The 56,599-nt window shown below is 72.8% G+C and carries 55 protein-coding genes and 3 pseudogenes (1 of these 58 cut by a window edge); 38 read left to right on the top strand and 20 right to left on the bottom strand.

Annotated features, from left to right (window positions below; genetic code table 11):
- The 7 genes and pseudogenes from T328_RS33435 to T328_RS33405 form a co-directional block, all read left to right on the top strand.
- A protein-coding gene (locus T328_RS33435; protein WP_496500003.1) for a site-specific integrase crosses the window boundary here: on the top strand, positions 1-59 show its 3' end. It extends 892 nt beyond the left edge of the window; 59 of the gene's 951 nt are visible here — the last part of the coding sequence; its start codon lies beyond the left edge, outside the window; it ends in the stop codon at positions 57-59.
- Positions 60-136: 77 nt separating this feature from the next.
- Positions 137-292: pseudogene (locus T328_RS33430) on the top strand (RHS repeat-associated core domain-containing protein); the annotation flags it as partial.
- A 126-nt stretch (positions 293-418) separates the two neighbouring features.
- A complete protein-coding gene (locus tag T328_RS33425; RefSeq protein ID WP_496500002.1) occupies positions 419-886 on the top strand; it encodes a hypothetical protein in 468 nt (155 codons plus the stop codon).
- A gap of 446 nt (positions 887-1,332) precedes the next feature.
- Complete coding sequence (locus T328_RS33420; RefSeq protein ID WP_496500001.1) at positions 1,333-2,148, top strand: endonuclease I family protein; 816 nt, start codon at positions 1,333-1,335, stop codon at positions 2,146-2,148.
- Between the two features lie 509 nt (positions 2,149-2,657).
- On the top strand, positions 2,658-3,152 hold the full coding sequence (locus T328_RS33415; protein ID WP_496500000.1) for a hypothetical protein: 495 nt from the start codon (positions 2,658-2,660) through the stop codon (positions 3,150-3,152).
- Between the two features lie 267 nt (positions 3,153-3,419).
- Positions 3,420-4,517 carry a serine hydrolase domain-containing protein gene (locus tag T328_RS33410; protein ID WP_496499999.1) on the top strand — a complete coding sequence of 366 codons (1,098 nt, stop codon included), beginning with the start codon at positions 3,420-3,422 and terminating at the stop codon, positions 4,515-4,517.
- A 383-nt stretch (positions 4,518-4,900) separates the two neighbouring features.
- A pseudogene (locus T328_RS33405) lies at positions 4,901-5,542 on the top strand (HAD family hydrolase).
- Positions 5,543-5,553: 11 nt separating this feature from the next.
- Here the strand turns inward: T328_RS33405 and T328_RS33400 are convergent.
- Positions 5,554-6,239, bottom strand: a pseudogene (locus T328_RS33400) (HAD family hydrolase).
- A 130-nt stretch (positions 6,240-6,369) separates the two neighbouring features.
- Between T328_RS33400 and T328_RS33395 the strand changes: the two are divergent.
- The 3 genes from T328_RS33395 to T328_RS33385 all read left to right on the top strand — a co-directional run bounded on the left by T328_RS33395 (position 6,370) and on the right by T328_RS33385 (position 9,849).
- Positions 6,370-6,564 carry a helix-turn-helix domain-containing protein gene (locus T328_RS33395; protein ID WP_496499998.1) on the top strand — a complete coding sequence of 65 codons (195 nt, stop codon included), beginning with the start codon at positions 6,370-6,372 and terminating at the stop codon, positions 6,562-6,564.
- Between the two features lie 940 nt (positions 6,565-7,504).
- Positions 7,505-8,728: a helix-turn-helix domain-containing protein gene (locus tag T328_RS33390; RefSeq protein WP_496499997.1), complete on the top strand. Its 1,224-nt coding sequence runs from the start codon at positions 7,505-7,507 to the stop codon at positions 8,726-8,728.
- Positions 8,729-9,246: 518 nt separating this feature from the next.
- A complete protein-coding gene (locus tag T328_RS33385) occupies positions 9,247-9,849 on the top strand; it encodes a hypothetical protein (RefSeq protein ID WP_496499996.1) in 603 nt (200 codons plus the stop codon).
- 228 nt (positions 9,850-10,077) lie between these two features.
- Here the strand turns inward: T328_RS33385 and T328_RS33380 are convergent, their stop codons facing one another.
- Genes T328_RS33380 through T328_RS33365 form a run of 4 tightly spaced genes read right to left on the bottom strand, consistent with a single transcriptional unit; the run spans position 10,078 to position 12,308 of the window.
- A complete protein-coding gene (locus T328_RS33380) occupies positions 10,078-10,563 on the bottom strand; it encodes a cyclophilin-like fold protein (RefSeq protein ID WP_496499995.1) in 486 nt (161 codons plus the stop codon).
- Between the two features lie 31 nt (positions 10,564-10,594).
- Positions 10,595-11,362, bottom strand: a complete 768-nt coding sequence (locus T328_RS33375; RefSeq protein WP_496499994.1) for an SDR family NAD(P)-dependent oxidoreductase — start codon at positions 11,360-11,362, stop codon at positions 10,595-10,597.
- A gap of 50 nt (positions 11,363-11,412) precedes the next feature.
- A complete protein-coding gene (locus T328_RS33370; protein WP_496499993.1) occupies positions 11,413-11,646 on the bottom strand; it encodes a hypothetical protein in 234 nt (77 codons plus the stop codon).
- Positions 11,643-12,308 (bottom strand): SDR family NAD(P)-dependent oxidoreductase, encoded by a 666-nt coding sequence (locus T328_RS33365; protein ID WP_496499992.1) that lies wholly within the window; start codon positions 12,306-12,308, stop codon positions 11,643-11,645. The genes T328_RS33370 and T328_RS33365 overlap by 4 nt, the downstream gene beginning before the upstream one ends.
- Positions 12,309-12,745: 437 nt before the next feature.
- Between T328_RS33365 and T328_RS33360 the strand changes: the two genes are divergently transcribed.
- The 5 genes from T328_RS33360 (at position 12,746) to yaaA (ending at position 19,115) form a co-directional block, all read left to right on the top strand.
- Positions 12,746-13,561 (top strand): BPL-N domain-containing protein, encoded by an 816-nt coding sequence (locus T328_RS33360; RefSeq protein WP_496499991.1) that lies wholly within the window; start codon positions 12,746-12,748, stop codon positions 13,559-13,561.
- Between the two features lie 453 nt (positions 13,562-14,014).
- Positions 14,015-15,883: a serine/threonine-protein kinase gene (locus T328_RS33355; protein WP_496499990.1), complete on the top strand. Its 1,869-nt coding sequence runs from the start codon at positions 14,015-14,017 to the stop codon at positions 15,881-15,883.
- Between the two features lie 402 nt (positions 15,884-16,285).
- Positions 16,286-16,960 (top strand): chitinase, encoded by a 675-nt coding sequence (locus T328_RS33350; protein ID WP_496500014.1) that lies wholly within the window; start codon positions 16,286-16,288, stop codon positions 16,958-16,960.
- A 146-nt stretch (positions 16,961-17,106) separates the two neighbouring features.
- Positions 17,107-18,084, top strand: a complete 978-nt coding sequence (locus tag T328_RS33345; protein WP_496500013.1) for a chitinase — start codon at positions 17,107-17,109, stop codon at positions 18,082-18,084.
- Between the two features lie 233 nt (positions 18,085-18,317).
- Complete coding sequence (gene yaaA / locus T328_RS33340) at positions 18,318-19,115, top strand: peroxide stress protein YaaA (RefSeq protein WP_496499989.1); 798 nt, start codon at positions 18,318-18,320, stop codon at positions 19,113-19,115.
- Positions 19,116-19,151: 36 nt separating this feature from the next.
- Here the strand turns inward: yaaA and T328_RS33335 are convergent, their stop codons facing one another.
- Complete coding sequence (locus T328_RS33335) at positions 19,152-20,621, bottom strand: MFS transporter (RefSeq protein WP_496499988.1); 1,470 nt, start codon at positions 20,619-20,621, stop codon at positions 19,152-19,154.
- A 127-nt stretch (positions 20,622-20,748) separates the two neighbouring features.
- Between T328_RS33335 and T328_RS33330 the strand changes: the two genes are divergently transcribed.
- Entirely contained in the window at positions 20,749-21,315 is a 567-nt protein-coding gene (locus T328_RS33330) for a TetR/AcrR family transcriptional regulator (RefSeq protein ID WP_496499987.1), read from the top strand.
- Positions 21,316-21,401: 86 nt separating this feature from the next.
- On the top strand, positions 21,402-22,073 hold the full coding sequence (eda, locus tag T328_RS33325) for a bifunctional 4-hydroxy-2-oxoglutarate aldolase/2-dehydro-3-deoxy-phosphogluconate aldolase (protein ID WP_496499986.1): 672 nt from the start codon (positions 21,402-21,404) through the stop codon (positions 22,071-22,073).
- Positions 22,074-22,237: 164 nt separating this feature from the next.
- Here eda and T328_RS33320 read toward each other — a convergent pair whose 3' ends face one another.
- From T328_RS33320 to T328_RS33310, 3 genes are read right to left on the bottom strand one after another with little or no spacing between them, the layout of a single operon-like run.
- Positions 22,238-23,434 carry a bifunctional RNase H/acid phosphatase gene (locus T328_RS33320; protein ID WP_496499985.1) on the bottom strand — a complete coding sequence of 399 codons (1,197 nt, stop codon included), beginning with the start codon at positions 23,432-23,434 and terminating at the stop codon, positions 22,238-22,240.
- Positions 23,434-24,177, bottom strand: a complete 744-nt coding sequence (locus T328_RS33315) for a zinc ribbon domain-containing protein (RefSeq protein ID WP_496499984.1) — start codon at positions 24,175-24,177, stop codon at positions 23,434-23,436. The genes T328_RS33320 and T328_RS33315 overlap by 1 nt, the downstream gene beginning before the upstream one ends.
- Positions 24,174-25,097, bottom strand: coding sequence for a Nif3-like dinuclear metal center hexameric protein (locus tag T328_RS33310; RefSeq protein ID WP_496499983.1), 924 nt, complete (start codon positions 25,095-25,097; stop codon positions 24,174-24,176). Before T328_RS33310 ends, T328_RS33315 begins: the two co-directional genes overlap by 4 nt.
- 588 nt (positions 25,098-25,685) lie before the next feature.
- Here T328_RS33310 and T328_RS33305 point away from each other — a divergent pair.
- A complete protein-coding gene (locus tag T328_RS33305; protein WP_496499982.1) occupies positions 25,686-27,017 on the top strand; it encodes a hypothetical protein in 1,332 nt (443 codons plus the stop codon).
- Between the two features lie 108 nt (positions 27,018-27,125).
- Here T328_RS33305 and T328_RS33300 read toward each other — a convergent pair whose 3' ends face one another.
- Positions 27,126-28,028, bottom strand: coding sequence for a MaoC/PaaZ C-terminal domain-containing protein (locus T328_RS33300; RefSeq protein ID WP_496499981.1), 903 nt, complete (start codon positions 28,026-28,028; stop codon positions 27,126-27,128).
- A gap of 355 nt (positions 28,029-28,383) precedes the next feature.
- On the opposite strand from T328_RS33300, the gene T328_RS33295 reads away from it, so the two are divergent.
- Positions 28,384-29,574 carry a CapA family protein gene (locus T328_RS33295; RefSeq protein WP_496499980.1) on the top strand — a complete coding sequence of 397 codons (1,191 nt, stop codon included), beginning with the start codon at positions 28,384-28,386 and terminating at the stop codon, positions 29,572-29,574.
- 98 nt (positions 29,575-29,672) lie between these two features.
- Here T328_RS33295 and T328_RS33290 read toward each other — a convergent pair whose 3' ends face one another.
- Entirely contained in the window at positions 29,673-31,127 is a 1,455-nt protein-coding gene (locus T328_RS33290) for an MFS transporter (RefSeq protein WP_496500012.1), read from the bottom strand.
- Positions 31,128-31,359: 232 nt separating this feature from the next.
- Here T328_RS33290 and T328_RS33285 point away from each other — a divergent pair, with 232 nt between their 5' ends.
- From T328_RS33285 to T328_RS33275, 3 genes are all read left to right on the top strand, one after another.
- Positions 31,360-32,040 (top strand): class I SAM-dependent methyltransferase, encoded by a 681-nt coding sequence (locus T328_RS33285; RefSeq protein WP_496499979.1) that lies wholly within the window; start codon positions 31,360-31,362, stop codon positions 32,038-32,040.
- 30 nt (positions 32,041-32,070) lie between these two features.
- A complete protein-coding gene (locus tag T328_RS33280) occupies positions 32,071-32,958 on the top strand; it encodes an N-acetylmuramoyl-L-alanine amidase (RefSeq protein ID WP_496499978.1) in 888 nt (295 codons plus the stop codon).
- A gap of 175 nt (positions 32,959-33,133) precedes the next feature.
- A complete protein-coding gene (locus T328_RS33275) occupies positions 33,134-34,057 on the top strand; it encodes a hypothetical protein (RefSeq protein WP_496499977.1) in 924 nt (307 codons plus the stop codon).
- Positions 34,058-34,199: 142 nt separating this feature from the next.
- Here T328_RS33275 and T328_RS33270 read toward each other — a convergent pair whose 3' ends face one another.
- From T328_RS33270 to T328_RS33255, 4 genes are all read right to left on the bottom strand, one after another.
- Positions 34,200-34,334 carry a hypothetical protein gene (locus T328_RS33270; RefSeq protein WP_496499976.1) on the bottom strand — a complete coding sequence of 45 codons (135 nt, stop codon included), beginning with the start codon at positions 34,332-34,334 and terminating at the stop codon, positions 34,200-34,202.
- 83 nt (positions 34,335-34,417) lie between these two features.
- Positions 34,418-34,837 carry a PIN domain nuclease gene (locus tag T328_RS33265; RefSeq protein WP_496499975.1) on the bottom strand — a complete coding sequence of 140 codons (420 nt, stop codon included), beginning with the start codon at positions 34,835-34,837 and terminating at the stop codon, positions 34,418-34,420.
- Complete coding sequence (locus tag T328_RS33260) at positions 34,834-35,046, bottom strand: type II toxin-antitoxin system VapB family antitoxin (RefSeq protein ID WP_047015495.1); 213 nt, start codon at positions 35,044-35,046, stop codon at positions 34,834-34,836. Before T328_RS33260 ends, T328_RS33265 begins: the two co-directional genes overlap by 4 nt.
- A 118-nt stretch (positions 35,047-35,164) precedes the next feature.
- Complete coding sequence (locus T328_RS33255; RefSeq protein WP_496499974.1) at positions 35,165-35,836, bottom strand: TetR family transcriptional regulator; 672 nt, start codon at positions 35,834-35,836, stop codon at positions 35,165-35,167.
- Between the two features lie 161 nt (positions 35,837-35,997).
- Here T328_RS33255 and T328_RS33250 point away from each other — a divergent pair, with 161 nt between their 5' ends.
- The 9 genes from T328_RS33250 to T328_RS33210 all read left to right on the top strand — a co-directional run bounded on the left by T328_RS33250 (position 35,998) and on the right by T328_RS33210 (position 48,065).
- Entirely contained in the window at positions 35,998-37,332 is a 1,335-nt protein-coding gene (locus T328_RS33250) for a glycosyltransferase family 4 protein (RefSeq protein ID WP_496499973.1), read from the top strand.
- Positions 37,333-37,495: 163 nt separating this feature from the next.
- Positions 37,496-38,221, top strand: a complete 726-nt coding sequence (locus T328_RS33245; RefSeq protein ID WP_496499972.1) for a class I SAM-dependent methyltransferase — start codon at positions 37,496-37,498, stop codon at positions 38,219-38,221.
- Complete coding sequence (locus T328_RS33240; RefSeq protein WP_496499971.1) at positions 38,218-39,354, top strand: prenyltransferase/squalene oxidase repeat-containing protein; 1,137 nt, start codon at positions 38,218-38,220, stop codon at positions 39,352-39,354. The genes T328_RS33245 and T328_RS33240 overlap by 4 nt, the downstream gene beginning before the upstream one ends.
- Before the next feature lie 435 nt (positions 39,355-39,789).
- On the top strand, positions 39,790-41,112 hold the full coding sequence (locus T328_RS33235) for an SCO2321 family membrane protein (protein WP_496499970.1): 1,323 nt from the start codon (positions 39,790-39,792) through the stop codon (positions 41,110-41,112).
- Positions 41,109-41,951 carry an SCO2322 family protein gene (locus T328_RS33230; RefSeq protein ID WP_496499969.1) on the top strand — a complete coding sequence of 281 codons (843 nt, stop codon included), beginning with the start codon at positions 41,109-41,111 and terminating at the stop codon, positions 41,949-41,951. The genes T328_RS33235 and T328_RS33230 overlap by 4 nt, the downstream gene beginning before the upstream one ends.
- A 425-nt stretch (positions 41,952-42,376) precedes the next feature.
- A complete protein-coding gene (locus T328_RS33225) occupies positions 42,377-43,471 on the top strand; it encodes a CbiQ family ECF transporter T component (RefSeq protein WP_496500011.1) in 1,095 nt (364 codons plus the stop codon).
- Entirely contained in the window at positions 43,468-45,453 is a 1,986-nt protein-coding gene (locus tag T328_RS33220; protein ID WP_496499968.1) for an ABC transporter ATP-binding protein, read from the top strand. Before T328_RS33225 ends, T328_RS33220 begins: the two co-directional genes overlap by 4 nt.
- On the top strand, positions 45,450-46,520 hold the full coding sequence (locus tag T328_RS33215) for an ECF transporter S component (RefSeq protein WP_496499967.1): 1,071 nt from the start codon (positions 45,450-45,452) through the stop codon (positions 46,518-46,520). Before T328_RS33220 ends, T328_RS33215 begins: the two co-directional genes overlap by 4 nt.
- Positions 46,521-46,535: 15 nt before the next feature.
- On the top strand, positions 46,536-48,065 hold the full coding sequence (locus T328_RS33210) for a UDP-N-acetylglucosamine 1-carboxyvinyltransferase (RefSeq protein ID WP_496499966.1): 1,530 nt from the start codon (positions 46,536-46,538) through the stop codon (positions 48,063-48,065).
- A gap of 19 nt (positions 48,066-48,084) precedes the next feature.
- Here T328_RS33210 and T328_RS33205 read toward each other — a convergent pair whose 3' ends face one another.
- Positions 48,085-48,933: an AraC family ligand binding domain-containing protein gene (locus T328_RS33205; protein WP_496499965.1), complete on the bottom strand. Its 849-nt coding sequence runs from the start codon at positions 48,931-48,933 to the stop codon at positions 48,085-48,087.
- Positions 48,934-49,000: 67 nt separating this feature from the next.
- On the opposite strand from T328_RS33205, the gene T328_RS33200 reads away from it, so the two are divergent.
- Entirely contained in the window at positions 49,001-49,411 is a 411-nt protein-coding gene (locus T328_RS33200; RefSeq protein ID WP_496499964.1) for a DUF2000 family protein, read from the top strand.
- 23 nt (positions 49,412-49,434) lie between these two features.
- Here the strand turns inward: T328_RS33200 and T328_RS33195 are convergent, their stop codons facing one another.
- The 3 genes from T328_RS33195 to T328_RS33185 all read right to left on the bottom strand — a co-directional run bounded on the left by T328_RS33195 (position 49,435) and on the right by T328_RS33185 (position 51,951).
- Positions 49,435-50,124, bottom strand: a complete 690-nt coding sequence (locus T328_RS33195) for an ankyrin repeat domain-containing protein (protein WP_496499963.1) — start codon at positions 50,122-50,124, stop codon at positions 49,435-49,437.
- A gap of 112 nt (positions 50,125-50,236) precedes the next feature.
- The gene (locus T328_RS33190; RefSeq protein ID WP_496499962.1) at positions 50,237-51,415 is read right to left on the bottom strand and encodes a TolB family protein; all 1,179 of its coding nucleotides are present in this window, start codon (positions 51,413-51,415) and stop codon (positions 50,237-50,239) included.
- Positions 51,406-51,951 carry a SigE family RNA polymerase sigma factor gene (locus T328_RS33185; RefSeq protein ID WP_496499961.1) on the bottom strand — a complete coding sequence of 182 codons (546 nt, stop codon included), beginning with the start codon at positions 51,949-51,951 and terminating at the stop codon, positions 51,406-51,408. The genes T328_RS33190 and T328_RS33185 overlap by 10 nt, the downstream gene beginning before the upstream one ends.
- 522 nt (positions 51,952-52,473) lie before the next feature.
- Here T328_RS33185 and T328_RS33180 point away from each other — a divergent pair.
- The 6 genes from T328_RS33180 (at position 52,474) to T328_RS33155 (ending at position 55,098) form a co-directional block, all read left to right on the top strand.
- Positions 52,474-52,725, top strand: coding sequence for a hypothetical protein (locus T328_RS33180; RefSeq protein WP_496499960.1), 252 nt, complete (start codon positions 52,474-52,476; stop codon positions 52,723-52,725).
- The gene (locus tag T328_RS33175; RefSeq protein ID WP_496499959.1) at positions 52,679-53,191 is read left to right on the top strand and encodes a DUF6879 family protein; all 513 of its coding nucleotides are present in this window, start codon (positions 52,679-52,681) and stop codon (positions 53,189-53,191) included. The genes T328_RS33180 and T328_RS33175 overlap by 47 nt, the downstream gene beginning before the upstream one ends.
- 27 nt (positions 53,192-53,218) lie before the next feature.
- Entirely contained in the window at positions 53,219-54,067 is an 849-nt protein-coding gene (locus tag T328_RS33170) for a helix-turn-helix domain-containing protein (protein ID WP_496499958.1), read from the top strand.
- A gap of 63 nt (positions 54,068-54,130) precedes the next feature.
- Positions 54,131-54,292, top strand: a complete 162-nt coding sequence (locus T328_RS33165; protein WP_496499957.1) for a hypothetical protein — start codon at positions 54,131-54,133, stop codon at positions 54,290-54,292.
- Between the two features lie 329 nt (positions 54,293-54,621).
- A complete protein-coding gene (locus T328_RS33160; RefSeq protein WP_496500010.1) occupies positions 54,622-54,843 on the top strand; it encodes a DUF7848 domain-containing protein in 222 nt (73 codons plus the stop codon).
- 12 nt (positions 54,844-54,855) lie between these two features.
- A complete protein-coding gene (locus tag T328_RS33155; protein ID WP_496499956.1) occupies positions 54,856-55,098 on the top strand; it encodes a DUF397 domain-containing protein in 243 nt (80 codons plus the stop codon).
- A gap of 89 nt (positions 55,099-55,187) precedes the next feature.
- On the opposite strand, the gene T328_RS33150 is transcribed toward T328_RS33155, so the two are convergent.
- Positions 55,188-56,393: an IS110 family RNA-guided transposase gene (locus T328_RS33150; RefSeq protein ID WP_496494277.1), complete on the bottom strand. Its 1,206-nt coding sequence runs from the start codon at positions 56,391-56,393 to the stop codon at positions 55,188-55,190.
- Positions 56,394-56,599 lie beyond the last annotated feature (206 nt).

The raw sequence follows: 56,599 nt of genomic DNA, 5'->3' as shown, positions 1-56,599 counted from the left end.
CGGCGGCCCCCGTGCCGCTCACACCGAGTGGCCATGCCGGGAGCGACTGGGCGCGCTGACAGCGCGCGGTGGGTAACCGTCCGACTGACTGGCATGTATTTGACCTGGATGACGATCCGACGCCGGGGGATCCGGAGAGTCCGGCCTGCACTACAACGTCCTGCGCTACTACGACCCCGACATCGCCCGCTACCTCACCCCCGACCCGCTCGGCCCGGCCCCGGGCCCGAACCCCGCCGCATACGTCGACAACCCCCATGTGTGGACGGACCCGCTGGGCCTGGCGCCATACGGCAAGCCGGTGCGGATGACGCTGAACAAGCTTCAGACCTGGGGCTGGTCACATTCGACCTGGCGGCAGGAGACACGGCCAAGCTGCTGGAAGTCCTCAGCAAGCCGCGCAGGGCATGGTAGAGACGTGATCGTCATTCCCCGAGTGCTCGGCACCCTGCTCGACGAGGCCGCGGAGCGCCACCAGCGCGAGCTGGCCTTGGACTTCGCCGAGCACGCCCTGGAGATCTGCGCCGACCGGCTCGCGCCGCCCATCCGGGACACCTGCGCCGAACTCCTCGCGGCGGCGCGCGAGGCGGTCGGCCTGGACCGGGCACACGAGCGGCTGGCGGACGCCTACCGCACATTCCACGCGGTGCGCACCACCCCCACCGGAGGCGGTGTGAGCGACGACGCGAGTTCGGTGGCGCACATGGCTCTCGGCTGCAGCGCCCAACGTCTGATGGAGGCGGCCGACCTCATCGTCCGCATGGGGTCGTCGCCACCGAGCTGCAAGGACGTGGCCCGCTCGGCCCAGACCACCGTCGGCCGGCGGCGGGCCGAAGACGCCGATGACCCTGCCGACGAGTCCTCCCGCGCCCGCAGCGGCCGGTGAGAGGAAGCCCGCTGGCAACTCACCCGCGTCATCGAAACCACCCCCGACCCGAACGCCTCCCGGCCGAGCCGCCACGGCAGAGGCTGACCCCGGGTGGTGATCCGATTTCTGGTTCGGCCGCCGTGGGGGGTGCGCTTCTACGATCGGTTTCGTCCGGCCCCGCGGCGTCGAACCAGATCTGGGGTCGGTCTCATGCTGGCGGAAGCGCTTCTGACGCCGGCCGGGGGGCACGGGGTCCATGGGCGCTAATCAACGGCATGTAGCTGGACAGAACCCGGCGTGCCTGAACGGGAAATCAGGTCTACGCGCGGCCACCTGCGGGGACGTACTTGAAGCCAACTGCGCCTGCTGTCACGCTCGTTGGAGGTCCGGCACCCGGCCGGCCCACGTGCCGTGCCCCCACACCCGGCAGCGGCAGGTGTCAACTCCCGGAGAGAGGTCCTTCCGTGGACACGTCCCGAATACCGCGCGCCGCGCTGATCTCCGCCGTGGCTCTGGCCGCGGCGGCCACCGGTACGCTGCCCTCCGTCGCGGCAACGCCCGCCGAACCCGCAACGTCCTCCGTCGTCGCGTACGACGACACGTACTACGAGGACGCGCTCGGCAAGGAGGGCGAGGAGCTCAAGAGCGCCCTGCACACGATCATCAGCGACCAGACCAAGATCTCGTACGACCAGGTCTGGGACGCACTCATGGAGACTGACGAGGACCCGGAGAACCCGGACAACGTCATCCTCCTCTACAGCGGCTACTCGCAGAGCAAGGACTCCAACGGCGGCAACGCCGACGACTGGAACCGCGAGCACGTCTGGGCCAAGAGCCACGGCGACTTCGGTACCTCGACCGGTCCGGGCACCGATGTGCACCACCTGCGCCCCACAGACGTGACGGTCAACAGCACCCGCGGGAACAAGGACTTCGACTACGGCGGCAGCCCGGTCGACCAGGCCCCGGAGAGCTTGACCGACGACGACTCCTTCGAGCCCCGCGACGAGGACAAGGGCGACGTCGCCCGCATGATCCTCTACATGGCCGTTCGCTACGACGGCGACGACGGCTTCGCCGACCTGGAGCCCAACGAACAGGTCGACAACGGCTCGTCGCCGGCCATCGGCAAGCTCTCGGTCCTCAAGGAGTGGAACGCCGAGGACCCGCCGAGCGATTTCGAGAGGAACCGCAACGAGGTGATCTTCGACCAGATCCAGCACAACCGGAACCCGTTCATCGACCACCCGGAGTGGGTCGACTCGATCTGGCCGTAACGATTCAGCGTGTGCCGGCCGTCCCGACCCGGGGAGGGCGGGACGGCCGGCGTTCCTGCGGCACATCAGACTGCTCACGTCGGGCTGTCCGTGGTGGGGCCGGTCGTGAGCAGACCTGTGACGTCGGTGACGGCCATCTCAACGCGCCCGTAGACGCGGGGGTTGAGCAGGGTGGCGCCGTCGAGAAGGCCGCCGGATGGTGCCGACCCCGCTCGGGGAGTCGCTGGTCCGCCCGGTCCGCGACGCGATCGCGGCGACTGAGGCCGTCATGGGCACCAGCAAGGCCTTCGACCCGACGACCGACGAACGGGCATTTCGGATCATCGCCAGCGACGACGTGCTGTTCATCCTCTTGCAGCCGCTGTTCGCCCTGGGCCCACCGGGCTGCTCACCACAGCGCCTGTGCAACCGCGTCTGCCCTTTCGACGGCGAGCGGTACTGCTGGGGTGCCTGGCAGGAGGGCGGTGAGCGCGGCTTCTTCAGCGACCAAGGGAGCCGCAGCGGCGCCGATGACCCGCCGGACGCCCGAGCGGCCACGCGGCACCTGCACGGTCGAGTACCGCGTGTCCTCGGTGGAGCAGACGCTGAAGGTCACCTACGATCCCGCCCCCGAGGACCCTGGGAAGCGCATGGAGTGGCTGGGCGACACCCTGTTCCCCGACGCCGTGACGCAGCGCCTGGGCTGCGGCCGCTCGCACCCGGGAGGACCGGCCGATGACGAACGCACCGCAGCGCCGCCCCCCTGGTGGCACCCTCGCCGCCTGCCGCGTCCCGTGCCGGCCGCTGCGGTCGCCGGCGCTCTCCTCGGCGGTACCGCCGTCGCCTGGCAGACCGACGCCGGGCCCTTCGCCGCGGACAAGGTGTGCTGGGATGCGCTGGACCGGGACGCGCTGTCCCCGATCATCGAGGCCCCGGACGAACTCGACGCCGAACCCCCCGGTCGGCGGGCGAGCGCTGGCCGACGGACGGCTCAACGGCATCCGCCGGCTCTCGAACGAGAGTAAGCCCGGACCAGGTACGAGCGCTCCTCCCCCGCTACGCGGAGGCCGAGGCAGCGCGCCTGGGCTGCGGTCCTCCGGAGCTGAAGCTCCCCCCGGCCGCGACCTGAGTGACCAGTCCGTCGGCTCAGCGAACTCTCAGCGAACTCTCAGCGGGCCGTGATCTTCTGTTCAGTTCGCGATCAGTTGCCGACCCTAGCTTCTTCAGCGTCGGGCCAGAAGGCGCGGCAGCGTCCCTCTCTCGGTACGCATGGCCAGCTAGGAGAACGGTTCATGAAACGCTTGACCGCGACCGGCGTCACCGCACTCGTGAGTGCGATGCTGACGCTCAGCACGGCCGCGCCGGCCACCGCCGCCCCCGACGAACCAGAGACCGGGGACGTGCAACAGGTGATGGAGGAACTGGCGAGCAACCCCGGTGTGGTGGGCGTCATCGCCGAGGCGTACTACGACGGCAAGCGCATCGACCGCGGAACCGCAGGCTCGCAGCTGATCGACGGGCAGGGCGGCACGATTCCCACCGAGTCGAGCTACCGGGCCTGGTCACAGACGAAGTTCATGACGGCGACCGTCCTCCTGCAACTGGTGGACGAGGGCAAGCTCGGCCTCGACGACAAGCTCAGCGACGTCCTGCCCGGCGTGGCCGAGCAGAACCTCGTCGAACGCGCCGACGAGATCACCGTGCGTCAGCTGATCAAGCACACCTCCGGCATCCCCGACTTCGCCGGAGACGTCGATCAGTTCGACACCAGCGACATCTCCCCCGTCGACCTGCTGGAGATCTCCCGGAGCAAGCCCCGCGAGTTCGCCCCCGGCGAGAAGAATCAGTACTCGAACATCAACTATGTCCTGCTCGGCATGATCATCGAGAACGTGACCGGCGACCGGTTCGCCGACGTGCTCGACCAACGACTCTTCCAGCCGCTGCACATGGACCGCACTTACGTGCCCACCTCACCCACCGAGCGCATCAAGGGGCCGCACGGGCACGGCTACTACCCCGACGCCCAGGGACACCTGCGCGACACCGACCAACTGAACGCCACCTTCACCTGGGCGGCAGGCGCCGTCATCTCGAACACGGAGGATCTCACCACCTTTTTCCGGGCCTTCAACCAGGGCAAGCTGCTGCCCCCGGACCTGCAAGAAGTAATCACCACACCTCCGGAAACCACATCTGACCAACCCGCGACGTGCCCGGTCACGAAGGCGGCCGGAGCCGGGCCCGGCTCCACCTCCATGACCTCCACCTCAGCCGACGGACGCCGGCAACTCGCCATCTCCGTCACCATCGCCGTCCCCCCGGACCACATCGGCTCGATCGTCTCCGAGGCGTCCGACGACGTGCTCTGCCCCGGGGAATCCACGTGATTCACCAGGAGCCGGGGACGAAGCGGAACTCCCCGTCGCGGACTTCCCGCCGCTGACGGGGTGTCCCAGAGGTCCGTCGTTGCCTCCCGGCCGAGCCGTCACGGCAGGGGCTGACCCGGGGTGGTGGTCCGATTTCTGCTTCGACTGCCGTCGGGGGTGCGTTTCTACGATCGGTTTCGTCCGGCCCCGCGGCGTCGCACCAGATCTTCGTCATGCCTTCAGCGCTCCCGCGTCCGGTCTCAGGGCCGCGTTCGGTCGGCACTCCTCCGATGCCGTATTGATGCCGGCAGGGGGCTTCGGGGGGCGATGCGAGCGGCCCGGTGGGGTAAACGCACGCTCGGGCCGGGCGTCTGCCCGGTGTGTGCCGAGCCTAGGCTGCGCATGTGATTGCGACGATCGTCCTCGACATCGGGAAGACCCTGGTCCGTGACGACCGCTACTGGGCGAGGTGGGCCGACTGGCTCGGTGTTCCGCGGCACACCCTGTCTGCGCTCGTCGGCGCCGCGGTGGTCGCCGGCCGCGACAACGCCGAGGCGCTGCGCCTGCTGCGTCCGGGCATCGACATCGACGCGGAGCGCATTGCCCGCGAAGAAGCCGGCTGCGGCGAGCAGCTGGCGGAGGAGGACCTTTATCCGGATGTGCGCGGAGCGCTCAGCGGCCTGCGTAGGCTCGGCGTGCGCGTGGTCGTCGCCGGGAACCAGACGATCCGCGCGGGCGAGCTGCTGTGAGCACTCGACTTGCCGGCGGATCTCATCGTCACTTCCGGAGAGTGGGGTGTGGCCAAGCCCGGAGCGGCGTTCTTCGCCCGCGTGCTGGAGGTGGCGCAGGCCGAGCCAACGGAGACCGTGTACGTCGGTGACCACCCGCCTAACGACGTGTTTCCGGCGAAGAGGGCGGGCATGTGGGCAGCGCACCTGCGGCGCGGCCCGTGGGGGCACTGGTGGGCTGACGACCCCGAGGTGGTGCGCGCCGCGGACTGGCGCATCGACACCCTCACCGACCTTACGGCGATCATCGCCGATTGACGTGCGAAAGGTTAGGGCGTCTTGTCTCCGCCGTGGACGAGGTGCACCAGCAATCGCGCGTTCTCCAGGTTCGACAGCACGATGTCAGCCCCAGCCTGGCGCAACTCGGCTTCGTCGCTGCGGCCGGACGCCACCGCAAGTACCCGGACGCCTTGCCGGCGCCCAGCAGCGACGTCTGCAGGCGTATCCCCGATCAGAACCGCGTCTACGGCAGGCACACAGGCGCGTTCCAGGGCCAGGCCGACGAGGTCGGCCCGCTCGTCGTGCTCCTCACCGTATGCGCCGAGGTCCCAGCGGATGTGCCGGTCGAGGCCGAAGAGCTGCAGCTTGATCTGGGCGACACGACGCACGTTGCCCGTGACCACGGACTGCGTCAGTTCAGGTTCGGCGGCAAGGGCATCGAGAGCCGTGGCGGCACCGGGTAGCGCATGGCCACGCTCGCGGAGGTCTGCTGCCCGTTTGAGGTGCTGCTCGGTGAGAGCGTGAGCGAAGCTCTCGAAGTCGCTCCGGTCGCCGGTGATGCCGTGCAGACGCGCGGTCTCTCGGAAAATGACCGCCTCGGTGATCCCGTCGACTTTCGCCTGTTCTTCATCGTCTGGCCGGTGACCTCGCGGAACGCTGTGGCGGACAGCTCGCGGCCGACACCTCGCGTGTCGATCAGGGTGTGGTCGATGTCCCACAGGACCAGCCGGACCATGGGCGCCTCCTCCAACTGCGCTTGCCTGACCGCATCAACGTCTCACATGGTTCGGGCACTACGGTGCCGGGGATCAGTCGGCCGTCATACGCTTGTCCCGACGAGAAGCACGCAGTGAGAGGCGAGGGCGGTGGATCTGCCGGGACTCCCGATCGGCGAGCGCGTCCGCTACTACCGGCGTGAGAACGGCAACCGCTCGCAGGCGGTGATCGCCGGCCTTTGCGGCATCACCGAGCGCTACCTCTCGCTGATCGAGAACGGGAAGAAGACGCCGTCCTCCGCGCTTCTCCACCGGCCGTCGCCGCCGGCGGTATCTTCGTGGTAATGCCCGCCCGAGGGCTTCATGGTCAGGCGCATTGGTCTTCTCCTGCCGTGCATCGGGGGCATCCGTCGGCATCTGCGTGACGCCTTCAGCCGGGGTGCCGGGGCCGCGGCACCGACCGGCGACCGGATCTGCACGAGTATGCAGGCAGGTTCTGCATGCAACCTTGACGGAATCTGGCACGTCGCACCGCCGCGTGGATCGCGTTCCACGAGGTGGTGTAAAGCGATCACGAGTTTCGCCCTCCGGTGCCTGGCTCGCGGTGACCTCTCCTTGGGCGCCGCACGCGAAATGGCCCGGTCAGGCGCCGGAGTGCCCCGGCCGGTCGAGGCGCCGGCGTGACCTGCACGTTCCGGTCCATTGACCGGCTACACCATCCGGCGGGACGCCATCGATTCGGGTTGGATCGCCGGGCGTTGCCACGAGTTGCGGCTGGATTTCTCCGCCTGGGTGGTGCCGGGTGCCGCGGACGGCCTGGCGGGGGATTGCGTAGTGGGCTGGGCGCGTTGATGGGCAGAAGGCGAAATGTGGGCCTGGTTTGTCGGGATTGTTAGGGTATGTTGCGCCGAGTTCGTAGCGGTTTCGTTCGTCCGTCGTGTCCCACCGAGTGCGCCCCGGTCGGGTTACTCTCCGGCGCTACGCCAGGGGCGCGGGGGCGGCTTTTGTGCTCGTGGTTCCAGTTCGGGAAGCCTCATTGGTTCGCTAAGCCCGGTCCTTCGGCTACCCAGAGAACCTCTTGGCCACCGGCGACTGCCTGGGCGGCAACGGCCGAACCCATGGCGCCAGGGTGGAGCATGGTGAGTGTCGTTATCGGGGTCCTCCGGGCGGGACTTCCGCGGCGTCGCTCTCGCGTTCGGGTACATGGGGGTGGGGCGCCGGGTGCTGCGAACGGCCCCCGTCTCCGGGGGCCGTTCGGGTGGTACTCCCCAGGGGTACCGTTCTGGTGTCGCTGCAGAACTGGGAGTTCAGTATGCCCGAGCATCCCGAAGAACACATCGGAGACCGCATCAGGAAGGCCCGTAAGCGCCGGGGGATGACACAGCGGGAGCTATCCGCAGCCGCCGGCCCATCCCTCTCCCTTCTCAGGAAGCTGGAACAGGGTGAACTCACCGACACCCGGCTGGAGACCGCCCGGAAATTCGCCGTCGCACTGCGCGTCTCCACCAGCAGCCTGGTCTGCGGACACACCCAAGAAGCCGCCGACACACACACGTTCGACCGATGGGCGCCCGTACGACAGGCCCTCGCCTCTCTCCCACCGGACGACATCAGCGAACCGCCCACCCCCGAGGGCGTGCGATCCGCTGTGGACGACCTACTAAAACTCCGCGCCAAGCACCGGTTCGTCGAGGTCGCCGACGCGCTCCCGCGTCTCCTCCGAGACGCCGAAGTCCTGGCCGCACACAGCCGAGAGGGGCGCCACCTGCGGTTCCGGGTGATGCTCCTGACCGGGTGGCTGCCCACCCAGACTCGCCAGTTCGACGCCGCCGAGGAACTGATGTCCAGGCATCTGCAGGACGCGGGCGATCACGTCCAGGGCATTGCGATGGTCAACTCCCTGTGCTGGCTGCTTCTACGGCAGGGCCGCCTCCAGGAGGCATACGAGTACGCAGTGCGGTGGGCGGACGATGCGGAGCCTGCTCGGCTGTCCCGGGCCACAGCGGACGAGTTGGCGGCGTGGGGCTGGATGCTGCTCCGTGTGTCGAACTCCTCGATGAGGGACGCGCGGGACGGTGCAGCAGTGGATGCTCTGCGGATGGCGCAGGCGGCAGCGGTCCTGATCGGCCATGAGCAGCAGTCTGCGGCGGATCCGATCCGCACGTTCGGTCCCACGACGGTTGCGCTCAAGGAGTGCGAGAACGCGATGATTCTGGATCAGCCTGACCGCGTGCTGACCTTGGCGGAACCGCTTGCGGCCGGAGGGGTGCGTACGACGTTGGCGAACTGGAGTCGGCATCGTTTGGACGTGGCGAACGCGCAGGTGCGGTTGCGCCGTCATTCGGATGCGATGACGACGCTGCGGGAGGTGCGGGCGGCGGCTGCCGCATCAGCGGTATGGGCGGGACATCGTGGGCCGGCTGGTGGAGCGTCGGCGGACGCTGACTCCGGAGATGCGCGAGTTGGCGGACATCGTGAGATTGCCTCTGTGACCTGCGTATTGTCCTGATTCTCATTGGCACCTTGGATTGCACTCGGGGCGAAGTGCCATGGCGACCACGGCCACAGCGACTCTACGGTCGGTGACGACCTGATCACCGAGGGCAGGCAACGTCATGGACACCTTCTGCACGGGCGTCCCCGCCCGGCCTGAGTCGCAACCCCGCGATCGCGCCGGCTCCGACCGGCCGGCCCTCATCCCTACCGCCCCGGCGGCGCCTCCTGCGCCTGCCGTACGGGCTCGGGCTGCGCTGGTGCGCCCGTACGTCCTCGTCCACGAACGACGACAGGCGGCGCGCCGACAGCGGTTCAGGCGCTGGGTCTTGTGGCTGGCCGTGCACGGTATCGACGTCGGGCCGCGCCGTATCCACGACATGGAGGTGGCCTGAATGCGTACCGTGTCGGATCACTGGCGCGAGGGCTCCGGCTTGACGATGAGGGTCTACCGGGTCACCGCAACGGGGCAGCGCCGCAGCGTGCGGACCACACGTTCCGTCCGAAGGCTGGTGCGCTTCCGGAGGTGACGGCGTGTTGGCCGCCGTGCCGTTGTCCACGCTGCCGCGGGGGCCGGTCGTGACCGCGGGACGGAAGCTGGTGCCGTATGTGACCGCCTGGACCGGTGAGAACCGCCTGGTCGAGCCCGTCGTGATCCGTGGCCCCCGCGGCATCGCCTACCGAGACGAGCAGCCCCACGACCGCGACAGCATGGGCGTGCTGTGGACGCGCCGGCCGCTGAACCAGGGTGTAGGCCGGCCGCGCTTCGGCTACGTCCACCCCCGGCGGCAGCGCCGGGCGATGCAGCGGCTGTTGTGTCAGGTCTGCGGTGCGCCGGCGTACGAGGACGAGCGCGGGGTGCTGTGGCTGCTGGAGGATCGCCGCGACCAGGTGCCGGGCTGGCCTGAGGGCGAGGTGACCGCCCACCCTCCGGTGTGCGCCGAGCATGCCGTGTCCTCGGCTCGCGCCTGCCCGCATCTGCGCCGCGAGGGCGTGGTGACGGTGCGGGTGGAGCATCCGGATATCGACGGGGTGCACGGCCTGCGGTATCGCCCGGACGGGCCGCGGTGCCGGCCGGGGCGGTCACGCTGTCGTACGACGACCCCGCGATTTCGTGGACGCTGGCCGCGCACCTGACGCGCGCGCTGCACGGCTGCACCCTCGTCGAGCCCGGCCAGGTCGGCCGGCTCAGACCCTGACTCCCGCCCGCGGGCCGTCGTCTGGACACCCGGCCAGGGGGCGGGACCCCCCGGCCGGCTGACAGCGCTCTGGCCCGGTCGGGGAAGGCCCCGCCTGCCGTCCGGAATCCTCCGGCAGGCGGGGCAGCGCCAAGCGTCCGCCGCCGGCACGGCGGGCGATTCCCCATCAGCCCCGGCCGCGATGACCCCCGACCGCGGCCGGGGCACCCCAACCGTGAGAAAAGGATCGTGAGATGAGGTCGCCGTCCTCCGGGTCGGAGCCGGGTGAGCCCTGCCACTTGAGCTCGCGGGGCAGGTCGGCGATCTTCTCCCGTCCGTTGACCCCTTCCGGGGTGAGGTTCATCGGCAGCATGGACAGGAAGTCGCGGACCGCGGGGCTGTCCTGGCCGATGGTGACGTCCAGCGTCTCGGATCCGGCGGTGAACCGCACGACGGTCCCTTCGACGTTCTCGTCCGGCGGGGACGTCGAAGAGGCGGCGGCTGACGGGCCGGGGGAGGTCTCGGCGCTCCGGCTCGGCGACGCGGTCGGGCTCTGCAGCGCGCTCTGCCCCGTGTCCGAGTCGCTGCAGCCGGCGGCCAGTAGCAGAGCTGCGACCAGCACCGTGGACACGGCGGTGGCCGTCTTCTTCATCGGTATGGGTTCCTTCGTCATGGGCTGGGATCCAGGTGCTGGCGGGCGGGGACTATTGCGCGGTGTACGCGCCGTCGACGGGCAGGGCCACGCCGGTGACGTAGCCGGCGGCGTCGCTGCACAGCCACAGCACCGCGGCGGCGATCTCCTCGGGCCGTCCGAGCCTGCCCATCGGGATCGCGGCGATGGCGCTCTGGGGGTCGAGTTCACCGCCGGCGGTCATCCGCTCGACCATCGGGGTGGCGATGGTGCCGGGGCAGACGGCGTTGACGCGCACTCCGCGTTGCCCGTACTGCAGGGCGACGCTCTTGGTGGCCCCGAGCACGCCGTGCTTCGTGGCGTGGTAGGTGGTGCGGCCGGCGCCGCCGACGAGACCACCGAGTGATGAGCAGTTCACGATCGCGCCCGACCCCTGCTCACGCATCTGCTTCAGTTCGTGCTTCATCGACGCCCAGACACCGCGGAGGTTGACCGCGACGATCTTCTCGAACGCCTCGGCGGCCTCGTCGGCGGAGTCGACCGGGGGCAGCATGATGCCGGCGTTGTTGAACGCCATGTCCAGGCTGCCGAACGCCTCGACGGCCGCGCGGACCGCCGCGGAGACCTGATCCTCGTCGGACACGTCGCAGGCGATGCCCAGCGCCCGGTGGCCCTCGTGGTTCAGCTGCGCGGCGAACCGCTCGGCCGCGTCGCCGTCGAGGTCGACGATCGCGACGTTCGCTCCGGCCTGGGCGAAGGCGCGGGCGGTGGCCGCGCCCATGCCGGCGCTGCCGCCGGTGACGAAAGCGGTCTTGCCGGTGAAGTCGTAGGTGACGGCCATGAGGGCGTTCTCCCTTCTTCGCGGATGGTCGGGGCCGGAGGCAGCGGGGTTCAGGTGCGCGGCCGTTCGACGCCGGCATGGGCCGCCAAGGCGGCGAGCAGCTCGTCCATCCGCCCACCGTTGCGGTAGCTCGCCGCCGGCAGACCGTCGAGGACCGTCTCGGCCGTGCCGACGCCGAACGAACCGGGCTCGCCGGTCAGCTCGTAGCGCTCAAGGCGGTTCTCATCGCCGGCCGTGAACAGCGCCGCCGCCCGGCCGCGCCGGGCGAGGCCCCGCGTGGTCATGCCACCTCTTCGCCGACCGTGGTGCGGAACGCGCCGCGGTCACGGTGCAGGGACCAGATGCGCTCGGCGAGGGCGTCCGGCTCGTGGTCCGGCTCGCCGCCGCCGATCCCGCCGGGGATGATCAGCTGCGCGACGTGGATGCCCTCAGGGGCGAGGGCGTCGTGCAGCATCCGGCCGTAGGCGCTCTCCCCGGCGAAGGCGACGGAGGTCCCCGTCACCTTGCCGCTCGGGCGGACGGCGCTGCCGCCGTTGATGAGCAGGATCGTGCCGCGGCCCAGCTCCCGCAGGCCCGGCAGCACGTGCTGAACTGCGGTGACCGGGCCGTACACCGACTGCTCGACGGGACCGACGAGGTCCTCCGCCGTGGTCTCGAGCACCGGCTTCATGAACTCGCGCGCGGGGGCCGGACTGTACTGAAGGACCTCGACCGGACCCAGTTCGGCGACCGCGGCGTCAAGGGCGGCACGCAGCGCCCGCGGGTCTCGTACGTTCGCCGCGTAGCCCCGGGTGGTCACACCGTCCGCGGTCAGCTCGGCGGCAAGCTGGTCGACGTTGGCCTGAGTGCGGGAGATCAGCGCGACGGAGAACCCCTCGCGGCCGAAGCGCCGGGCGGCGGCCTGGCCCAGTCCGGAGCCGGCTCCGACGATGGCGACTGTGGTCATGTTGGTCCTTCCGATAGGGGATGCCCGGGCGGGTGGACGGGCCGGAATCTGCTTCCGGGAGATCGCCTCCGCGCCGGCGACGAGGTCGCATCGGTGGGCCGTCGAGGCCGGTCAAGCCCGCCCGACGGTGCCGTTCCCGTCCGCCACGGTGCGCAGCAGATCACGTCCACCACGGTAGGCAGCAGACGACGCGGCCGGGTGTCCCTCCGTCAGCCGCGGTGTTTCGAGCGCTTCTCGTCCGCGGTCGCATCAGCCGCCTCGCTACCGGGGCCATGGACGAGTGCCGCGCCACCAAGGTACTGCTCGAACTCTGACTCCCCGGGTCGTCTGACGCGGACGACTCGTGCTCACGACCGGCTCGAGCAGCACCCGCAGACCGGTCTTCGGGCCCGTCGGGGTTGGCCGGCGTTCAGGTGGGTTCGTCATCATGGGGCCTCGTGTTCCCGAGAGACAAGGCGGTAACGGTGCTGCCGTCCGTCCCCTTCGTCAGTCGGCGGCGACTGCTCACCCGGGCCGCGCCCGCCGTGGCCGCCGCGCTGACCGCCACTGCCTGTTCCCGCGCGGGCACTTCCCCGCCTGCCCCCGCGCCGCTGTTGGCGTTGGTCTACCGCGGCCCGGGGGCCTGCGATGGCTGCGCGGAGGCGGTCGTCGCTCTCCTGAGGAGGGCTCCGCGCCTGTTCACGGTCCGGTACGTCGGTCCCGGCGAGCACATCCCCCTGACCGCCGCGGGTCTGGCTGACGCCGACGTGTACGCGCAGCCCGGCGGCGACAACGACCTCGACGGGACGTGGAAGAAGGTGGCGGGCGCCGCCGACGCGATCCGCGACTGGACCCGGGGCGGTGGCCGCTACCTCGGGTTCTGCATGGGCGGCTATCTGGCCGGGCGCGATCCGGGATTCGGCCTGCTGCCCGGCGACACCGCCCAGTACATCGCTTCCCGGAGCGCTTCCGTCCACGACGAACGGGACACGGTCGTGGCGGTGACCTGGAGAGGCAGGCCGCGCCACATGTACTTCCAGGACGGGCCGATCTTCGCTCTGGAGGCCGGTGCCGAGGCGTCCGTGCTCGCCACGTACGACAACGGCACCCCGGCCGCCGTCGTCGCGCCGTGCGGCAGGGGCCGGGTCGGGGTGGTCGGGCCGCACCCGGAGGCCGACGCCTCCTGGTACGCAGACGTGGGGCTCACCAATCCCGACGGCGTGCGCTTCGATCTCGGACACGACCTGGTCGTGGAGACCATCCGCGGGCTGTGACCGCGGTCCGTCACCGGCATCGGCGGATTCTGGTAGCGCTGCTGGCTGTTCACGCGCGTCATCGAGACCGCCCCCGACACCCACCCGAGGGGCCGGTACGTGAAAGCCGACAAGTCGACGTGAACAGCCGCGAGTTCGGCAACCGTCTCCCGGGCGATCATCAGCCGCTGCACCAAACCCTCTGCCTCCCCCAGGCAGATCAAGCCCATCTCAGCTGAGGTGCTGTCAGCGCGCCGAGGTTGCTCTGCTGGGGGAGTCTGTGCGCGTGTCCAGCGGATGCCCGAGGCCGTTGAGCAAGGGCCGCGCGATCGGCGCGGCGGGCCTGCTGGCGCATGTGATCGCGTTTGCCTCCGTCCCAGACTCACAGGCATGTATGGGGAGTTGCTCCGTTCTGTTGCCTCGGTGAAGACTGTGCGGGCTGTGGAAGAGGCCTGCACCAGTGGAGAGGACATCATGGAGCGACTGGCGGCGTCCGACCCGCGTGAGTTCGGGCCGTACCGGCCGCGTGCCGTGCTGGGCGTAGGCGGCATGGGGCGTGTGCTGCTGGCCACGGGGCCGGACGGCGGCCTGGTGGCGATCAAGATGGTGCACGCCCATCTGGCCACGGACGACGGGTTCCGCCGGCGCTTCCGGCGCGAGGTAGAGGCCACCGGCAGGGTGGCCGGCGGCCACATCGCCTCCGTGGCCGATGCCGACCTGGATGCCGATGTCCCCTGGCTGGCCTCCGAATTCGTCCACGGTCCCGCGCTGCGGGTGGCGCTGGAGGAAGCCGGTGCCCTGCCGCAGGACGCGGTGCTGCGGCTGGCCGCCGGACTGGCGGCGGCGCTGCGCGACATCCACGCGGCCGGGCTCGTCCACCGTGACCTGTCACCCTCCAACGTGCTGCTCGCCGACGATGGCCCGAAAGTGATCGACTTCGGAATCGTCCGGGCAGCGGAAGGAGTCTCCACCACCCGCCGCCACACCATGACCACCACCCTCACGCACGTCGGCTCGGTGATCGGCGCGCCGGGGTTCATGTCGCCCGAACAGGCCTCGGGCAAGCCCTTAACCCCGGCCACCGACGTGTTCTCCCTGGGCGTGATGCTCCTCGTGGCCTGCACCGGCAGCAACCCGTTCGAGGGGCCGGGCATCCCGCAGGTCCTCTACAACGTCGTCCACACCGAGCCCGACCTCAGCCCGGTGCCGGACCCACTTCGCCGGATCATCGAGCCTTGTCTGGCCAAGGACCCGGCTCAACGCCCCACCCCGGCCGAGCTCCTGGGACTCATCGGCCCTCTGGCCGAGGCATCCGCGTCCTGGCCCGAGGAGATCCAGCGGCTGGCCGGACGACAGCGCGCCGACGTCCGCGAGTACATCGCCACCACGGACGAGACCATCGAAGCACCGCCCCGGATGCCGCACGTCCCCACATCGATCATGTCCGCCCCCACCCCCGCACCGCTCCCCCAGACCCCGGGGCCCAGCCCTCAGCCGCCACCCGCTCCCGGAGGCGGCGGCTCCCGCCGGCGGGTCCTCACCGCCGTGAGCGCGACTCTGGCGGCCTCGCTGGCCGTCGTGCTCATCGTTCTCGCCGTCGTGACCTGGACGGAAGACGACGACGACCCCGCGGGCACGGCCGGCTCGGCCGACACGGCCGACACGGCGGTCCGAAACGCCGAGAAAGGCGACTGCTTCGAGAACGAGGGGACGCTGCAGGACCCGGAGCTGACGTCGGCGGAGTGCGAGTCCGGGGTCTTCGAGGTCCTGCGGGTCAGCAACTCGTCCGACCCCGCGGCCTGCGACGGAACACCCCTCAGTGACATGACCGCGACCTACCCCGAGGTCACGCTGTGCCTGACCTACGACCACTCCAGCGAGGTCTACCGCGCGGGCGAAGGGGACTGTGTGGAGGAATACGACTACGACGCCGACCGCTGGATATCGGAGGATTGCACCACGGCCGACTTCACCGTCACGGAACGCCTGGAGGGGACGGGTGACGACGCCGGCTGCGACCGGTCCCGGCCGGGCAGCCACAGCCAGGCGTTCACGGTGGAGTCCTGGCCGGAACTCGACGTGGTGCTGTGCCTGTCGATGAACTACCCCAGGGGTGACATCGGCTACGCGCAGCCGGGCGACTGCATGCACCTGTACGGCAAGGAAGGTGACCGCACCTTCGAGTCCGCCGACTGCGGCAGCGACGATGTCGTCGAGATCACCAGGCGCACGGACGTCTACTACGAGGTCCCCGAGGAGTTCTGCGGCCGGACCAACTGGTCGAATTTCAACCCGGAAGGCTTTCCTGAGCTGGCCTACACCGTGTGCTGGACCTACCCGTGACGGTCCGGGGCCGATGTTCCTGAAACGGAAGCCGCTGGCGCTCGGCCTGGGTGTGCGTTCTCATCAATGCCGCCGGAGGCAGGCCGATTGACCTGTGGTGCTGCATGTCGGCCAGCCAGTGGTCACCGGATGCTGGCAACCCGGCCCGCTCCTCCCCCGTCGACGCGTACGGCGAAGCGGACGACGCATGCATGGAAGCCGACAAGTCGATCTGGCTACAAGCCATTGGTCTACACCTTGTCTTGGTGCAGACCAAGATGATTGACTGCGCCCCGTCAAGCTCCAACGCCGGCGTACGCGCCGGTGACCCCCCACAAGGAGAGTGATGAGGTGCTGAGGAAACTCGGAACGAAGGTCAAGGCCCTGCTCGCGATCGGGGTGTTGGCGGCGGCGCTGGCCGTCGTGCTGCCCGTGACCGCGTCGGCCGGTGAGGGAGGCGACGACGAGACGTCGGCCGCCGCATTCATCGTCAGCGAGGCGCAGTTCGAGCAGATGTTCCCGGGGCGGAACGCCTTCTACACGTACCAGGGGCTGACCGACGCGCTCAGCGCGTACCCGGCGTTCGCGACCACCGGCGATGAGACCACCCAGAAGCGGGAGGCCGCCGCCTTCCTGGCGAACGTCAGCCACGAGACCGGCGGGCTCGTGCACATCGTCGAGCAGAACCAGGACAACTACCCGCACTACTGCGACGCGTCGCAGCCCTACGGCTGTCCCGCCGGGCAGGCCGCGTACTACGGGCGCGGGCCCATCCAGCTCAGCTGGAACTTCAACTACAAGGCGGCCGGCGACGCGCTCGGCATCGACCTGCTGAACGACCCCTGGCAGGTGGAGCAGAACGCCGCCGTCGCGTGGAAGACCGGCATCTGGTACTGGATGACGCAGTCCGGTCCCGGGTCGATGCCCGCGCACGACGCCATCGTCGGCGGACACGGGTTCGGCGAGACCATCCGGGCCATCAACGGGTCGATCGAGTGCAACGGTGGCAACCCCGCCCAGGTGCAGAGCCGGATCGACAAGTACACGCAGTTCACGCAGATCCTCGGTACGACCCCCGGCGACAACCTGAGCTGCTGACCCACCGCGGCCGACGCGGGGCCCGCCCGTCCCGGGGCGGTCCCGCGCCAGCGGACTCCACCCCCACGCACCCCCCACTGGAGGCAGTTGTGGCACGCGCACGAACACGCAGGATCCGGAAGACGCGCAGGCGGCTGGCCGGCGTCATGGCCGCCGCGTCGCTGGCCGCGAGCGGCCTGGTCGTCGCCGTCACGGAGGCGTCGGCCGATCCCGAGCGGCCGGCCGCCGCCGAAGGCACGGCGGCCGTGCCCGCGCACGCCGTCACCGGCTACTGGCAGAACTTCGACAACGGCGCCACGGTGCAGACCATCGCCGACGTCCCGGAGGCGTACGACATCGTCGCCGTCGCCTTCGCCGACGCGACCGGCACGCCCGGCCAGGTCGACTTCACCCTGGATCCGGCGCTGAACTACACCGAGGACGCCTTCAAGGCCGACATCGCCGCCAAGCAGGAGAGCGGCAAGTCCGTCGTCATCTCGGTGGGCGGCGAGCGCGGCGCGGTCGCCGTCAACGACGCGGCGTCCGCGGACGCCTTCGCCACGAGCATCCTGTCGCTCATGGAGGAGTACGGGTTCGACGGCGTCGACATCGACCTGGAGAACGGGCTCAACTCCACGTACATGACGCAGGCCCTGGAGGCGATCCACGCGGGCGCCGGCGACGGCCTGGTGGTGACGATGGCGCCGCAGACCATCGACATGCAGTCGCCGGACAACGAGTACTTCAAGACGGCGTTGAACATCAAGGACTTCCTCACCGTCGTCAACATGCAGTACTACAACAGCGGTTCCATGCTGGGCTGCGACGGCCAGGTCTACTCCCAGGGCACGGTCGACTTCCTCACCGCGCTCGCCTGCATCCAGCTGGAGAACGGGCTCGACCCCTCGCAGGTCGGCCTCGGTACGCCCGCCTCGCCGCAGGCGGCGGGCGGCGGCTACGTCGAGCCGGGCGTGGTGACCGACGCGCTCGACTGTCTGACCCAGGGCACCAACTGCGGCTCCTTCACGCCGGAGACCACGTACCCGGGCCTGCGCGGCGCGATGACCTGGTCGACCAACTGGGACGCCAGCAACGGCAACGGTTGGTCGGACACGGTCGGGCCGCACGTCGACCAGCTGCCGTAGCGCCGGCGCCGGAGCCGTATCAGTAGGAGAACCGCAAGGCGGCGGGGCCGGCCGGGACGTCACGTCCCGGCCGGCCCCTCCTTGGGGAAGGCACGTGGTGTCGATGTCAGTCCTCCTTGCTACGGGCCGGGGTGCCGTTCTCCGCGCGCGGTGCTTTCTCCGGACCGCCGGCCCGGCGCGGGTAGGCTGCCGAAGGGCGGAGGGGAACCGGAAACGTCACCGCGGGAGGATTCGTGCTCGTACTGCTGCCGCCGTCCGAGGGCAAGGCAGAGGGCAGGCGCGGGGCCGCGCTGAAACTCGACTCGCTCTCCCTGCCCGGGCTCACCGCCGCCCGCGAGGCCGTCCTCGACGAGCTGGTCGGACTCTGCGCCGCCGACGAGGAGAAGGCCGCCGACGTGCTGGGGCTCAGCGACGGCCTGCGCGGCGAGGTGGCGCGCAACGCGCGGCTGCGGACCGCGCCCACCCGCCCGGCGGGGCAGGTGTACACCGGCGTGCTCTACGACGCGCTCGGCCTCGCCACGCTCGACGCCGCGGCGAAGCGGCGCGCGTCGGCGTCGCTGCTGGTCTTCTCCGGCCTGTGGGGCGCCGTCCGCATCGGCGACCGCATCCCCGCGTACCGCTGCTCCATGGGCGTACGCCTCCCGGCCGCCGGCCCGCTCGGCGCGTACTGGCGCGGCCCGCTGGACGCCGCCCTGCCGGCGGCGGCGAGGCGCGGGCTCGTCCTCGACCTGCGCTCGTCCGCGTACGCGGCGGCCTGGCGCCCGCGCGGTGAGCTGGCGGCGCGCACGGCCGCGGTGCGGGTGCTGCACGCGACGGTGGTCGGCGGGGTGGAGAAGCGGTCGGTGGTCAGCCACTTCAACAAGGCGACGAAGGGCCGGCTGCTACGCGACCTGCTGACCTCCGGCGCCAAGCCGCGCGCTCCCGAGCAATTGGTCACGGCGCTGCGCGACCTGGGCTACCGGGTGGAGGGCGAGGCGCCGCGGCGCGCGGGGCAGCCGTGGGAGCTGGACGTGGTGGTGACGGAGCTGTAGCCGGAGGCGTAGCAGCCCCGGCCGAGGCGGTTGTCGTCAACGGCTGTTGGCGGATGCCTCGTTCGAGGCGGTGACCGCATCTGCACCGGTAGAGCGTTGCGGCGTCGCGGGGCCTTCGGCGGGCTTGGACCTCGCCAGCCACAGGCCGGTGAACACGGCGGTGGCCAAGGTGAGGGCGCCGGCCGCGACGAAGGCGCTGTTGAGGCCGGTCTCGAAGGAGGCGCCGCCGGATTGCCGGGTGCGGACGACGGCTCCGAGTACCGCCACGCCGAGCACCGCGCCGATCTGCCGGGTGGTGCTGCTGATGCCTGACGCGAGGCCGCCTTCCTGCGGGCTGACCGCTTGGATGGCGGCTCCCGTCAGTGGGGACATGGTCAGGGCGAATCCGATGCCGACGACTCCCAGCCGCCACCACACGTTTCCGTAGCCGGTGTCGGCGTGCACCATGCCGAGCGCCAGCAGTCCCAGGCCGGCCAGGGCCAGGCCGGTGGTGACCACGATGCGGAAGCCGTACCGGGCGGCGAGCCGGCCCGCGTACGGGCTGACGACCACCATGGCGAGGGATACGGGCAGGGTCTGCAGGCCGGCGCGCAGGATCGAGCTGCCCTGGACGTACACGAAGAACTGGGAGAAGAAGAACGACGAACCCATGAGCGCGAAACCCACCACGACCATGGCGGTGTTGGACACGGTGAACAGCCGCTGCCGGAACAGCCGCAGCGGCAGCATCGGAACGGAACGACGCGCTTCGACGGCGACGAAGGCGGCGAGGAAGATCACCGCGGCGGTGAAGCTGCCCAGAATCGCCGGCGACGTCCAGCCGCGGGCACCACCCTCGATCAGACCGTAGGTCAGCACCCCCACCCCCAGAACGGACAGCACCGTCCCCGGGACATCGATCGCGGGCGCGCTCGGATTGCGGGTCTCCTCAAGGCTGCGCAGACCGACCAGCAGAAGGACCATGCCGATGGGCAGATTGACCAGGAAGATGGCGGGCCAGCCGAAGGCGTCTGTCAGCACGCCGCCGGCCACGGGGCCCGCGGCCAGACCGATTCCGCTGAATCCGGCCCACAGCCCGATCGCCTTGACTCGTTCTTGCGGCACGGGATAGGCGGCGGCGAGCAGTGCCAGCGAGGCAGGGCTCAGCGCCGCGGCCCCGACGCCCTGCAGCACCCGGCCGGCGACCAGCCAGCCGACCGAGGGAGCGAGGCTGCACAGCACCGACGCGGCGGTAAACACCACCACGCCGGTCAGGTACACCCGCTTGCGGCCGAACCGGTCGGCGAAGATGCCGCCGGACAGCAGCAGCATGGCGACCAGCAGTACGTACGCGTCGACGATCCATTGCAGCCCGGTCAACTGAGTGTGCAGCCGGTGCTGCATATCGGGCAGCGCCGCTCCCACGATCGTGTTGTCGAGCAGGACCATGAACTGGCCTAGGCAGGTCACCGTGAGCAGCACGGCCCGGTTTGATCGACTGCCTACGGCCGCATGCGATGCAGCCATGGGGATTCCTCTCCATCGTAAGTTGCGCCCGATACCCCCGAACGCTCTAAAGCAGTCAGCGACTGCGTTAGGACTGTAAGGAGGGTTGCCTCACAAACGCAAGTCCGGACTGCGTTAAGGTGGGGGCATGAGCGAGCGACAGGGGGCCCGGCGGCCGGGTGGGCGCAGCGCCCGCGTCGGCACGGAGGTGCACCAGGCCGTCACCGACCTGATCAGCGAGCGCGGCTACGGCAACTTCACCGTCGGCGACGTCGCGGCCCGCGCGGGCGTAGCCGACAGCAGCGTCTACCGGCGGTGGGGCAACCTGGAAACCCTGCTCACCGACGTGGCGCTCACCCGCCTCAACGCGCGGTCACCGATGCCCGACACCGGGAGCCTGGCAGGCGACCTGCGCACGTACGCGGCCAACGTGGCCCGCGAGATCACCGGACCCGACGGTCCGGCGTTGCTGCACCTGGCCGTCGCCCTGTCCCACAACGGTCAGCAGGGCCTGCAGGCTCGTGACGACATCCGCGATGAACGGACCCGGCAACTGCAGGCCATGCTCGATCGCGCCCGCGAACGTGGCGAGCCCGCACTCGACGCGTTCGACGTGCTGGACCACGTCCTGGCCCCGATGTATATCCGCGTCCTGTTCGGCGTGGGCCCGCTCGCCCCGGACTACGTCGACGGGCTGGTCGACCGGTTGCTGTGACCTCAACCCGGTTCCGCGGCCTGAGCTGGATTGCACCGTACGCAACGTGCGTTGCACCGGCGTAGTCGCAGCGGGACGATGACGGCGTGACCAGTGACCCCGCCCCTGCCCCTGCCCCGGCCCCCGCCTCCGTCCTCGGCCTCGCCCCCGTCATCCCCGTTGTCGTCCTCGACGACGCCGCCGACGCCGTGCCGCTCGCCCGCGCGCTCGTCGCCGGCGGGCTGCCCGCGGTCGAGGTGACCCTGCGCACCCCGGCCGCGCTCGACGCGATCCGGGCGATCGCCGCCGAGGTCCCGGACGCGGTGGTCGGCGCCGGCACCGTGCTGAGCGCCGAGGCCGTCGACTCCTCCGCCGCCGCGGGCGCGCGGTTCCTCGTCAGCCCCGGCACCACCGACCGGCTGCTGGCCGCGATGGACGCCTCGGGCCTGCCGTATCTGCCCGGCGTGTCCACCGTGTCGGAGGCGATGGGTCTGCTGGAGCGCGGGGTGACGGACATGAAGTTCTTCCCCGCGGAGGCATCCGGCGGCATCGCGTACCTGAAGTCCCTCGGCTCGCCGCTCCCGCGCGCCCGGTTCTGCCCGACGGGCGGCATCACGGTGGAGTCGGCGCCGCGCTATCTCGCGCTGGCCAACGTCGGCTGCGTGGGCGGCACGTGGATGCTGCCGAAGGCGGCGCTGGCGGCGCAGGACTGGGCGACGGTGGAGAAGCTCGCCGCCGAGGCCGCGGCGCTCGCGCGCTGGCTCAAGCCGGTGTTGTGACCGCAGGAGTTCGCCGGGTTGGCGGTGCCCCCGGCGTCAAGGTCAAGAGACGAAGGACTGCATCAGGCACGGAAGTCGGCGGCCCTCTGGGGTCACGGCGACCACGGTCCGGCACCGGGCGGGGCGCGGTCCGCGGGCTGGGCCGGGCTTGGCCGCGCGGAGCGTCAGCGCAGGTGGGAGGTGTCGTTCAGCAGGCGTACGCTCGCGTGGGCGTCCGCGTAGTACGCGACCTCCGACAGCGACGCCGGCGACAGCTCCATCCGGTACAGCGACTCCGGCGGGGCGCCCAGCGCCAGCCGGACCAGGGTCTTGACCGGCGTCACGTGGGAGACGAGCAGCACCGTGCGCCCGGCGTAGCGGGCGAGGATCTTGTCGCGGGAGAGCGCGACGCGGCGGCTGACCTCGGCGAAGGATTCCCCCGCGCCGGTGGGCGCCGCCTTCGTCGAGCGCAGCCAGTCGGCGAGGTCGGCGGGGTGCCGCTCCTGCACCTCCGCGAACGTCAGCCCGTCCCAGGCGCCGAAGTCCGCCTCGCGCAGGCCGTCGTCGACCCGCACGTCGAGCCCGAGCCGCCCGGCGACCGCGTCCGCGGTCTCGCGGCAGCGGCGCAGTGGGGAGCTGACGACGGCCTGGACGGTGCCGGTGCCGGTGCCGCGGGCGGCGAGGAGGCCGGCGGCGGCCATGGCCTGGCGGCGGCCGGTGGCGGAGAGCGCGGGGTCGGTGCCGCCGCTGCCGGAGAACCGCTTCTGGGGGGTCAGGTCCGTCTCGGCGTGGCGGAGCAGGAGGAGCGTGGTCGGCGCCCCGAGGTCGGTACCCCAGCCCACGGCGGGTGTCGCGGTCTCGCGGACGCCCCCGGCCCGTACCCCCGTGTCACCCCGGGCCGCGGCACCGCCGTCCCCCGCGTCCAGCTCCGCCCGTGACGCCGCCGGGCTCCACCGCTCGCCGCGCCTGCCCGCGTCCATCGCCTCGTTCGCGAGCCGGTCCGCGTGCTTGTTCTTCTCCCGCGGGATCCACTCGTACGACACCCGCCCCGCCGGGAAGACCTCCCGTGCCTCGGCGGCCAGTTCCCGCATCCCGGGGTGCTTGATCTTCCAGCGCCCCGACATCTGCTCGACGACCAGCTTGGAGTCCATCCGCACCCGGACCGCCGCGTCCGGATCGAGCGCCCGCGCCGCCCGCAGCCCGGCGATCAGCCCCCGGTACTCCGCGACGTTGTTGCTCGCCACCCCCACGTACGCCGCGTCCTCGGCCAGCACCGCGCCGGCCGCGTCGCGCACCACGGCGCCGTACCCCGCGGGACCCGGGTTCCCCCGCGAGCCGCCGTCCGCCTCGACGACGAACTCGCGTCGGGACGAGCCCGGCATCAGAGGCCGGATTCGGGCGTACGGACCAGGATCCGGCGGCAGTTCTCGCACCGTACGACGGTGTCGGGGGCCGCGGCCCGTACCTCGTTGATCTCGGTGATGTTCAACTCCAGCCGGCAGCCCTCGCAGCGCCGCTGGTACAGCCGGGCCGCGCCGACGCCGCCCTGCTGCTCGCGCAGCTTGTCGTACAGCTTCAGCAGGTCCGCGGGGACCTCGCCGGCGGCCTGCTGCCGCTCCTTGGCGACCGTGCCGGCCTCGGCGTCGATCTCACCGACCGCCGCGTCGCGCCGCGCCGTGGCATCCGTGATCTTGGCCTGAACCGACTCGACCCGCCCGGTCAGCTCCGCCACCCGCTCCTGCACGGTCTCGCGGCGCTCCATGACCTCCAGGACCACGTCCTCCAGGTCGCTCTGCCGCCGCGCCAGCGAGGCGATCTCGCTCTGCAGGCTCTCCAGGTCCTTGGGCGAGGTCACCGCGCCGGAGTCCAGCCGCTGCTGGTCGCGGGCGGCGCGCTGGCGCACCTGGTCGACGTCCTTCTCGGCCTTCGCCTGCTCGCGCTCGGTGTCGCTCTCCTCGGTCTGCGCGGCGACGAGCAGGTCGCGGTGCTGCACGAGGTCGGCCTCCAGGCCGGCGACCTCCTCGTGCTCCGGGAGGGTGCGGCGGCGGTGCTGGAGCTGGGTGAGGCGGACGTCGAGGTCCTGGACGTCCAGCAGGCGGATCTGGTCGGCGGGGGCGGCGTTCAAGCTGGCTGCTCCGGGCTCGTAGGGGCAATGCTGGCGTAGGGGGTCGGCGACCCCGCGCCGCTCGCGGTCGGGGCGGGCGAGTGAGTGGTCCAGGGGTCGGTCACGATACGCGACACATGGGTGCGCAGACCCCATGTGTTCCGGTCCGAGATCGCATCCAGCTGTGCGGCGGCCTGCTCGCACCACGGCCACTCCGTGGCCCAGTGGCCCGCGTCGATCAGGTACGGACGGCCGCCGGCGGCGAGCGCGGCGTGCTGCTGTGCCTCGGAGACCGGGTGGTGGCGCAGGTCGGCGGTGACGTAGACGTCGACGCCCGCGGCGCGCACCGCGTCGAAGAGGCCGTCGCCGGAGCCGCCGCAGACGGCCGCGGTACGGACCTCGCCGGCCGGGTCGCCGGCGACGCGCAGTCCGGTGGCGGTACGGGGCAGGGACGCGGCGGCGCGGTCGGCGAACTCCCGTAGCGGCACGGGGGCGTCCAGCTCGCCGAGGCGGCCGAGGCCGCGGCGACCGGCTGGATCGTCGGGGGCACCGGCGTCGGGCACGAGCGGGCCGGTGACGCGGAGGCCGAGGGCGCCGGCGAGGGCGTCGGAGACGCCGGGGTCGGCGCGGTCGGCGTTGGTGTGGGCGACGTGGAGGGCGACGTCGTTCTTGATGAGCGTGTGGACGACGCGGCCCTTGAACGTGCCGGCCGAGACGGTCGACGTACCGCGCAGGTAGAGCGGGTGGTGGGTGACGAGGAGGTCGGCGCCCAGCTCGACGGCCTCGTCGACGACCTCCCGCACCGGGTCGACGGCGAACAGCACGCGCTCCACGCGGGCGTCCGGGTCGCCGCACACCGTGCCGACCGCGTCCCACGGCTCGGCGCGGCCGGCGGGCCAGAGGGCTTCGAGCGCGGCGACGACGTCGGAAAGTGCGGGCACGTGGCAAGGCTACCGCCGCCGGCGCGGCCCGGGCGCGGTGCCCGCTCGTAAGCACAACGGGGCGGCGTGGCGAAGCGGAACGCCGGATTCGTTACCCGTTCGGGTGAAGTCATCGGCGCCGCGCCGATGGCTTTGACGTGCGAAAACTACCTTCCCGTACGGAGGTGAGGGGACCGGATGAGGCCCAGTGCAGAACCGATTCCGTCAGCGACGACGGCGGCGGGAACGTCCGTCCCGGAGGCCGCGGCGGCGGACGCGAAGTCGGCGGCGGGAACGGCCGCGGATGCGGTATTCGCCGAGGCGGTGGACCGGGGCGCGGACTCGGGCTCCGGCTCGGGTACGGGGGCGGGTGCCGGCCCTGGTGCGCGGACGAGCGCCGATCCGGGTACGGGGGCAGGTGCCGACCCGGGCGCGCGGACGGTTGCCGGTGCAGGTGCGCGGGCGCAGGCCTCCGCGCAACCTGCGGGTACGGGTGCGCCGGCCACGGCAGGGGCGGCGGCCGGGCCGGCCACGGCGGGGGCGGCGCCCGTCACGGAGGCCGGGAACGGTGCCGGAGCGGCGGCCACTTCGGGCGCGGCCACGCCCGCGATGGTGCCCGTCTCGGCGACGCCACCCGGCACCACGACTCCCCCCGCCCCCGCCACACCCCGCCCCGGCTCCCCCGCCACCGCATACCCCGACTCCCCCGCCGCCGCCACGCCACACCCCGGCTCCCCCGCCCCGGCGCGCCCCGGCTCCCCCGGGACCGGCCTCGGCGCCGGCCCCGGGCACCCCGTCGGCCGGGCCGGCTTCACGCTCACCGCCGACGGCTCGTACGGCGCCTGCCTCGCCACGGACGCCGACGGCAACTGGTATCCCGAACGCTGGACCCTCCACGGCCCCGAGACCTACACCGTCCCGCTGCCCTGCGCCCAGCCGGAGGAGCCCGGGACCACGGTGCTGCCGCTGGCCGACGGCCGCGTGCTGATCCGCCGGCTCGTCGGCGGCACCGAGCACACGTTCTCCCTCCTGCACCCCTCCGGCCCCGACACCACCGAGCACACCCTCGGCTCGGTGCCCGCGCCGCGGCTCGCCCTCGTGCCGCCCGCGCCGGAGAGCGCCGCGGTGTACGCGCTGGCGCCCCCGGAGCCGGGCGGCGAGACCACCGCCGTGTGGCGGGTGTACGGCGGCGGGTTCGCGGGCGGCGGCGCGGCCCGGCCGGAGCGGGTCGGCGAGCTGCGGGGGCGGTGCGCGGGGCGCGGCTGGCTGGACCGTACGGGACAGGCGCTCGCCGTCGACCAGGAGCTGGCCGGGCGCACGAAGACCGTCGCGGTCGGGCTGCGCGGCGGGGTGGAGGTCAACCCGCTGCTGCAGCTCACCGAGGAGAGCAACGACCGCCTGCTGCTCGCCGACCCCGACAGCGGGCTGCTGCTCCTGTGCTCCGACGCGCCCGGGCACGACCGGCTCGGCTGGGGGGTGCTGGGCAGCGGGCGGCCGGTGCGGTTCCCCGTGGCCCTGTGCCCGCGGGACACGGCGGTGACGCCGTTCGCGGTGCAGCCGGGGCAGGTGCTGACGCCGGAGGAGTGCGGGGTGGCGCTGCGGCTCGACGGGCCGGGGGGGTGCCGGCTCGGGGTGTGGCGGCCCGTGGCGCGGCGGCTCGTCCAACTGCCGCCGCTGCCGGGGTGGATCACCGGCACCGGGCTGTGGACGCAGTCCGGCGAGCTGCGGCTGCCGTACGCGACGCCGGCGCAGCCCTGCGGGCTGGCCCGGCTCGCGGTCCCCGACCCGGCGGCGGACCCCGCCGGAGCGACGGCGACCGCGGCGGGGGCACGGGACGGGGCGCACCCGGCACCGGACTCCGCCCCGGACGGAGCCGGCGACGCCCTCGGTGACCGGGAGGCCGCCACGCGTCCCGTACCGCTGCAACACGCCCCGCTCTGACCCTCCGACGCGCTACGCGACGACCGCACCCGGCGACCTCCGCGCCCGGCCCCGACCCCCGCCACCCGCCACCCGCTCGCGCTTCAGCCTGCCGGAGGCAGACCGCGCTCAGTCGTACTCGACCACCGTGTCCGCCAGCACCGGCGCCTCGCCCCGCTCCACCGCCCCCGCGGTCAGCCGGATCCGCCCGCTCCCCGCCGGCACCGCCCCCGCCTCCGGCCCGGGCTCCCCCGCCTCCGGCCACATCCGGATCCGCAGCGTCTCCCCCGGGTACACCACCCCCGCGAACCGCGCCGCATACGACCGCACCCGGCCGACGTCCCCGCCCAGCACCGTGTCCACCGCCGCCTTCAGCGCCATCCCGTACGAGCACAGCCCGTGCAGGATCGGCCGCTCGAACCCGGCCAGCGCGGCGAACTCCGGGTCGGCGTGCAGCGGGTTCCAGTCGCCGGACAGCCGGTACAGCAGCGCCTGGTCCGCGCGGATGCCGCGGTCGACGACGTGCGCCGGCTCCCGCTCGGGCGTGGGCAGCCGCGGCGACGGGCCGCGCTCGCCGCCGAAGCCGCCCTCGCCGCGTACGTAGAGCTGGGTGTCGGACGTCCACAGCGGGCCGTCCCCGTCGGCCGCCTCGGAGCGCAGCACCAGCACGGCGGCCTTGCCCTTGTCGTACACGGCGGCGACGCGCGACGTCCGGGTCGCCGTGCCGGCGGGCGGCAGCGGGCGGTGCAGCGCGATGCGCTGGGCGCCGTGGAGCACGGCGGTGAGGTCGACGTCCACGCCGGGGGCGTCGAGCCCCGCGCCCTCGCCGGCCACGCCGCCGTCGCCGGCGACGGTGACGAAGCTGGGCAGCACGTGCAGCCGGCTCTCCAGGACGTAGCGCAGCTCGTCGGGGTCGGTGGCGGGGCGGCCGGCGCCGATGCCCAGGTGGTAGAGGAGGACGTCCTTGTGGGTCCAGGCGAGCCGGGTCTCGCGGGGCCCGGCCGCGAGGGCCCGGGCGGCGTCGATGGGCATGGTGGTGCCGGCTCCTTCGCGGGGCGGGGCGCGCTCGCGGACCGCGGGGGCCCCGGCGACCGAGAGCACGAAAAGACCCCGGCGTGCCGTCCGCACCAGTCGGCACGCCGGGGTCGCTCTCGGGGACGACGACCGGAACGTGTGACAAGAACACGTTCTAGCCGTCGGATATATGTATAACGCAGTCCCCCGCGGTTGGGAAGACCGTAAAGCGCCGTTACTGACACTCCGTCAGTATTCAGCCACCGGCAGTGTTCGCCCCCGCGGGCGCATACGCGCGATCCCAGGCCGCCGTTCAGGGGACCGCCCGGCCAGGCTTCTTGTATGCCTTACCGCACTCCTGTGCATTCGAGGCATGCACCGTTATAAGACGACTAGTACGACCACCGGAGCCCTGGCGCTCGTCGCCGCCGCCCTGCTCGCCGCCGCCACCGCCTGCGCCCACGGGCCGGTCGGCACCACCCCCGACGACGGCAAGGCCCCCGGCAAGGAGGCGCGGTCGCCCTTCACGCTCGTCGCCACCGGCGACATCCTCCCGCACGACTCGGTCATCGAGCAGGCCCACCGGGACTCCGGCGGCGACGGCCACGACTTCCGCCCCATGCTCGCCGGCGTCAAGCCCGTCATCTCCGCCGCCGACCTGGCGATCTGCCACATGGAGACCGTCTACGGGCCGGCCGGCGGCCCGTACACCGGCTACCCCTCCTTCGCCTCCCCGCCCGAGGTCGCCACCGCCGTCAAGGCCACCGGCTACGACTCCTGCTCCACCGCCTCCAACCACACGCTGGACGCCGGCTTCGCCGGCGTCAGCCGCACCCTCGACGCCCTCGACGCCGCCGGCGTCGCGCACGCCGGCTCCGCCCGCGCCCCCGCCGAGGCCCTCCGGCCGGCGGTGCTGGAGGCGGGCGGCGCGACGGTCGCGCAACTGGCGTACACGTACGGCACGAACGGCCCCCCGCTGCGGGACCAGCCGTGGGCGGTCAACATCACCGACCCCGAGCGGGTCGTCGCGGACGCGCGCCGCGCCCGTCGGGCGGGTGCCGACATCGTCGTGGTCAGCCTGCACTGGGGCACGGAGTGGCAGGACGCGCCGGACGCCACGCAGCAGCGGCTCGCCCGCGAGCTGACCGCCTCGCGCTCGGCCGGAGCGCCGGACGTCGACCTGATCCTCGGCACGCACGCCCACGTGCCGCAGGCGTACGAGATGGTGAACGGCACCTGGGTCGTCTACGGCATGGGCGACCAGATCGCCGGCCGCATGATCAACCACGCGGGCGAGCGCGACCCGCGCGGCAACCAGGGCACCATCGGCCGCTTCACCTTCTCCCCGCCCGAGCCGGGCAGCGCGCGCTGGCGGGTGACGAAGGCGGAGTTCCTGCCGCAGCTGATGGACCACGAGCGCGCGGGGCCGCCGCGGGTCGTCGACCTGAACGCCGAACTGGCCGACGGCGACGCCCCGGAGCGCTACGCGCGCGTACGCGACCGCATCGCCGAGGTCGTCCTCAGCCGCGGCGCGGGTGCGGACGGCCTGACGACGCCCCGCTGACCGGCCATGTCCGTACGCCCCCCGCTGCCCGTACGTACAGCCCGTACGCCCCGAACCCCGGCGCCGGACACACCCCGCCAACCGGCCCCGCCCCCGGCTCACGCCTTCGCCGGCTCCGGCGCGGCGGCCGGGCGGGGCAGGGCTATGAGCATCAGGGCGGCGCAGCCCAGCAGGATGCCGACGCCCGTCTGGAACGCCAGCGAGTACCCCGAGGACAGCGCGTCGGGCCCGGACTCGGCGCCGATGCGGGTCGCGGCCACCGTGGACAGCACCGCGAGCCCCAGCGAACCGCCCATCGTCCGCGACGTGTTCATCACCCCGGACACCACGCCCGCGTCGCCCGCGGGCGCCCCCGAGGTCGCCAGGTGCGCCAGCGGCGTGGCCATGAAGCCCACCCCGGCCATCATCAGGATCCCGGGCCCGGCGACGTCCGTCACGTACTCCCCGCCCGCGCCCGCCGTGCTCTGCCACAGATAGCCGCCCGCCGCCATCAGCACCCCGGCGATCGCCAGCGCCTTCGCGCCGATACGGGCCAGGACCCGCGGTGCCAGCTTCGAGGCGGCCACGATCGTCAGCGAGTGCGGCACGAAGGCGAGGCCGGCCTCGATCGGCGTGTAGCCGAGGACGTTCTGCATGTAGAGCGACAGGAAGTACCAGGACGAGAACATCGCCGCGCCGGTGACGAACATCGCCGTGTTGGCCGCCGACACCGAGCGCAGCCGGAACAGCCCCAGCGGCATCAGCGGCGCCCGCGTCCGGGCTTCCACCGCCAGGAACGCCCCGACCAGCGCCAGCCCGCCGAAGAGCGGCACCAGCGCCGCGGCCGTCGTCCACCCGTGGCTCTCCGTCTGCACGATCCCGTACGACACGGCGCCGATCCCGGCGGTGACCAGGACCGCGCCGGGCACGTCGAGCCGCCGCCGCGGCCCGCCCCGGCTCTCCGTGAGCCACAGCGCCGCGCAGGTGAGGACGACGGCGCCGACCGGCACGTTGATCAGCAGCACCCAGCGCCACGACAGCGCGTCCGTCAGCACCCCGCCGACGAGCGCACCGGCCGCCCCGCCGCCCGCGCCGACCGCCGTCCACGTCCCGATCGCGCGCACCCGGGCGGGGCCCTCGGGCACGGAGGAGGTGAGCAGCGTCAGCGTCGAGGGCGCCAGCACCGCCGCGCCGACGCCCTGCACCGCCCGCGCGGCGAGCAACTGCCAGGACTCCTGCGCCAGGCCGCCGGCGAGGCTGGCGGCGGTGAACAGGGCGAGGCCCACGAGGAAGACGCGCTTGCGGCCGAAGAGGTCCCCGGCCCGGCCGCCGAGCAGCATGAGCCCGGCGAAGGCCAGCGTGTACAGGTTCACCACCCACTGCAGGCCCGACGCGCTCATCCCCAGGTCGGCGCGCATGGACGGCAGCGCGACGTTGACGACGGAGACGTCGAGCACGACGAGGAACTGGCCCGCGCACGCCGTGAGCACGATGACCCACAGCGGCGCGGCGGCGCGGCGCTCGGCCGCGTCCGGCAGCCGGGTGCCGGGGGGTGGCTGGGGCATGCCGTCCATGGTCGCACCGGCCTCTGACACGCGCACGGGCATATCGGTGTACGGGCCATCCGACCCCGGTCGTACGCCCGTAGGGACCGGCGGCCGGCCGGAGTCCTACGCCCATGGGGCAGGATCGGGCGCGTACCCGGCACCGCCACCGCCGCCCCCGCCCCCGCCACCACGCCCGACACCCCGCCCGCCGCCCGCCGCCCGACGCCCGAAGCCCGACGACCGACGAAAGGCACCGCCGATGGAGCTGGCACACGAACGGCGGCACCGCCCCGGCCCCGGGGTCCTCGCCGCCTTCGAGGCCGCGCAGGGCTTCATGCCCCGCGACGAGGGCCTCGCCCTCTACGCCGCCGCGGCCGAGGCCGCCGGGCTCGGGCTCCCCCTGCTGGAGGTCGGCACGTACTGCGGCCGCTCCACGATCCTGCTCGCCGCCGCCGCCCGCGCCGCCACCGCGGCAGGGTCCCCCGGCGTCGTCGCCGTCACCGTCGACCACCACCGCGGCAGCGAGGAGCAGCAGCCCGGCTGGGAGTACCACGACCCCGCGCTCGTCGACCCCGCGACGGGGCTCATGGACACCCTGCCGGCGTTCCGCCGCACCCTGCACGCGGCCGGCCTGGAGGACCACGTCGTCGCCGTGGTCGGCCGCTCGCCGCAGGTGGCCGCGGTGTGGAACCGGCCGCTGGGGCTGCTCTTCGTCGACGGCGGCCACACCGACGAGCACGCCACCGCCGACTACGAGGGCTGGGCCCCGCACCTGGCGCCGGGCGGCCTGCTGGCCGTGCACGACGTCTTCCCCGACCCCGCGGACGGCGGGCAGGCACCGTACCGGATCTACCGGCGCGCGCTGGCCTCGGGGGCGTTCACGGAGACCGCCGCGACCCGGAGCCTGAAGGTACTGCGCCGTACCGGCACGGGAATCTGACCCTCCGATACTTCTGCTACGGTCGCACGGATGTCCAGCCAGAACCGGCGACCTCTCCGCGCCTTTCTCCTGCTCGCCCCCGTGGCACCGCTGGCCTTCACCGGCGTGCTGGTGTGGCAGGCGACGGACGGCGACAACTCCGGGGACAGCGCGCGGGAACCCAGCCGGGCCCCGTCGGCGTCCTCCTCCCCGAGCCGCCCCGCCGGGGATCCCACGCAGGCGAAGGATCCGGAGGTGGGCGAGAAGCCGCTGGCCGGAAAGGTGATCGTGCTGGACCCCGGGCACAACCCGAACAACCGCGACCACGCCGCCGAGATCAACCGCAAGGTCGACATCGGCACCGCGCGCAAGGAGTGCGACACCACCGGCACGGCCACCAACGGCGGCTACGCCGAGGCCGACTTCACCCTCGACGTCGCCCGGCGCGCCCGCACCCTGCTGCGCGCCCAGGGCGCGGAGGTACGGCTGACGCACGACGGCACCCCCGCCTTCGGGCCGTGCATCGACGAGCGCGCGGAGGCCGGCAACCGGGCCGGGGCCGACGCGGTCGTCTCCATCCACGCCGACGGCAACGGGCCGGGCGCCCGTGGGTTCCACGTGATCCTGCCGGGGCGGGTGAGCGAGGGCAGGGCGGACACCACCGCCATCGTGAAGCCGTCGCGGGAGTTGGGCGAGGAGTTGAAGACGCACTTCGCGAAGAGAACCGGAAGCAAGCCCTCCAACTATGTGGGCAACGACACAGGCTTCACGGTGCGCACGGATCTGGGTGGGCTGAACCTCTCAACTGTGCCGAAAGTCTTCATCGAATGCGGCAACATGCGGGACGCTAAGGACGCCGACCTGCTGACGGACGCCGCATGGCGGCAGCGGGCGGCGCACGGAATCACGAACGGCATCGGGGCTTTCCTGGCAGGGTAGGCGCAAGCCACCGACAGACCGGGAAAAGCGCACCGGGGGAACAAGGGGGACTCGTGGCCAGGGGGCCCGATGTGGCTGATCCACCGACCCGTACGATGGGGCGGCATTTCGCGCTCAGCAGCGTAAGGATCTGCACCGGCAACAGCGACAACGACCATAACGTAAAGGACATTTCGTGAACATCCGCTCACTCACTCGGGGCGACGGCGTAGTGATCGGAGCAGCGCTGCTGCTGATTATCGCCTCGTTCCTCGGCAGCATCTCGGTGGACTGCCCCGGCGGGGCCGACTGCGGGGACGTGCCCAGCGGCTGGGACTCCGACCAGTTTCCCCTGCTGCCCGCCGTCTTCCTGACCGGCATCATCGCCGCCGCGCTCATCTTCGTCGGCCGGACGAAGACCGGCGACCGCGAGTTCGGCGGTCTCCGGTTCGACCAGTGGGGCACCGCGCTGTCAGCCGCCGCACTCCTCAGCTCGCTGTTCATGCTCTTCGGCGGCGCGCGCAACCTGGCCAACGACGCCGCGGGGCAGGACGTCTTCGGCATGGGCATCGGCCTGATCCTGGCGCTCATCGCGAACCTCGCGATGAGCGTGGCGGCGGTCCTCAGCCACACCGTCCCGGCGCTCAAGGCGAACCTGCTGTCCAGCCCGTCCGCCCCGCAGCCCGCCGCCCCGTACGGCGGCGGCCAGCCGCAGCCCGGTTACGGCTACCCCGGCGGTGGCCAGCCCGGCCCCGGCGCCCCGCAGCCCGGCGGCCCGCAGGGCGGCGCCCCGTTCGGCGGCCAGCAGCAGCCGTTCGGCGGCCCCGGCGGGGGTGCCCCGCAGCCCGGCCCGACTGCCCCGCAGGCGGCCGGCCGGCCGCAGCAGGCGCAGGCCGCGCCGCCGCCTGCCGGCGGCGGGAACTTCGCGCCGTTCTGGTTCGCGGTGCCGGCGGCCCGGCCGCTGTTCGCGGAGGACGGCTCGTCGGCCCAGATCGCCGAACTGACCCCGGGCATCTGGTACCTGGCGGTGGACCAGCGCGGTGCGGCGCTCGTCGCCCAGACCCAGGACGGCCGCCGCGGCGTGCTGCAGGACACCACGGGCATCCAGCGCGGCGCCTGACAGGCCGCGGCTGACCCGCACGTCCCCCGACGGCCCTCGCCCGAAGTCCCGGGCGGGGGCCGTCGCATGTCCCCCCGGCGGTCCGTCCCCGCCGTCGCGTCCTCCCCCTCCAGCCCTGCAGCCGTCCTTCCCGCCCGTCCCCTCACCTCCTGGCCGTCGCCGCCAGCCAGCCGTCCAGCAGCCCGACCTCCCCCAGCACCTCCGCCCGGTCGCTGTCCCGCGGCAACCGCCGGTAGAACACCAGCAGCACGTCCGCCAGCGGCCCGCGCAGCGCCACCGCCGCCTTCGCGTGCGCCCGGCGATGAATGTGGGGGTGGCCACTCGCTCGGATCTCATCGGTCCACGCTCGTGCGCCGTCGGTCAGAGACTCCCGGGGGCGGCGACCCATGCAGCCTTCAGGTCAGTCGCATCCGCGACGGCCTCGAAGTCACGGTCGTAGTGCAGCAGGGTCAGACCGGATAGCTCGGCGATGGCGGCCAGGGTCAGATCCACGGCGCCGGCGCTGCGATGCGTGCCCTTCTCCGTGAGCCTGAGCTGGACAGCGTGCGCACGGTCGAAGGTGGCATCCGGCGTCGGGGCCCAGTTGAACAGGGTGCGGATCTGCTCCTGCATGTGGAGTCGGTCGACAAGGGAGCGCGCAGAATACAGCAGCTCAAGCTGGGTGATGTCACACATGGCGATGACGCCCTGAGCGATGTGATCACGCCATCGTTGCCGTACGCCGGAGTCGGTCAGGATGCGTACCGCTGCTGAGGTGTCGATCAGGTGGGTGACGGTCACCGGTAGTTCTTCTTGTCAAGGAGCAGCTCGATGTCGTAGGCACCGTCCTCGCCCATCTCGACCAGCCGGTCGAGGGCGCGCAGTCGGCTTCGGCGCTGGGTGATCTCCAGCAGCGCCGCATTCACGGTGTCCTTCTTGGTCTTCGTGCCGAGAAGCTCGCCAGCCTCGGCGAGTATGGCGTCATCGACCTCTACAAGCAGCTTGGACATTGCCCGCCTCCAGCGATAGTCAGTATATCCACGGTAACTATCTCACATATGCAGAGCAGGCGGGGTGTGCTGACGGGGCGGTCGCCAAAGGCGCCCGGGCCGCCACTCAGGCCGTAGGTCACCCAGCCGGCCCCGGCATCCGTTCCGGCGCCACGTCGACCAGCCGGCAGACCGTCTCGATGTCGACCCGCACCTGCGCGATCGACGCGCGCCCCGACAGCCAGGTGATCAGCGCCGAGTGCCACGTGTGCTCGATCACCCGCACCACCGACAGCTGCTCCGGCGTCGGCCGGCTCCCGGCGCCCATCGCGTCCAGGATGATCGCCGTGGTCAGCCGGGAGGTGACGTCGACCTCCGAGCTCACCGACCGGTCGGCGAAGCTCAGCGCGCGCACCATGGCGTCCGCGAGCTGCGGTTCGCGCTGCAGCGCGCGGAAGGCGCGCATCAGCGTCTGCGCTACCCGGGCGCCCGGGTCCGCGGCCGTCGGCGGGCGCTTGCGCAGCCTCTCGTGCAGCTGCCGCAGCTGGTCCTGCAGGGTGGCGACGAGCAGGTGGATCTTGGAGGGGAAGTACCGGTAGAGCGTGCCGAGCGCGACGCCCGCCTGCTCCGCGACCTCGCGCATCTGCACGGCGTCGTAGCCGCCGCGGCCGGCCAGCTCCGCTGTCGCCCGCAGGATGCTGCGGCGGCGCGCCTCCTGCCGCTCGGTGAGCCGCGACTGGGCCGGGCCGGGACCGGACCGGCCGGACCCGCCCGGGACGCCCGGGACGTCGGCCCTCGATGTTGTCGTCATGTGTCCCGATCTGTGCCGTGCTTCCCCCGACGGCAGTGCCGGCGGGCAGGTCCCGCTACCAACCGGTAGATTCGAAGCCGCCGCACGCCTGCCTGAAACTTGTTCTAGATTAGCGCGAGCGGTTACGCTCCGGCGAAACTGCAGTGAGAAGGGGGCCGTACGTGACCGCCGAGGTGCCACTGCGCATCGCCCTGCTCAGTTACAAGGGCAACCCCTTCTGCGGCGGACAGGGCGTCTACGTCCGCCACCTCTCGCGCGAGCTGGCCCGCCTCGGCCACCGGGTCGAGGTGATCGGCGCCCAGCCCTACCCCGTACTCGACGCCGGCGTCACCCTGACGGAGCTGCCCAGCCTCGACCTCTACCGGCAGCCCGACCCCTTCCGCACCCCCGCGCGCGGCGAGTACCGCGACTGGATCGACCTGATAGAGGTCGGCACCATGTGGACCGGCGGCTTCCCCGAGCCGCTCACCTTCAGCCTCCGCGCCCGCCGCCACCTGGCCGCCCGGCGCGGCGACTTCGACGTCGTCCACGACAACCAGACGCTCGGCTACGGCCTCCTCGGCGGCGCCCGTGCCCTCGGCGCCCCGCTCGTGACCACCGTGCACCACCCGGTCACCGTCGACCGCGAACTGGAGCTGGCCGCCGCACCCGACCAGCGGCGGCGCTACTCCGTACGCCGCTGGTACGGGTTCACGCGCATGCAGCGCCGCGTCGCCCGCCGGCTGCCGAGCGTGCTGACCGTCTCCGGCTCGTCGCGGGCCCAGATCACCGACCGGCTCGGCGTCCCGCCGGAGCGCGTCCACGTGGTGCCGATCGGCGCGGACACCCGGCTGTTCGGCCCCGACCCCGCCGTGCCGCGGGTGCCCGGCCGGATCGTCACCACGGCGAGCGCGGACGTGCCGCTGAAGGGGCTGGTCCACCTCGTCGAGGCGCTGGCGAAGATCCGTACGGAACAGCCGGACGCGCACGTGGTGGTGGTCGGCAAGCGGGCGGAGGACGGGCCGGTCGCGCAGGCCGTCGAGCGCTTCGGGCTGGGCGAGGCGATCAGGTTCGTCACCGGCGTCAGCGACGAGGAGCTGGTCGGCCTGCTGCGCAGCGCGCAGGTCGCGTGCGTGCCTTCGCTGTACGAGGGCTTCTCGCTGCCCGCCGCCGAGGCGATGGCGACGGGCACGCCCCTGGTCGCCACCACCGGCGGCGCGATCCCGGAGGTCGCCGGGCCCGACGGCGAGACGTGCCTGGCGGTGCCGCCGGGCGACGCGGGCGCGCTGGCCGCCGCGCTCACCCGGCTGCTGTCCGACGCCCCGCTGCGCGACCGCCTCGGCGCGGCGGGGCGCGAGCGCGTGCTGGCCCGCTTCACCTGGGCGCAGGCGGCGAAGCTGACCGCGGAGCGCTACCGGGAGGCGATAGCCGCACACGCCGCCGGGGCCCAGGGCCCCTCTGCGGGCAACCGGCCGGCGACACCGCGGACACGCGCCGCAGGCGGTGACCGCCGATGACCCGTCGGCCGACCGGCCGACGCGACGGCACGCCGGTGGGCCACCACCACACCACTCGCCCCACCGCGCAGCCGGCAGACCCCGCCACACCCTCCACTCCCCCGGCCCGTGGCAACGACGCCCCGCCCGGCCGCCGCCCCTCGCCCACCCCTCCGGAGGAGCCTTGCTGACCGTCGACTTCACCCGCTTCCCGCTCGCGCCCGGCGACCGGGTGCTCGACCTGGGCTGCGGCGCCGGGCGGCACGCCTTCGAGTGCTACCGGCGCGGGGCCCGCGTCGTCGCACTCGACCGCAACGGCGACGAGATCCGCGAAGTCGCCCGCTGGTTCGCGGCGATGAAGGAAGCGGGCGAGGCGCCGGCGGGCGCCTCCGCCTCCGCCGTCGAGGGCGACGCGCTGGCGCTGCCCTTCCCCGACGACAGCTTCGACGTCGTGATCGTCTCCGAGGTGATGGAGCACATCCACGACGACAAGGGCGTGCTCGCCGAGACGGTGCGCGTGCTGCGCCCCGGCGGCCGGATCGCGGTCACGGTCCCGCGCTACGGTCCGGAGAAGGTCTGCTGGGCGCTCTCGGATGCGTACCACGAGGTCGAGGGCGGCCACATCCGCATCTACAAGGCGGACGAACTGGTCGGCAGGATCCGCGAGTCCGGGCTCAAGCCGTACGGCCTCCACCACGCGCACGCGCTGCACTCGCCGTACTGGTGGATCAAGTGTGCGGTCGGCGTGGACAACGACAGGTCGCCGGCCGTGCGCGCGTACCACAAGCTGCTGGTCTGGGACATCATGAAGAAGCCGCTGGCGACCAGGCTCGCCGAGCGGCTGCTCGACCCGGTCATGGGCAAGAGCGTCGTCGTCTACGCGACCAAACCGCACGAGGGCGGCCGGTGACCGGCGCCGAGCGGACGGAACACCTGGTCCTGCCCGGCGTGCTCTCCGCCGCCGAGGTGGGGCGGACCGTCGCCGGGATCGCCGCGGTGCAGCGGGAGGACGGCGCGATCCCGTGGTTCCGCGGGCACCACCTCGACCCGTGGGACCACACCGAGGCCGCCATGGCGCTGGACGCCGCGGGCGAACACGGGCGGGCCGAGGCGGCGTACGAGTGGCTGCGCCGGCACCAGCTCGCGGACGGCTCCTGGTACGCGGCGTACGCGGACGGGGACGCGGCCCGGCCGACCGACCGGGGCCGGGAGACGAACTTCTGCGCGTACCCGGCGGTCGGTGTCTGGCACCACTATCTGGCCACCGGCGACGAGGCGTTCCTGCGCCGGATGTGGCCGGTGGTGCAGGGGGCGATGGAGTTCGTGCTGCGGCTGCAGCAGCCGGGCGGGGAGGTCGGCTGGAAGCGGGAGGCGCCCGCGGCGGGCGCGGCGGCGGACGGGGCGGAGGCGGGCGCGGCGGCGAGGGCGGAGGCGGGCGCGGCGGACGGGGCGGTCCTCACCGACGCGCTGCTGACCGGCTCCTCGTCCGTCCACCACGCGCTGCGCTGCGCGCTGGCCGCCGCCGAACGGCTGGGTGAGCCGCAGCCCGCCTGGGAGCTGGCCCTCGGCCGGCTCGCGCACGCGATCCGCCGGCACCCGGAGCGGTTCCTCGACAAGGACCGCTTCTCGATGGACTGGTACTACCCCGTGCTCGGCGGCGCGGTCACGGGCGCGGCGGCAGTGGAGCGCATCGAGCGCGAGTGGGAGCGCTTCGTCGTCCCGGGGCTCGGCGTGCGCTGCGTCAGCGACCGGCCGTGGGTGACCGGCGGCGAGAGCGCGGAGCTGGCGCTCGCGCTGTGGGCGGCGGGCGACGGCGAACGGGCGCTGGAGCTGCTGCGCTGGCTCAAGCACCTGCGCGCCGACGACGGCATGTACTGGACGGGGTACGTCTTCGAGGACGACGCGATCTGGCCCCGCGAGCTGACGTCGTGGACGGCGGGGTCGCTGCTGCTCGCCATCGCGGCGGTCGGCGGCGACGAGGCGACGACGGCGGTCTTCGGCGGCGCGGGGCTGCCGGCGGGGCTGGACCCGGGCTGCTGCTGAGCGGCGATGGTACGGGCCGGGGGCGCGGGTGCGTACGGGCGCGGGGCGCGGGTGCGTACGTACCGGGGCGCCGGCGCGCACCGCGGATCCGTGTGCAACCAGCCTCGTCAGGCGCCGCCTGGCCAAGACCGGCGCTGACCCGAAGGTGGTACAGGGCGGTAAGGTGAGCGGCGACAACTTCAACCGCGCCCCGCAGGAGAAGCCGGTGCGAATCCGGCGCTGACCCGCAACCGTGAGTGCGGCCCCCGTGGCCGTACGAGCCGGAGCACCCGCGGAGCGCGGCAGGCTCATGGGCCACGCCCGGCACCGACGCCGGCCCGGCCCCGTCCGTCGCGGTATGCGGAGCTGAGCCCGGCACCCCGGCGCGCCCCAGGCGCGGGCGGGTGGCCGCGGCCGGTTGTGCCGGCCGCCGTCACGAAAGGCCCCGCCTCCGCCATGCCTCCGATAGGCCGGACCGCCGCCGCCCGCGGCACGCGCGCGGCGCTCGCCGCCGCCGTGCTGCTGCCCCTGACCCTCGCCGGCTCGGCGACGGCGGCCTCGGCCGCCGCGCAGACCGCGCCGCAGGCCGTACCGCAGGCCGTACCGCAGACCGCGCCCGCGCAGAAGAAGCTCCCCGAAGGGCTGTACGGCACCGCGGACCCCGAGTTCGACGGCGTCTGGCGGCAGTCGCTGGCCATCCTCGCCCAGCGCGCCCAGCAACTCGTCCCGGCGCCCGCGGCGGTCGCGTTCCTCACCGGCCAGCAGTGCGCGGACGGCGGCTTCGCGGCGTACCGCCCCGACGTCGCCAAGCCCTGCGACGCGGCCACCGAGGACACCAACGCCACGGCCGCCGCGGTGCAGGCGCTGAGCGCGGCGGGCGGGGAGCGCAAGGCCGTCGACAAGGGCGTGGCCTGGCTGAAGAAGATCCAGAACGACGACGGCGGCTGGGGCTTCAACCCCGGCGGCCCCACGGACGCCAACTCCACCGCCGTCGTCGTCGGCGCCCTCGCCGCGGTCGGCGAGCGGCCGGAGCAGACGACGGCGGGCGGCGGCAGCCCGTACGACGCGCTGGCCGCGCTGCAGCTCGGCTGCGACGCGAAGAAGGCCGAGCAGGGGGCGTACGCGTACCAGCCGGAGAAGGACGGCGCGCTGTTCCCCAACGACTACGCCACCGCCGCCGCCGTCCTCGCCGGCACGGGCAACGGCCTCGGGCTCGGTCTGCGAGAGCTGAACGCGGCGGGCGACAAGGACAAGCCGGTCGAGGCGGGCGCCTGCGCCAAGGACCCGTCCCCGGCGGCGGCGTCGGAGGCGGGCACGGCGTACCTGGCACAGAAGCTCGCGGCCGGCGGCGAACACCTCCCGGCGATGACGGGCGAGGGCCCCGACCACAACGCCACCGCCGTCGCGGCCATCGCGCTGGCCGCGGGCGGCCACCGCAGCGCGGCGCGCGAGCCGTACGGCTGGCTGGAGCGCGACAAGAGCACCCTGCCCTGGACGAAGGACAACCCGGCGGCCCTGGCCACCCTGATCCTCGCCGCCGACGCGGTCGACGCCGACCCGCGCGCCTTCGATGGCGACACGGACCTGGTCGCCCGCCTCAACGCCACGGGCCCGCGGCCGACCGTGGAGAAGCACGCGACGGGCGCCATGCCGGCGGACGAGGAGTCGTCGGACGACGACGGCCCGGGCGCGGCGGTGTGGGCGCTGCTGGGCGTGGGCCTGGCGGCGGGTGCGGGGATCGGGCTGCTGGCGAGCGCCCGGAGAAAGAGGAGCGAATGAGGGGCGGGACGCGACACCGCCGGCGGCGGACGGAGCGGCCGACGACCCGCGTCGCTCCGCGCGCGACGCCGGAGGCGGCGCGGGCCGCCGCCCCCCGCCACACCGCCCCGCGGTGGCGGCGCCTTCGGCGCCACCTCGTGGCCGGGGTCGGGGGTGCCCTGCTGGTGCTCGGGGTGGCCGGGCCGGTGCAGGCCGGGCCGGCGGCGGACGGGTACCGGTACTGGTCGTTCTGGGAACGGGACGGGGACTCGTGGGTCTACGCCACGAAGGGCCCCGGGATCGCGCGGCCCGCGAACGGGGACGTGCACGGCGTGCGGTTCGCCGTCAGCGAGGAGTCCGGCGGCGGGCCCCGCCCCCGCGGGGCCGCCGGCTTCGACGCCGTCTGCGGCGACACCCGGCCCGCCGACGGCGACAAGCGCGTCGCCCTCGTCATCGACTTCGGCACCGCGGCGCACGCCCCGGACGGCCAGACCCCGCCCTCCGCTCGTACCGAGTGCGCCTCCGTCCCCGAGGACGCAACCCTCGGCGACGCCCTCGCCGCCGTCGCGGAGCCACTGCGCTACGACGCGGGCGGCCTGCTCTGCGCCATCGACGGCTACCCGCGCAGCGGCTGCGCCGAGCCGGCGTCCGGCGGCGGAGGCGGGGACGGCGATGACGGCGACGACGCGGCCCGGGAGCCGGGCGCCGAGGGCACCGACTCCGTCGCCGCCGACGAAGCCGGCGGAGCGAGCGACGACGACGGCGGCTCCGGCCCGTCCACGGGCCTCGCCGGCGGCGTCGCCATGGTCGCCGTCCTCGCCGGGCTCACCGTCTGGCAGCTGCGCCGCCGCCGGACATGACACCCCACGCCGCCGACCGCCCCGACTCCCCGCGCACCACCCGGTCGTGGGACACCCCGGCCACCGCGGAGGACCGGCGCGGCGCCCACCCGGCACGCCCGGCGCCGCAGCCCCGCCCGGCGGAGGGCACCGCGCACCGTGCCGCGGAGCCGCCCCGCGGCACGGGCGGCGCAGACGGCACCGGCGGCCCGGGCAGCCCGGCGGCGCCCGCCGCCCCCGCGGAGCCCGCCGCCCGCGCCGCCGGGAGCCCCCGGCCCCGTGCCAGCCCGGCGGACGCCCCCACCGCCACCGACCACCCGCCCCACGCCCTCGGCGGCTCCGCAGCCGCACCCCCTCGCCCCGCGGACAAGGCCCCGCCCCGCACCACCCACCTCCGCCGCGCCCTCCACCCCCTCCGCCCGCCCCTCGCCGACCGGGCCAACGCCCTGCACGCCGGCGCCTGGTGGCTCTGGGCCCTCGGGCTCGCCACCGCCGCGTCCCGCACCACCAACCCCCTCCTCCTCGCCCTCCTCGTCGCCGTCGCCGGCTACGTCGTCGCCGCCCGCCGCACCGACGCGCCCTGGGCCCGCTCGTACGCCCTCTTCCTCAAGCTCGGCCTCCTCGTCATCGCCATCCGCCTCCTCTTCGCGACCTTCCTCGGCTCGCCCATCCCGGGCACCCACGCGCTCTTCACGCTCCCCGAGGTCCCCCTCCCCGAGTGGGCGCAGGGCGTCCGCCTCGGCGGCCGGGTCACCGCCGAGCAGCTGACGTTCGCGCTCTACGACGGCATGAAGCTCGCCGCCCTCCTCATCTGCGTCGGCGCCGCCAACGCCCTCGCCAACCCCGCCCGCCTGCTGAAGTCCCTTCCCGCCGCGCTGTACGAACTCGGCGTCGCCGTCGTCGTCGCGATGACCTTCGCCCCGCACTTCGTCGCCGACGTCGCCAGGCTGCGCCGCGCCCGCCGGCTGCGCGGTCGCGACGACCGCGGGCCGCGCGCCCTGCTGCAGGTCGGCCTGCCGGTGCTGGAGGGCGCGCTGGAGCGGTCGGTGGCGCTGGCCGCCGCCATGGACGCCCGGGGCTACGGCCGTACGGCCAGCCTCCCCCGCGCCGTCCGGCTCACCACCGCCGCGCTCACCCTCGGCGGGCTCCTCGGCGTCTGCGCCGGCACGTACGGGCTGCTGGCCTCCTCCGGCGCCGGCTACGGCCTGCCCGTGCTGGCGCTCGGCGCCGCCGCCGCGGCCGGCGGGCTGTGGCTCGGCGGGCGCCGCGCGGTGCGCAGCCGCTACCGGCCCGACCGCTTCGGGCCGCGCGCGTGGCTGGTCGCCGCCTCCGGCGCCGCCGTCGGCGGCCTGATGATCTACGCCAACTCCTACGCCCCCGAGGTCCTGCACCCCACCGTCGTACCGCTGACCGCGCCCGAGTTGCCGCTGTGGCCGGCCGCATGCTGCCTGCTCGGCCTGCTGCCCGCGCTCGTCGCGCCCGTACCGCCGCGACTCCCCGGCCCCGCCGGGGACCGAACCCGCAAGGAGACCGCCCAGTGATCCGTTTCGAGGACGTGTCCGTCGTCTACGACGGCGCCGCGGAGCCCGCGATCCGGGGCGTGGACCTCACCGTGCCCGAGGGCGAACTCGCGCTGCTCGTCGGGCCTTCGGGAGTCGGCAAGTCGACACTGCTGAACGCCGTCTGCGGGCTCGTACCCCACTTCACCGGCGGCACCCTGCGCGGCCGGGTCACCGTCGACGGCCGCGACACCCGCACGCACCCGCCGCGCGAACTGGCCGACGTCGTCGGCACGGTGGGACAGGACCCGCTGGCCCACTTCGTCACGGACACCGTCGAGGACGAACTCGCCTACGGCATGGAGTCGCTCGGCCTGCCGCGCGACACGATGCGGCGGCGGGTGGAGGAGACCCTCGACCTGCTCGGCCTGACCGAGCTGCGCGACCGGCCGATCGCCTCGCTCTCCGGCGGCCAGCAGCAGCGGGTGGCGATCGGCTCGGTGCTGACGCCGCACCCGCGGGTGCTGGTCCTGGACGAGCCGACGTCGGCCCTCGATCCGGCGGCGGCCGAGGAGGTGCTGGCGGTGCTGCAGCGGCTGGTGCACGACCTGGGCACGACCGTGCTGCTGGCGGAGCACCGGCTGGAGCGGGTGGTGCAGTACGCGGACCAGGTCATCGTCCTGCCGTCCCCGGGCGCGGCGCCGGCGGCGGGGGCGCCGGCGGAGATGATGGCGGTCTCGCCCGTACGTCCGCCGGTGGTCGCGCTCGGCCGGCTGGCGGGCTGGTCACCGCTGCCGCTGACGGTACGGGACGCGCGGCGCCGCGCGGCGCCGCTGCGGGAGCGGCTGGCGGACGTGACGCCGCCGGCCCCGGGGGTGCCGCCGGCACCGGAAGGCGGCCGGGGCGGGCCGGGAACCCGGCCCCGCACGCGCCCCGCCGCCACGCCCGGCGACTCCAGGAGCGCCGGGAACCCCGGGGACCCCGGGCCGCGACCCGCCGCAGCGCCCGGCGGCGCCGGGGCGCAGTCCCGTACCCGCCCCACCGACGCGCCCGCCCCCGCCGGCCCTCCGCCCCCGCCGGCACGTTCCGACGGACAAGCCGCCGCCCGCACACCGACCGCGGACCCAGACCCCGCACCGGCCCCCGCCCGCCCCGCGGAGCAGGCCACTGCCGGCACCCCCGCACCGGCCAGGGCCCCCCTCGCCCCCCGCACCGGCCGCGCCGCCGGCCCCGCCGCCACCGCCGACCGGCTCACCGTGCGCCGCGGGCGTGCCGACGTGCTACGCGGGGTGTCCCTGTCCGTCGCCGCCGGCGAGACCGTCGCCGTCATGGGGCGCAACGGCGCCGGCAAGTCCACGCTGCTGGCCGCCTTCGTCGGCATGCACCGGCCGGCGGCCGGCTCCGTACGGCTCGGGGACCTCGCCCCGCACCGCACCCGGCCCGCCGAACTCCTGCGGCACGCCGGGCTCGTACCGCAGGATCCGCGGGATCTGCTGTACGCGGACACCGTCGCCGCGGAGTGCGCCGCCGCGGACGCCGACGCCCGGGCAGCGGCCGGCACCTGCCGGGACCTGGTCGCCGAGCTGCTGCCCGGCGTACCGGACGACGCCCACCCCCGCGACCTGTCCGAGGGCCAGCGGCTCGCCCTCGCCCTCGCCGTGATCCTCACCGCCCGCCCCCGGCTGCTGCTGCTCGACGAGCCGACCCGCGGTCTCGACTACGCCGCGAAGGCCCGGCTCGTCGGCGTGCTCCGCGAACTGGCCGCGGCGGGGCACGCCATCGTGCTGGCGACGCACGACGTGGAGCTGGCCGCCGAACTGGCGCACCGGGTGGTGATCCTGGCGGACGGCGAGGTGGTCGCCGACGGGCCGACCGCCGAGGTCGTCGTCGCGTCGCCGTCGTTCGCGCCGCAGGTGGCGAAGATCCTGAGCCCGGCGGGCGGCGGCGGCCCGGCGGGAGGGCCGGCGGCGGGTACGACATGGCTGACCGTCGCCCAGGTCCGTAGCGCCCTGGCGGCGGCATGACCGCCGAAGAGCGCGGCGGCACGCCCGCGGGCGACGGCGGCGCGCCCGGCGGCGCGTACCGGAGCGCCGACGCCGCGAACCCGGACGGCGATCGCGCCGCCACGCCGGCCACCACCGACGCAGACAACTCCCGCAAGCCGGACGTGAACCGCCCGCCCGACGACCCCGCACGCCCCACCCCCCGCCGCACGAGCGGCGCCCCCCCCGCCGCCCCCGTCCCGCTCCGCCGGCCGCAGGCCCTCCGTGCCGTCCGCCTCGGCCCCGTCTCCGCCGCCGCCCTGCTCCTGGTCTCCGCCGTCGGCGTCGCCGCCTTCGGCTGGCCGCTGCTCGCCGGACCCGACTCCGACCTCGCCCACTCCGGCGACGCCCCCTGGCTCTTCGCCGCCCTCCTCCCCCTCCTCGTCGCCGTCGTCGGCGCGACCATCGCCGACTCCGGCCTCGACGCGAAGGCCGTCGCGATGCTCGGCGTACTCGCCGCCGTGGGCGCCGCCCTGCGGCCCCTCGGCACCGGGACGGCCGGGATCGAGCCGATGTTCTTCCTCATGGTGCTCTCCGGCCGGGTGCTGGGGCCCGGCTTCGGGTTCGTGCTCGGGGCGGTGACGATGTTCGCCTCCGCCCTGCTCACGGGCGGGGTCGGGCCCTGGATGCCGTTCCAGATGCTCGCGATGGGCTGGGTCGCCATGGGCGCCGGGCTGCTGCCGGGCGCGGAGCGGCTGCGGGGGCGGCGGGAGTTGTGGCTGCTTGCCTCGTATGGAGCAATCTCCTCTGTCCTTTACGGGACGGTCATGAACCTCCAGGGGTGGCCGTATCTGAGCGGTATGTCTACGGGCGTGTCGTTCGTCGCGGGCGATCCGCTGCCGGAGAACCTCGCCCGTTTCGTCGCGTACTGCCTCGCCACATCGCTGGGTTGGGACCTGCCGCGCGCGGTGGTGACGGCGGTGTGCACGCTCACCCTCGGCCGGGCGGTGCTCGCCGCGCTGCGCCGCGCCACCCGAAAGGCGGCATTCGGTACATCAGTGACGTTCGAGGACGTGAACCGCCTGAATGGGCGTGCATCTCATAGGTGAGATAGCTTCCAAGTCATGGCAGACGACTACCTCGTGCGCATCGGCAGACTCATCCGTGACGCCCGGCAGCACCGGGGATGGTCGCAGAGTCAGCTGGCCGGAGCACTGGGCACCGGTGGGAACGCCGTCAACCGCATCGAGCGCGGCCACCAGATCATCAGCCTGGAGATGATCGCGCGCATCGGCGAGGCGCTGGACAGCGAGATCGTCGCCCTGGGCACCGCGGGCCCGATGCATCTGCGGGTCCGCGGGGGCCGTCACCTGTCCGGCGCGATCGACGTGAAGACCAGCAAGAACGCCTGCGTCGCGCTGCTCTGCGCCACCCTGCTGAACTCCGGGCGCACGGTGCTGCGCCGGGTGGCGCGGATCGAGGAGGTCTTCCGGATCCTGGAGGTACTGAACAGCGTCGGGGTGCGTACGCGCTGGATCAACGACGACGCCGACCTGGAGGTCGTACCGCCGGCCGAGCTGGACCTCGACTCCGTGGACCACGAGGCGGCGCGCCGCACCCGCAGCGTGATCATGTTCCTCGGCCCGCTGCTGCACCGCGCGGAGCACTTCAAGCTCCCGTACGCGGGCGGCTGCGACCTCGGCACCAGAACCGTGCAGCCGCACATGACCGCGCTGCGCCGCTTCGGCCTGGACGTGACGGCGACCGAGGGCGTCTACCACTGCGAGGTCGTCCCGGGCACCGCCCCCGACCGGGCCATCGTGCTGACCGAGCGCGGCGACACCGTGACCGAGAACGCGCTGCTGGCCGCCGCCCGGCACGACGGCGTGACCCTGATCCGCAACGCCAGCTCCAACTACATGGTGCAGGACCTCTGTTTCTTCCTGGAGCACCTGGGCGTACGCGTGGACGGCGTCGGCACCACCACGCTGCGCGTGCACGGCGTGCCGGAGATCGACCGGGACGTCGACTTCTCCCCCTCCGAGGACCCGGTGGAGGCCATGAGCCTGCTGGCGGCGGCGGTCGTCACGTCGTCGGAGCTGACGGTGCGGCGGGCGCCGGTGGAGTTCCTGGAGATCGAGCTGTCGGTGCTGGAGGAGATGGGCCTCGATCTCGACCGCACCCCGGAGTACACCGCCGACAACGGCCGTACCCGGCTGGTCGACCTGACCGTACGGCCGTCGAAGCTGCAGGCGCCGATCGACAAGATCCACCCGATGCCGTTCCCGGGCGTCAACATCGACAACGTGCCGTTCTTCGCGGCCATCGCCGCCTCGGCGCAGGGCTCGACCCTCATCCACGACTGGGTCTACGACAACCGCGCCATCTACCTCACCGAGCTGACCCGCCTGGGCGCCGGGGTCAAGCTGCTCGACCCGCACCGGGTGCTGGTCGAGGGCCCCACGCGGTGGCGCGAGACGGAGATGATGTGCCCGCCGGCGCTGCGGCCGGCGGTGGTGGTGCTGCTGGGGATGATGGCGGCGGAGGGCACGTCGGTGCTGCGCAACGTCTACGTCATCAACCGGGGGTACGAGTCGCTGGCGGACCGGCTCAACTCGGTGGGCGCCCGCATCGAGACGTTCCGAGACATCTGATCAGCCCTGTTTGCCGCGTTCACCGGCGCCGGCCGGCGCGGGCGAACGCGCCGGGGGTGATGCCGTAGCTCCGTACGAACCACCGGTGCAGATGGCTCTGGTCCGCGAACCCCGCCGCCGCGGCGGCCTCGGCCCCGCTCGCCCCCGCCGTCAGCCGGCGCCGGGCGTCGCGGAGCCGGAGGAGGCGCTGCAGGTCGCTGGGCGACATCCCGTACTCCGCCCGGAACGCCCGGTACAGCGCGTACCGGCTGCAGCCGGCCGCCGCCGCCAGCTCCGCCGCCGGGACCTCCTCGGCGAACCGCTCCGCCAGCACCGCCCGCGCCCGCCGCGCGGCACCGGCCTGCGGGCCGCCGGGGCGCAGCGCGCGCTCCCGCGGCGGGGCCGTCGACGCGCGGTGGACCATGGCCGTCACCGCGGCGGTCAGCCGCTCGTCGCGCACCAGCGGGCCGGCCCCGTCCGTGAGCGCGGCGTGCAGCCGCAGCAGGGCGCGCCACAGCGGCGGGTCGCGGTGCACGGGCTCGGCGAAGAGGGGGAGGGCGGCGGCGGCGCCCTCCGGCCTGCCGGCGTCCGCGAGGACGTCCCGTACGACGTCGGGGCCGATGTGCACCATCCGGTACGTGAAGCCCAGCTCGGTCGCCGCCTCTCCGTCGTGCGGGTCGTCCGGGTTGAAGGCCATGACGAGGCCGGCGGCGGAGGTGTGCGAGCCGCCGCGGCAGACGAAGCGCTGGGCGCCGGTCTCGGTGAGGCCGAAGGAGTAGGCGTCGTGGCTGTGGCGGTGGAAGACGTGCTCCTCGAAGTGGGCGCGCATCGCCTCCACCGGCCGCTGCGCGTCCCGCCAGTACGAGACCCAGTCGCTCACGCTGTCCATGGTGCCGCACGGCCGTGCCGCACGAGCGTTCAAGACCGGGACGGCCGGGTCGGGGCACGCTGGCGGCATGCGCTTCGAGACCAAGATCGCCGTGGTCGTACGGCACGACCTGGCCGCCTGGCAGCGGCTGAACGTCACCGCCTTCCTGTGCAGCGGCGTCGCCCACGCCGCCGACGACATCATGGGCAAGCCGTACGAGGACGCCTCCGGCAACACGTACCTGCCGATGTTCCGCGAGCCCGTCCTCGTCTTCGCCGCCGACGCCGCCGGCCTGACCCGTACCCACATCCGGGCCCTGTCCCGCGGCCTGGCCACCGCCGTCTACACAGACGAGTTGTTCGCCACCGGCAACGACGACGACAACCGCGCCGCCGTCCGCGACGTCGCCGCCGCCGACCTCAGCCTCGCGGGCCTCGCGCTCTACGGCCCGCGGAACGCGGTGGACCGTACGGTCAAGGGCCTGAGCCTGCACACCTAGGGCCTGGACCTAAGGCCGACGCCTCACAGCTCTCCCCAGCCCGACCGGGAGCCGTGGTCGCGGCTCGTGATGGCGAAGCCGCGGCTTACGGCCCACTGCTCGGCCGCGTACCTGAGCCGCTGCGAACCGCAGTTGAGGTACTCCTCGGCGATGCCCTGGTCCCCTCTGCGCCCCAGCGCCGTCTCCAGCACGGGCAGGGAGTCCTCGCGGCCGAGCCGGATGGCGGTCACCAGAAGCGCCCGCAGCGGCCCCCCGTCCACCGTCCGGTCGAGCACGTTGATCAACGCCACGGGGAAGACGGGGGCGGGGTGGTACCGGCGCAGCTCGGGGGCCAGCTTCCCGGCCCGGCTCCGCGCGTCGTCGTCGTCCCGGCCGTAGAGGTCGACCAGCTCCTCGATCCGTAACTCCGTCTCGGCCACCGTGGCGAGCTGCCGCGGCAGCAGCCTGTCATTGTTGAACATCCCCTCGCCCGCGCCGAGGGCGAGCAGCGTCTCCACGAGTTCGTCGTCGCCCGCGTAGTAGGCGTAGTGCAGCGCCGTGTCCCCCCGATCGTCGGAGATGCCGAGGCTGTAGCCCTTGCCCGCCAGGGCGCGCACCTCCGCGGGATCGCCGCGCAGTACGGCCCCGAGGAACGTCTTCCGGCGCCGGCGCCGGCGAAGCCGGGAGCAGGCGAGGATGACACACGCCACGAGTGCGATCAGCAGACCCAGCACATTCCCTCCACTTCTCCACGGTCGGAAGCGGACCACAGTGTCGCCCGCCCGCCCCGGGACCGCTCCCCGGCACGGCGCCCGTCCGCGCGGGGCGGCCGGGCGCGGTGCCGGGTCAGCGTCGGGTGATCAGCGGCTCCCACTCCCGAGGACCGTCGTCGTACCGGTAGCCAGTGAGCGGGACCTTGTTACGCCCCGCAGGGTCGGTCAGGACCAGCCGCTCGCCCGTGCCCTGCGTGCAGACCCGGTCCGACGCGCAGTCCCAGCGCACCAGGTGCCCGATGTCGGCCCACGCGAGCGTCATGCTCCCGGTCGACCCGGGGACCGTCCGGTGGGTCCGTGCGTCCTTCACGGTCGCCGTCCAGCCGTCGCCGACCGTGTAGTAGCGGCCGTCCGGTGACGGGCCGGCGGGCGACTGGTCCAGGCCCTCGTACGGGGGGGCCTTCTCTTGCGCCCGCCCTTCCAGGTCGTACCAGGTCTCGATATCGCCGCCCGGCGCTCCCAGAACCATCAGCAACGTACCGTCACGGCTCCACCGCACGTCCCTGCGGCCGACCCCGACGGCCCCGTTGTCGACGCCCATCGGACGGTATTCCTCCTGACCCGAGTCGACGTCAACCAGGTAATAGCCGGTCCTCGCATGGGACGTATACCGATCGCGGTCGCTGGTCTCGACATCCGGGTATCCGCGGTACGCGGTCACCACCAGCCGCTTCCCGTCCGGCGACCACTGCACCCCGCCCGCCTCGTGCTGCAGCGGGATCCACTTCGTCACCTTCCCGGTGTCCAGATCGAGGATCCCGACCCGGGACGCGGGCAGTGTCTTCTCCAACACGGCCGCCCGCCGCATCCCGGGGGCGACGTCCAGCCAGCCCCAACGCGTCTTCTCGTACTGCCGCGTCCCGGGGTCGTACAAATACCAGGTGTAAGCCGTCCGCTCGACCCCGTCCTGCTCCTCGGTGCGCAGGTCCGCCCGGTACGCGGACACCGCGACGTCCCCGGCGGCGACCAGATGGCGCGGCGGGGACTCGCGCGGGTACGCGGACACGTCGTTGTTGATCATTCCCCCCGGCTCGGAGCGGCCCGCCTGGTCGATCTCCGCCAGCACCGGCACCGCCACTCCGCCCGCCAGCAGCGCGAAGGCGGCGGCCGTCGTCACCGTCACCGCGGTCACCCGGCGCCGACGGCGCCGCAGCAAAGCCCGGCCCGCCAGGTCCGGGCTGGGCGGGTGCGGCGTCTCCTCGGCCCATTCGCGCAGGGTGTCCTCCAACAGCCGGTCAGCATTCATTTCCATGCTCCCGAGGGTGAGTTGCCGAATTCGGGGCCGCGGGAGGCGGCGCCGGGGTCCAGCTCCGGCACCAGCTTGCGCAGTTTGGCCAGTGCCCGGTGCGTCGTGCTGCGGACCGTGCCCACCGAGCAGCCGAGCAGCTCGGCCACCTCCCTTTCGGGGGAATCCTCGAAGTAGCGCAGCACCAGCATGGCGCGCTGGTGTGCCGTCAGCTGGGCCAGCGCCCGGCGCACCTGGATCCTCAGCTCGGCGGCATCGGCAGGGTCCTCGCGCGCGGCATCGGGGAGTTCGGCGACCGTGGTCTCGCGGCGCGTGCGCAGCAGCCGCCACAGGCTCACCTGCTGCCGGTAGAGCACCTGCCGCAGATACGCCTCGGGACTCTCCAACCTGCCCCAGCGCGCCGCCGCCTTCGCCAGCGCGGTCTGCAGCAGGTCCTCGGCGGCATGGATGTCGCCGCCGGTCAAGAGGGTCGCCGTGCGCATCAGCGCGGGCGAGCGCGCCGCGACGAACTCGCGGAAGCGGCGCTCTTCCTCATCAGTCATGGTTCCCCGTGTTCGGTTGTCTTCGGCTCGTGGTCGTCTGTCACCTCCTTGGACGTGAGCAGGGCCGCTCAGCTATGCCGGGTCCGTCAAAAAAGTTCGAGCCGGACGGTCCTTCCGCCCGGACCTTGGTGGCGACCACCTCGTCGAGGCACGTTCTCCACTCGCGAGGATCCCTTCCGGCGGACACTTCCCGCACCCGTGCCCAAGATGCACGTTCCCCACCCGTGGGGGTCTACCGATCGGCGCTGATGACCGTGTCCGGGGCGGGAGGCCAAGCCGAGATCGAACAGGCCCAGGCCACCGGCCGGTGGACAGCACCTCAGCCGGACAAGGCCCCTGCGGATACGGCGACGCCCCGGCGTAGCGGCACGCCACAGCGCTTCACGGTAGGCCACTCGCAGAAATGGGGCCAAGACGGGTTCTGGGCGTTGCTGGCAAGTTCCGGCAAACTTCTTCCACCGCACGGGTGTTGGCGGGCAAGCTCTGGCATACGGAGCGACGCCTACACCGGAGGTGGACATCGTGACGCTGCGCAAGCTGGGCAAGGACCCCGACAGTCCGAGCGGCGGTTCTCCCACGATCTATATGGACGACGAGAAGGACACCTACCTCGTCCAGGGATGGAAAGTGGAGGACGGGGAACGCCGCGAGCAGATGGACATCCCCGGCCACGAGGACGTCATCGAGATTCCGCGCCGCCTGGTCCAGTTCTTCTTGGAGGTACAGAGTGACAAGGGTTCCGACGTTCGAGGAGCTGTTCCAGAGCAGCCGTGAGACTGCGGTGCACCTGGAGATGCGGGACGCCTACATGAAGTCGGACCCGGCGTATGTCGACTGGGAGGAGGGTATCCCGCTCGATCCCGCAAAGCGCTGGTCAGACTGGCACGCGCTCGTCTCCGAAGCCGTTGGACGCGGCGTGACGGTCCGACGCGCCCGCATCGTTTCCGAGCCAGTCAGCACGTACATCCGCTTCGAGCACGAGGTCACCGACGGCTTGAACATCGCCGCCGGCGAGGACGTCCGCTGGCTGCCCCGAAGGAACGCCGCAGTCATCGCCCTGCCCGCCAACGACTTCTGGCTGTTCGACAGGTCGCTGCTCCTGGTGAACCACTTCGACGGCGAGGGCGAGATGCTCGCCTCCACCGTGAGCGAAGACTCTCAAGAGATCAAGCTCTGTGCGGACGCCTTCGAGGCAGTCTGGGAACGCGGCATCGCGCACGCCGAGTACCAGCCAGCCTGATACGCCAGAGAAGAGCACCTCACCGCAATGCCTTCCCCCTCCTCCAGCGTTCAGGAGGCCCGCAAGGCCCTCGGCCAGCGCCTGCGTGAGATCCGGAAAGACTCCGGACTGACCGCGCGAGCGCTGGCTGAGCGTGCGGGCTGGCACGAATCCAAGTGCTCCCGATTCGAGAGCGGCGCGCGCAGCCCGTCAGAAGCAGACCTTCGCGCATGGGCAGATCACTGCGGCGTGCCGCACCTTGCCGACGAGCTCATCACCACGGTTCGGGGCATCGACGGTATGTACGTCGAGTGGCGTCGCATGGAGCGCTCCGGCCTCCGCAAGGCACAGGAATCCGTGGTCCCCCTGTGGGAACGCACCCGACGCTTCCGGATTTACTCATCGTGGCTGATCCCTGGACCCGTTCAGACTGCACCGTACGTGAACGCGCTGCTCACTTCGATCCGTAACCGGCGCGGACTCATCGACGACGTGGCGGAGGCTGTCCGCGTCCGTATGTCCAAGCAGCACGTCGTGCACGAAGGGCACCACAGCTTTGCGATCCTGCTGGAGGAGGCCGCTCTGCGCTACCGCATCGGTGGAGCGGAGGTCATGGCCGGCCAGCTCGGACACCTCCTCGCCTCAGCCGCGCTGCCCTCCGTGTCTCTCGGAATCATCCCGCTCACTGCTGATCGCTCGGACATCTGGCCCGTCGAGGGCTTCTTCCTCTACGACACCGACGAGGTCAACGTCGAGCTTGTCTCTGCCCACTTGGCCGTCACCCAGACCCACGAGATCGAGCTCTACTCGAAGACGTTCGCTCAACTTGCCGAACTCGCCGTGTACGGAGCCGAGGCCCGCCAACTGGTTACGGATGCGATCGACGCGCTCGGGTGACCTCCTGGCAAGTTCTGGCACACTCCTGGAGCCCCTGAGCACCCCGCTCCTACCTTGATTCGCATGGCGGACAAGGCAACGGACGTCTGCAACGAGTGCCGGCGTCTCACAGACGAAGAGCGGGCAGCGGTCGCGCGCCGCGACTGGAGCCGTCAGAGCGACGTGCACGTGTTCCAGCGCAGGCACGCGAAGTCGTACCCGGCGAGAGCGGGGGTGGAGGAATGACACCCGGGCGATCGCCTTACAGATCGGCGAGATCGTCTACGACGAGAGGGCCGACCGTATCGGCCGCCTCATGGCCTACGAGGGCAGCCAGGCGTACCTGCGCCTCGTCAGGGGCGGCGTCGAGTGGACGACGCTTCCGGAGGACCTGCGCCCGCCACTGCGTCAGACAGCTTGTCTCCTCGCATCGCCGAGCTGAACCGGCGGGCGTCGGCATGAGCCCGCGCGCCGTGTACCGGTTCGTCGAGTACAGCAACACGCACGCTCCCGAGAACGGTCTGATCGCCGAGATCACGTGCGCAACGTACGGCTGCTGAGCCGGTTCCGGTCCTCTGGACAACGCCAACGAGGCCCAGGACTGGGCCCTGAGCCACCGAGCCAGTCACCCTGCGCACGACCTTTTCCGCCGGGTCTACACCGATCACGCCAGGGTCCGGCCTCATGAGACTCCCGCCCCGATCGACCGATCCACGGCAAGGAAGAAGTCGACCGAAGCGGACGAGCAAGTACACCACGGCGCGGAGACCGGATTTCCGCACAGCGCACCTGCGTAGGAGGAGCATCGCATGGACAAGCAGGGTCTCTACAGCCTTCCGACCGACGGGGCCGAATTCACGCGGTTCTGTGGCGGCAACCTCCAGAGCGAGCACGAGTCGTGCGTCGACGTGGCCGAGCTCCCCGGCACGACCGAAGCGTTCGCCATCCGCGACTCCAAGCCCGAGGGCGCCGGCCGCGAACTGCGCTTCACCGCCGACGAGATGGACACCTTCGCTCTCGGCTGGGCCAAGAAGCGGGGTCTCACGCTGTAGCCGAACATCCCCTCACGCATTCAGAACGATGACGGGCCGCCCTGCGTTGGTGGGGCGGCCCCACTCCCCTAGGAGTCTCAATGACGAAGTCAAGCCGCTTGCTGCGTGACGGGCGGGGCGGGGGTGAAGAGTCGTCCGTCGCGCAGGAGGGCCCACAGGACACCAGCTCGTCGGCGGGCCAGGGCGATGACGGCCTGGACGTGCTTGCAGCCCTCGGCGCGCTTCTTGAGGTAGAAGTCCCTGTTCGGCCCGTCGCGGATGATGCTGGTCTGCGCGGACATGTAGAACACTCTGCGCAGGCGGCGGCTGTAGCGCTTGGGCCGGTGAAGGTTGCCGGTGCGGCGGCCGGAGTCGCGCGGTACGGGCACCAGTCCGGCTGCCGAGGCCAGATGGCCGGCGTCCTGGTAAGCGGCCAGGTCGCCGGCGGCGACGACGAACTCGGCGCCGAGGATGGGGCCCATGCCGGGCAGCGACTCGATGATCTCCGCCTGGGGATGGCTGCGGAATGTCTCGCGGATCTGCCGGTCGATCCGCTTGAGCCGGTCGTCCAGGGCCAGGATCTGCGTCGCCAGGTCGGCGACGATCTGCGCGGCGACGTCCTCTCCGGGCAGTGCGGTCTGCTGGGCCTGGGCGGCCTCCAGTGCGGTGACCGCGACGGTGTCAGCGCTGCGGACGCTCCGGTTGGCCAGCCAGGCGGTCAGCCTGGCCCGGCCGCGGCGGCGGATCGCCGCCGGGGTCTGGTAGCCGGTCAGCAGCACCAGCGCGCCCTTGTGTGCCGAGTAGTCGAAGGCCCGCTCCAGGGCGGGGAAAATGCCGGTCAGCACGTCCCGGAGCCGGTTGATCATCCGCACCCGGTCGGCCACCAGGTCCGAGCGGTGCGCGGTCAGCAGCGCGAGGTCGGCGGCGAGCTGGGCGGGCACGTCGATGACAGCGAAGTCCCGGCGGTGGCGGGCGGTCTCGGCGATGACGTAGGCGTCCCGGGCGTCGGTCTTGGCCTCGCCCCGGTAGGCCCCGGACATGCGGTTGACCGTGCGGCCGGGCACGTAGACGACTTGCTGGCCATGGGCCGCGAGCAGGGCCAGCAGCAGCGCGGAGGACGTGCCGGAGATGTCCACCGCCCAGCGGACCTCGTCCGCCAGCTCCAGGATCTCGCCGAGCGCGGTCAGGATCGCCGACTCGTCGTTGTCGATCTTCTTCGACCACAGGGTCGCGCCGGTCTCGTCGACCACCGTCGCCCAGTGATGCCCCTTGCCCGCATCAATCCCGGCCCAGACCCGGGCCCGCCGCTGAGGCACTCGCCCCTCCTCGTTTCGCACAGCATGCCGTCGGCCCGAGGAACACCCCGCCGTCATCTCCGTAAACAGCGACCGCACAAGGCGCGCACATCTCAATCAGCAGCCAGGGCGCCCCGGAGAGCCGGACGGCCACTCCCAGGAAGCCACTGAAGGCAAGGACACATAAGCCACATCCGGCCCTCCCGGGCCACCCAATAACTTACGGA

It is taken from the genome of Streptomyces sp. CNX435 (genome assembly GCF_059570575.1).
This window is presented reverse-complemented; position numbering and strand designations above follow the sequence as displayed.

What these genes read in the sequence shown, in the direction of transcription:
- T328_RS33415 (WP_496500000.1), top strand. Translation starts at nt 2,658, where the DNA reads ATGACCCGCCGGACGCCCGAGCGGCCACGCGGCACCTGCACGGTCGAG.
- T328_RS33410 (WP_496499999.1), top strand. Translation starts at nt 3,420, where the DNA reads ATGAAACGCTTGACCGCGACCGGCGTCACCGCACTCGTGAGTGCGATG.
- T328_RS33380 (WP_496499995.1), bottom strand. Translation starts at nt 10,563, where the DNA reads ATGACGAAGGAACCCATACCGATGAAGAAGACGGCCACCGCCGTGTCC.
- T328_RS33375 (WP_496499994.1), bottom strand. Translation starts at nt 11,362, where the DNA reads ATGGCCGTCACCTACGACTTCACCGGCAAGACCGCTTTCGTCACCGGC.
- T328_RS33370 (WP_496499993.1), bottom strand. Translation starts at nt 11,646, where the DNA reads ATGACCACGCGGGGCCTCGCCCGGCGCGGCCGGGCGGCGGCGCTGTTC.
- T328_RS33365 (WP_496499992.1), bottom strand. Translation starts at nt 12,308, where the DNA reads ATGACCACAGTCGCCATCGTCGGAGCCGGCTCCGGACTGGGCCAGGCC.
- T328_RS33355 (WP_496499990.1), top strand. Translation starts at nt 14,015, where the DNA reads ATGGAGCGACTGGCGGCGTCCGACCCGCGTGAGTTCGGGCCGTACCGG.
- T328_RS33345 (WP_496500013.1), top strand. Translation starts at nt 17,107, where the DNA reads ATGGCCGCCGCGTCGCTGGCCGCGAGCGGCCTGGTCGTCGCCGTCACG.
- T328_RS33335 (WP_496499988.1), bottom strand. Translation starts at nt 20,621, where the DNA reads ATGGCTGCATCGCATGCGGCCGTAGGCAGTCGATCAAACCGGGCCGTG.
- T328_RS33330 (WP_496499987.1), top strand. Translation starts at nt 20,749, where the DNA reads ATGAGCGAGCGACAGGGGGCCCGGCGGCCGGGTGGGCGCAGCGCCCGC.
- T328_RS33320 (WP_496499985.1), bottom strand. Translation starts at nt 23,434, where the DNA reads ATGCCGGGCTCGTCCCGACGCGAGTTCGTCGTCGAGGCGGACGGCGGC.
- T328_RS33305 (WP_496499982.1), top strand. Translation starts at nt 25,686, where the DNA reads ATGGTGCCCGTCTCGGCGACGCCACCCGGCACCACGACTCCCCCCGCC.
- T328_RS33300 (WP_496499981.1), bottom strand. Translation starts at nt 28,028, where the DNA reads ATGCCCATCGACGCCGCCCGGGCCCTCGCGGCCGGGCCCCGCGAGACC.
- T328_RS33295 (WP_496499980.1), top strand. Translation starts at nt 28,384, where the DNA reads ATGCACCGTTATAAGACGACTAGTACGACCACCGGAGCCCTGGCGCTC.
- T328_RS33290 (WP_496500012.1), bottom strand. Translation starts at nt 31,127, where the DNA reads ATGGACGGCATGCCCCAGCCACCCCCCGGCACCCGGCTGCCGGACGCG.
- T328_RS33285 (WP_496499979.1), top strand. Translation starts at nt 31,360, where the DNA reads ATGGAGCTGGCACACGAACGGCGGCACCGCCCCGGCCCCGGGGTCCTC.
- T328_RS33280 (WP_496499978.1), top strand. Translation starts at nt 32,071, where the DNA reads ATGTCCAGCCAGAACCGGCGACCTCTCCGCGCCTTTCTCCTGCTCGCC.
- T328_RS33260 (WP_047015495.1), bottom strand. Translation starts at nt 35,046, where the DNA reads ATGTCCAAGCTGCTTGTAGAGGTCGATGACGCCATACTCGCCGAGGCT.
- T328_RS33255 (WP_496499974.1), bottom strand. Translation starts at nt 35,836, where the DNA reads ATGACGACAACATCGAGGGCCGACGTCCCGGGCGTCCCGGGCGGGTCC.
- T328_RS33235 (WP_496499970.1), top strand. Translation starts at nt 39,790, where the DNA reads ATGCCTCCGATAGGCCGGACCGCCGCCGCCCGCGGCACGCGCGCGGCG.
- T328_RS33230 (WP_496499969.1), top strand. Translation starts at nt 41,109, where the DNA reads ATGAGGGGCGGGACGCGACACCGCCGGCGGCGGACGGAGCGGCCGACG.
- T328_RS33215 (WP_496499967.1), top strand. Translation starts at nt 45,450, where the DNA reads ATGACCGCCGAAGAGCGCGGCGGCACGCCCGCGGGCGACGGCGGCGCG.
- T328_RS33210 (WP_496499966.1), top strand. Translation starts at nt 46,536, where the DNA reads ATGGCAGACGACTACCTCGTGCGCATCGGCAGACTCATCCGTGACGCC.
- T328_RS33205 (WP_496499965.1), bottom strand. Translation starts at nt 48,933, where the DNA reads ATGGACAGCGTGAGCGACTGGGTCTCGTACTGGCGGGACGCGCAGCGG.
- T328_RS33200 (WP_496499964.1), top strand. Translation starts at nt 49,001, where the DNA reads ATGCGCTTCGAGACCAAGATCGCCGTGGTCGTACGGCACGACCTGGCC.
- T328_RS33190 (WP_496499962.1), bottom strand. Translation starts at nt 51,415, where the DNA reads ATGGAAATGAATGCTGACCGGCTGTTGGAGGACACCCTGCGCGAATGG.
- T328_RS33185 (WP_496499961.1), bottom strand. Translation starts at nt 51,951, where the DNA reads ATGACTGATGAGGAAGAGCGCCGCTTCCGCGAGTTCGTCGCGGCGCGC.
- T328_RS33170 (WP_496499958.1), top strand. Translation starts at nt 53,219, where the DNA reads ATGCCTTCCCCCTCCTCCAGCGTTCAGGAGGCCCGCAAGGCCCTCGGC.
- T328_RS33165 (WP_496499957.1), top strand. Translation starts at nt 54,131, where the DNA reads ATGGCGGACAAGGCAACGGACGTCTGCAACGAGTGCCGGCGTCTCACA.
- T328_RS33155 (WP_496499956.1), top strand. Translation starts at nt 54,856, where the DNA reads ATGGACAAGCAGGGTCTCTACAGCCTTCCGACCGACGGGGCCGAATTC.